At 62.8% G+C, this 57,671-nt stretch carries 35 protein-coding genes and 1 pseudogene (1 of these 36 running past the window's edge); 22 read left to right on the forward strand and 14 right to left on the reverse strand.

Annotated elements, in window-relative coordinates; all coding sequences use genetic code 11:
* Positions 1-91 precede the first annotated feature (91 nt).
* The gene (locus tag POM99_RS18295) at positions 92-595 is read right to left on the reverse strand and encodes a nucleotidyltransferase domain-containing protein (RefSeq protein WP_277280031.1); all 504 of its coding nucleotides are present in this window, start codon (positions 593-595) and stop codon (positions 92-94) included.
* Positions 596-861: 266 nt separating this feature from the next.
* On the opposite strand from POM99_RS18295, the gene POM99_RS18300 reads away from it, so the two are divergent.
* Entirely contained in the window at positions 862-1,206 is a 345-nt protein-coding gene (locus POM99_RS18300; RefSeq protein WP_277280033.1) for a hypothetical protein, read from the forward strand.
* A gap of 70 nt (positions 1,207-1,276) precedes the next feature.
* Here the strand turns inward: POM99_RS18300 and POM99_RS18305 are convergent, their stop codons facing one another.
* From POM99_RS18305 to POM99_RS18315, 3 genes are all read right to left on the reverse strand, one after another.
* Positions 1,277-1,570: a hypothetical protein gene (locus tag POM99_RS18305; RefSeq protein ID WP_277280035.1), complete on the reverse strand. Its 294-nt coding sequence runs from the start codon at positions 1,568-1,570 to the stop codon at positions 1,277-1,279.
* A gap of 333 nt (positions 1,571-1,903) precedes the next feature.
* Positions 1,904-2,326 (reverse strand): CZB domain-containing protein, encoded by a 423-nt coding sequence (locus POM99_RS18310; protein WP_277280036.1) that lies wholly within the window; start codon positions 2,324-2,326, stop codon positions 1,904-1,906.
* A 962-nt stretch (positions 2,327-3,288) separates the two neighbouring features.
* Positions 3,289-3,477, reverse strand: a complete 189-nt coding sequence (locus tag POM99_RS18315) for a hypothetical protein (RefSeq protein ID WP_277280037.1) — start codon at positions 3,475-3,477, stop codon at positions 3,289-3,291.
* A gap of 62 nt (positions 3,478-3,539) precedes the next feature.
* Here POM99_RS18315 and POM99_RS18320 point away from each other — a divergent pair, with 62 nt between their 5' ends.
* Both POM99_RS18320 and POM99_RS22500 read left to right on the forward strand, forming a co-directional pair.
* Entirely contained in the window at positions 3,540-3,806 is a 267-nt protein-coding gene (locus tag POM99_RS18320; RefSeq protein ID WP_277280039.1) for a hypothetical protein, read from the forward strand.
* A gap of 117 nt (positions 3,807-3,923) precedes the next feature.
* Positions 3,924-4,145 carry a helix-turn-helix domain-containing protein gene (locus tag POM99_RS22500; RefSeq protein ID WP_369011646.1) on the forward strand — a complete coding sequence of 74 codons (222 nt, stop codon included), beginning with the start codon at positions 3,924-3,926 and terminating at the stop codon, positions 4,143-4,145.
* A gap of 150 nt (positions 4,146-4,295) precedes the next feature.
* Here the strand turns inward: POM99_RS22500 and POM99_RS18325 are convergent, their stop codons facing one another.
* Positions 4,296-4,676 (reverse strand): hypothetical protein, encoded by a 381-nt coding sequence (locus POM99_RS18325; protein ID WP_277280041.1) that lies wholly within the window; start codon positions 4,674-4,676, stop codon positions 4,296-4,298.
* A gap of 272 nt (positions 4,677-4,948) precedes the next feature.
* On the reverse strand, positions 4,949-6,355 hold the full coding sequence (locus tag POM99_RS18330; protein ID WP_277280042.1) for an HlyD family type I secretion periplasmic adaptor subunit: 1,407 nt from the start codon (positions 6,353-6,355) through the stop codon (positions 4,949-4,951).
* A 238-nt stretch (positions 6,356-6,593) separates the two neighbouring features.
* Here POM99_RS18330 and POM99_RS18335 point away from each other — a divergent pair, with 238 nt between their 5' ends.
* The 9 genes and pseudogenes from POM99_RS18335 to POM99_RS18375 all read left to right on the forward strand — a co-directional run bounded on the left by POM99_RS18335 (position 6,594) and on the right by POM99_RS18375 (position 18,794).
* Complete coding sequence (locus tag POM99_RS18335) at positions 6,594-8,741, forward strand: ATP-binding cassette domain-containing protein (protein WP_277280044.1); 2,148 nt, start codon at positions 6,594-6,596, stop codon at positions 8,739-8,741.
* Between the two features lie 89 nt (positions 8,742-8,830).
* On the forward strand, positions 8,831-9,568 hold the full coding sequence (locus POM99_RS18340) for a hypothetical protein (protein WP_277280046.1): 738 nt from the start codon (positions 8,831-8,833) through the stop codon (positions 9,566-9,568).
* A 52-nt stretch (positions 9,569-9,620) separates the two neighbouring features.
* Positions 9,621-11,294, forward strand: coding sequence for a hypothetical protein (locus POM99_RS18345; protein WP_277280047.1), 1,674 nt, complete (start codon positions 9,621-9,623; stop codon positions 11,292-11,294).
* Complete coding sequence (locus tag POM99_RS18350) at positions 11,291-11,641, forward strand: PilZ domain-containing protein (RefSeq protein WP_277280049.1); 351 nt, start codon at positions 11,291-11,293, stop codon at positions 11,639-11,641. Before POM99_RS18345 ends, POM99_RS18350 begins: the two co-directional genes overlap by 4 nt.
* 885 nt (positions 11,642-12,526) lie before the next feature.
* Positions 12,527-12,790, forward strand: coding sequence for a hypothetical protein (locus POM99_RS18355; protein WP_369011644.1), 264 nt, complete (start codon positions 12,527-12,529; stop codon positions 12,788-12,790).
* Positions 12,787-13,656, forward strand: a pseudogene (istB, locus tag POM99_RS18360) (IS21-like element helper ATPase IstB). The gene POM99_RS18355 and the pseudogene istB overlap by 4 nt, the downstream one beginning before the upstream one ends.
* A 583-nt stretch (positions 13,657-14,239) precedes the next feature.
* Complete coding sequence (locus POM99_RS18365) at positions 14,240-14,752, forward strand: ECF-type sigma factor (RefSeq protein WP_277280051.1); 513 nt, start codon at positions 14,240-14,242, stop codon at positions 14,750-14,752.
* Positions 14,749-17,058, forward strand: a complete 2,310-nt coding sequence (locus tag POM99_RS18370) for a protein kinase domain-containing protein (protein WP_277280052.1) — start codon at positions 14,749-14,751, stop codon at positions 17,056-17,058. Before POM99_RS18365 ends, POM99_RS18370 begins: the two co-directional genes overlap by 4 nt.
* Positions 17,059-17,165: 107 nt before the next feature.
* The gene (locus POM99_RS18375; protein ID WP_277280054.1) at positions 17,166-18,794 is read left to right on the forward strand and encodes a calcium-binding protein; all 1,629 of its coding nucleotides are present in this window, start codon (positions 17,166-17,168) and stop codon (positions 18,792-18,794) included.
* 294 nt (positions 18,795-19,088) lie between these two features.
* Here POM99_RS18375 and POM99_RS18380 read toward each other — a convergent pair whose 3' ends face one another.
* The 3 genes from POM99_RS18380 to POM99_RS22505 all read right to left on the reverse strand — a co-directional run bounded on the left by POM99_RS18380 (position 19,089) and on the right by POM99_RS22505 (position 20,999).
* A complete protein-coding gene (locus tag POM99_RS18380; protein WP_277280095.1) occupies positions 19,089-19,526 on the reverse strand; it encodes a single-stranded DNA-binding protein in 438 nt (145 codons plus the stop codon).
* Positions 19,527-19,812: 286 nt separating this feature from the next.
* Positions 19,813-20,724, reverse strand: coding sequence for a HEPN domain-containing protein (locus POM99_RS18385; RefSeq protein ID WP_277280056.1), 912 nt, complete (start codon positions 20,722-20,724; stop codon positions 19,813-19,815).
* 152 nt (positions 20,725-20,876) lie between these two features.
* Entirely contained in the window at positions 20,877-20,999 is a 123-nt protein-coding gene (locus tag POM99_RS22505; RefSeq protein WP_369011645.1) for a hypothetical protein, read from the reverse strand.
* 635 nt (positions 21,000-21,634) lie between these two features.
* Here POM99_RS22505 and POM99_RS18395 point away from each other — a divergent pair.
* From POM99_RS18395 to POM99_RS18415, 5 genes are all read left to right on the forward strand, one after another.
* Positions 21,635-22,834 carry a helix-turn-helix domain-containing protein gene (locus POM99_RS18395; protein ID WP_277280059.1) on the forward strand — a complete coding sequence of 400 codons (1,200 nt, stop codon included), beginning with the start codon at positions 21,635-21,637 and terminating at the stop codon, positions 22,832-22,834.
* Between the two features lie 105 nt (positions 22,835-22,939).
* On the forward strand, positions 22,940-24,817 hold the full coding sequence (locus POM99_RS18400) for an SGNH/GDSL hydrolase family protein (RefSeq protein ID WP_277280061.1): 1,878 nt from the start codon (positions 22,940-22,942) through the stop codon (positions 24,815-24,817).
* Between the two features lie 2 nt (positions 24,818-24,819).
* Complete coding sequence (locus POM99_RS18405) at positions 24,820-25,557, forward strand: alpha/beta fold hydrolase (protein WP_277280063.1); 738 nt, start codon at positions 24,820-24,822, stop codon at positions 25,555-25,557.
* 702 nt (positions 25,558-26,259) lie between these two features.
* The gene (locus tag POM99_RS18410; protein WP_277280064.1) at positions 26,260-27,897 is read left to right on the forward strand and encodes a TolC family outer membrane protein; all 1,638 of its coding nucleotides are present in this window, start codon (positions 26,260-26,262) and stop codon (positions 27,895-27,897) included.
* Between the two features lie 87 nt (positions 27,898-27,984).
* Entirely contained in the window at positions 27,985-47,964 is a 19,980-nt protein-coding gene (locus POM99_RS18415) for a calcium-binding protein (RefSeq protein ID WP_277280065.1), read from the forward strand.
* 78 nt (positions 47,965-48,042) lie between these two features.
* On the opposite strand, the gene POM99_RS18420 is transcribed toward POM99_RS18415, so the two are convergent.
* From POM99_RS18420 to POM99_RS18435, 4 genes are read right to left on the reverse strand one after another with little or no spacing between them, the layout of a single operon-like run.
* Positions 48,043-48,762, reverse strand: coding sequence for an SDR family NAD(P)-dependent oxidoreductase (locus tag POM99_RS18420; RefSeq protein ID WP_277280066.1), 720 nt, complete (start codon positions 48,760-48,762; stop codon positions 48,043-48,045).
* Positions 48,759-50,018 (reverse strand): AMP-binding protein, encoded by a 1,260-nt coding sequence (locus POM99_RS18425; protein ID WP_277280068.1) that lies wholly within the window; start codon positions 50,016-50,018, stop codon positions 48,759-48,761. The genes POM99_RS18420 and POM99_RS18425 overlap by 4 nt, the downstream gene beginning before the upstream one ends.
* 49 nt (positions 50,019-50,067) lie before the next feature.
* A complete protein-coding gene (locus POM99_RS18430; protein ID WP_277280070.1) occupies positions 50,068-50,364 on the reverse strand; it encodes a phosphopantetheine-binding protein in 297 nt (98 codons plus the stop codon).
* Between the two features lie 10 nt (positions 50,365-50,374).
* A complete protein-coding gene (locus POM99_RS18435; RefSeq protein ID WP_277280072.1) occupies positions 50,375-50,890 on the reverse strand; it encodes an acyltransferase in 516 nt (171 codons plus the stop codon).
* Between the two features lie 478 nt (positions 50,891-51,368).
* Here POM99_RS18435 and POM99_RS18440 point away from each other — a divergent pair, with 478 nt between their 5' ends.
* A complete protein-coding gene (locus POM99_RS18440) occupies positions 51,369-51,803 on the forward strand; it encodes a winged helix DNA-binding protein (protein ID WP_277280074.1) in 435 nt (144 codons plus the stop codon).
* Between the two features lie 79 nt (positions 51,804-51,882).
* Here the strand turns inward: POM99_RS18440 and POM99_RS18445 are convergent, their stop codons facing one another.
* The gene (locus tag POM99_RS18445; RefSeq protein WP_277280076.1) at positions 51,883-52,581 is read right to left on the reverse strand and encodes a response regulator transcription factor; all 699 of its coding nucleotides are present in this window, start codon (positions 52,579-52,581) and stop codon (positions 51,883-51,885) included.
* Between the two features lie 251 nt (positions 52,582-52,832).
* On the opposite strand from POM99_RS18445, the gene POM99_RS18450 reads away from it, so the two are divergent.
* The 4 genes from POM99_RS18450 to POM99_RS18465 all read left to right on the forward strand — a co-directional run.
* The gene (locus POM99_RS18450) at positions 52,833-53,405 is read left to right on the forward strand and encodes a hypothetical protein (RefSeq protein WP_277280078.1); all 573 of its coding nucleotides are present in this window, start codon (positions 52,833-52,835) and stop codon (positions 53,403-53,405) included.
* Between the two features lie 306 nt (positions 53,406-53,711).
* Positions 53,712-55,052, forward strand: a complete 1,341-nt coding sequence (locus POM99_RS18455) for a calcium-binding protein (protein WP_277280080.1) — start codon at positions 53,712-53,714, stop codon at positions 55,050-55,052.
* A 577-nt stretch (positions 55,053-55,629) separates the two neighbouring features.
* The gene (locus tag POM99_RS18460; RefSeq protein WP_277280081.1) at positions 55,630-56,946 is read left to right on the forward strand and encodes a UDP-glucose dehydrogenase family protein; all 1,317 of its coding nucleotides are present in this window, start codon (positions 55,630-55,632) and stop codon (positions 56,944-56,946) included.
* 336 nt (positions 56,947-57,282) lie between these two features.
* Positions 57,283-57,671 carry the 5' portion of a response regulator transcription factor gene (locus POM99_RS18465; protein ID WP_277280083.1) on the forward strand. It continues 232 nt past the right edge of the window, so 389 of the gene's 621 nt are visible here — the first part of the coding sequence; it begins with the start codon at positions 57,283-57,285; the stop codon falls past the right edge of the window.

Genomic DNA, 57,671 nt, shown 5'->3' on the forward strand with positions numbered 1-57,671 from the left:
ACCGGTTGTCTGGTCCGCTCTCCGGTCGGGGCTGCGCCCCTCCCTACGATCAGACCAGACAACCGATCCTACCGGCCATCATAGTCGCCGCTCAACCGGCCATCGTAGTTGTCGCCGCGCACATTTCGACCGCATCACGAGCGGTCAATGGCTGGGGCATGGCGAGCTGAGCACCAGACAATTCATGGAGTGCGATGCCCTCGCGCGCGATATCAACCCAGAAGTATTCGCCACGCGTCAGCCCCTGGTTCACCTCGTCCAGGGTATGCACAATGATGTTTACCGGACGCGCAATGGCCTGCTCGCGCATGATCCGGTCCTCGGCGATGTACCAGTATTCGGCGATGTCGGTCAGGTCCGGGTGGCTGACGATGATCAGCAGGTCGTAATCCGACTGATAGCCGTTGCCCGGCTCGTCTACCCAGTCGCCACGGGCATAACTGCCGAACAGCACGATCTTCTGAATCCTGCCATTTTTCTTCCAGGGCTGCGTCGCACGCGAGATCGCGATGGCGAACTCGTCCATCAGGATCTGCGTCACCCGTTCCAGTTCCTGCTGCTGGGCCGGTGGCAAGTGGTCGATGTCCTTCTTCACTGGCGGAGTCTCGCCCGCCGGCGGTTCAGACGCAAGCCTTGCTTGTGCAAAACGAGTCTCCCAAGACGACTGAGATATGGGTTGGCGGGTTGGCGGCTCCGGCGCGGCACTGGCTGCTCTGGCGTCCAAGCGGTGCCTGGGGCGATGCGGCCGGGTCCATCGACATCTGGTTCGGGCAAGCCTGGCTCTTGTCTTCGGCGCCGGGCCGTACCAGCTAGGCAGGGCGCCGCAATCAATCGGTCAAGCTAGAGGCCTGTGAAGAACAGATGAGTGATATCGAGATCACCCAAGAAGATCGCAATGCGGCGGCGTCAGTGACCGTGCTTTCGAGTATGCGTTCACTCATCCGGCTGGGCAAGTCGGATGATCATCCACTTGTCCAGGCATTTGCCGCCCACCGCAGGTCTTCAGCGCAGCGAACCATTGTCGGTGTCGCAGCCTGGCTGGACCAAAGCGCGCAGCTCCTGCGCGAGATAGGGTCCGAGCTTGATGATGAGGACCACCTTGCCACCCGCATCGCCAATGATCGCGCCGAATGCGCGCAGACGATCGCCCAGCTCGACGTAGGGGTGGTGGACAAGCTGGCGCGGCAACACGAGCTGATGGCCTGACTGGGTAAATCGCAGCTGCGTGATCTGCGCCGTTTGACAGTCGCAACCGGCATGCAGATCGAGCGGTCATTCACCCACGCAGACGGCGCAGCTTCTCGGGATTTGCCAGCAGCGGCCTGATCAGGTCGGCTGTCCTGCGGACAGCAAGGTCTTCATCGCTCCTGCGCCAGGCTTCGAACGTTGGAATGAGTTGGGACTCGGTAATGCCGAGTACCGTGCAGACGTGCCTCACGCGCCGTTTGATACTACCCAAGGTTACGCCCTGTTCGATGGCATAATCAGTGATGCTCTGCCCCGAGGCAAATGCGGACAGCATGGCATAATGCTTGCCGGTGAGACGGGCGAAGCGCGCTTTCAGGTCCATAAGGTCCAGGTCAATGTCACGCCGTCGTGAAATCGCACTTCTCCTGCCTCCCGCTGTCTGTCTCTCTGCGGGAAGTGCGGTGTCGTCCCGAGTCATTGCTGGTCAGCGCCACCTGCTGCAACCAGCTGTACTGTCATAGCCGCCTTAGCTCTCCACGGGGCAGTATCGATGAATACATGGCCGTCAGGCATGCAACCTAACTAGCTGAAATACGGGAAGGTCGGCCCCCGTGTAAAGCGGCATCTGAGAAATCGCGGCCGTCATGCGGGCGATCGAGACGTCTTTGCAGGAACACACTGAGCCGCGGGCATTTTGTGGTGCGCAAACGCTCCGTCAAGTCGGGCCAACGAAGTCGGACCATTCCTCGAGGAGGCAGACGAGTCTGTCGGAGCGGGGAATGAAAGCTTCATGCATCAGCTGGCCGGCTGTCGCCTTCTCACCATTCCTGGCATGGTGGAGCACCTCGCCTGCTGCCTGGTGAAACAGGGCATGGGCCCTGATGACATCTTCGAAATAATGGCCTTGCTTTGCCCGTTCGTCAAAGCTTGGGCTGTAGAGCCAGGTTCCCATCGCGCAGATATCGTCACGCTTTGCCATCTCAGGGGTCATCGTGCTGGTACCCGACAGCACGGCTGCCCGGAGCCGCACCTTCCAGGCAAGGTGCGCATGGATCGCGGCCTGTATCTGCCCAGCAAAACGAACAGCCGTCGATGCACCTTCAACGCCCTCGGTCGGGCCTGGCCGAAGCTGGCTCATCCAGGAATCGCCGGCCGTACACTGCGGCTGCTCGGCTGATGGCCATGGCTCGCTCGGTTCGCATCCCATCATTCGCTTGGGCCCGATTCGGTAAGAGTGCGAAGCAGGAACAGCAATTCGGTGTCCTGATCGATTGCTGACGAACTCATGATTGCCGGGGCGAGGCGTCGTCGGCGACTTGGCAGCATGTGTGCAGTGGGATTGCTGGCCGGGCCCGAGCGCAGGGGGCGATAGACGCCCCTGGTATAGTGGGGCGAGGTAATGACGATGCCGTCCTGGCCTGCCAGCAAAGCATCAAAGTGACGCTTTGCCCGGTCATATCCAGGTCTGGCCGGACTCCATTTCGATCCTCGCGTCATGATCCCTCAAGGTCCCAGATCCGACAAGCGCTGATCGCCTGATCGTCCTGCCACCGACCTTACGACCTCAAGGTAAATTTTTGCCCACTCATCGCCTTGCCCAGCGCGCAAAAAACGTCCCGCAAAGGCGTGCAAGATGGTGATTGCCTGCCGACAAGGCTCAGATTCGACTTAGGTCAGGGTCCGGGGGGGCAGAAGGGCTGAGGGGCCTGCCAAGCTGGCAGCCTTGGCGAGTGACCGGTCCTGGGACATTGCTGAAGGACAGCCCTCGATGTGACTATCTCTTGATTCAGGTCCAGATCAATCAGACAACCCGTGTCGGCTCCGTCGTGGAGACGGTGAACAGCAGCCTAGTGACGGGCCTGATTGCAGCTTTCCACAAACGAAGTAGGCCTCGCCGCCTTGGAGAGTGACGAGGCCTACCTGCGTTTGCTCGGTTGTTCCGAGGAACAGGCGATCGAGCATGGTAACCCTAGCCCGAAATTTCATCGACGCAATCCTTAACGTCGGTCCTTGCACCCGGCCGGTTGCAATCTGCAAATGTCATTTCGGGAGACATGGGTGGTCATTCGAGCCGCACTAGAGCTTTGCGGTCGGCCCCTGTCAGGCGCGGTTGTACGGTGGAATCGAGCGCAAATACCAGTTCTGCGGCCTGGGCCCGTGGTGGAGGAAGGCAAGAACGTGGCGGACGGGACGGGCGAGTTCATGTCTGGTGCTGCGCGGCAGAGCCTCCAGCGCGACGGTGGCCAGGGCGCACCAGATGATGATGCTCAACGGGATGGCGAAAAACACCCCCCTGCGAAGTCCGCGACTCGTAACCATGTGCAACCCGGCAAGTTTGTGATTCTGATGAAATGATTGCGCTCAACGGCTTTCCGCAGCCTGAATGGGCCTCGATATTCAATGGTGCTGCGCGGGAAGGGTGGCGCAAAGGTCGCGTTGAAATGACAGAAGCGGCGTTTGCTTTTGCGCCTGCCTGCCCCCTGTACAAACGAAACTGGTCATGCAGCAAAACTTCAAATTGCGCATTGGTGATTTGTAACAAACGTCGCAAAAACTTTCCGACAAAGGTCCGGATCGCGTGGGCTGCAGGCGATTTTCTTGTAGAAATCAAAGAATGATCCGAAATGGTTTAAACCAATCGGCAGGCATTGTTGGGGGTGGCACGAGATGATATTTTGTAAAATTCTTGGGGGATATTGACCGGAGTAGCGCAAATGCAACCTGTTCAATGCAGGATGGCAAGGGCGGGATTGGGCTGGTCTGTAGGACAACTTGCCGAGCGCGCGGGCGTGCATCGCCTCACGATTACCCGCTTCGAAAGCGGCGCCCCGATCATGGAAGACAACCTCAAAAAGATCCTAAGAGCACTCGTGTCAGGCGGGGCAGCCATTGTTACGGCAGGCAGGCAAGCTGGCGCTGTTTCCATCCCGCAAGCAAGCCACTGCACGCCTCCGTAACCGTGTGCTCGTGATTTCCTGTGCCGACAGAGCACAGATGCGGTCCATTGCGATCGCAGTAATCATCCTCGCACATCAAAAAGGCCAAGCCTTGATGAGGCCTGGCCTTGACTTGGTTCGCGCTGAAAGAGGTCTCATCGTGCGCAGGGATCAGTCGCCGGCGTGGGCTCTTCGATACGCGATCGCGCGACGCGTGCGCTCGTTGGCGCGGGCGCAGGCTTGTGCCGTTCCCTGGCAATGCTGGTTGCGATAGGCGATGCTCTCCCGATCGCGCTGGTTGGCACGTCGGATGGCAGCATTGCGATCGCGGGCGCGATCGGATGCGTGGGCATTGCGATAAGCGATGGCATCACGCTGACGTTCATTCGCCCGCCTGCAGGCCGCAAGGTCCCCGGAAGGACAATGCGTCTTGCGGTACTCGATGCTGGCGCGATCGCGTGCGTTGGCGCGTTCGACGGCGGACGTCTGGGCAAGCGCAGGGGTTGCCACAACTGCGGCAAGGGCGAGAAGCAGGGTGTGGGTCTTGATCATGAGTTCACCGTCGTCGGTTGGCATTGAACCGGCAATGAACCTGTGCATGGCCTGTTCCAGCAATTGCGACGTCAGGGCCAGCACATGGGGCAAGGCGGGTTAGCAAGCCCGCCGCCGGGCTGTGCGGACAGGGCACTTGCGACCAGACATGGAACTCCATGTGGCCTTGAGCACCATCCTCCCGTCGACGGGTCACACGCAACCTCAAGGGTCGATGCGGGACCCAATCAGTCTCTCGTGTGGGCTTTCACCCGTGCCGGGCCAGTCGCCGGCTACTCGCGCAGGGCTTCGTCGCGGATCTTGACGAGTGGCCCGAGGATGTAACTCAGGATCGTCTGGTTCCCCGAACGGATCGCCACTTCGCCGATCATGCCCGGCACGACGGGCTTGCCAGGGCCAAAGTCGGCCTTGGCAGCCTCAAGCCGCACGCGGTAGTAGAGACCACCCTTGGCATCCTGGATTGCGTCTGGCGAAACGTCGGTCACCTTGGCATCGATCGCGCCGTAGACGGTCGCGTCATAGGCGGAGATCTTCACCCTCGCAGGCAGGCCAGGCCAGATATTGCCGCGATCCTTGGGTGCAACCCTTGCCTCGATGATCACGTGCGAGGCGATCGGGACGATCTCGGCAACCGGCTCGCCGCCCTTGATGACGCCGCCAACCGTCTGGACATTGAGGCGATTGATCACACCATCGACCGGTGCCCGAATTTCTTCACGCTGGAACCGGTCCTGGACCGCCCCGTACTGTTCGTCGGCCTTCGCGAGCTCCAGCCGCAACTGCGTTGCCTGCGCCTTTGCCTGCTCCATCACACTGGTCCAGATTTCCCCGCGACGGGCTACGGATTCGCTTACGCCCGCGTACGATTGCGGTATCTGGTTCTGGACGTCGGCGATGCGCGTGCGCAGCGAAAGCAGCGCAGCTCTCTTTTCGAGGACTTCGCGCTCGGAGATGGCTTCCTCGGCGTAGGCCCGTTCGAGCTTGTCGAGCTGCTGCATCGCAAGGCGCTCTTCGTTTCGCAGATTGCCCAGCCTTGCCTGAAGCGAGCTGACTTCAGCCGATTTGGCACGGGCCTGCTGGTCGATGATACCGGCCTGCTGCATGCGCTGGGCGCGGCGTGAGGTGAACATGCCCACTTCGCTGGCTGCGATCTCGGGGGCCTGGCGCGCCAGATCTGCAGGCGGAACGAATGACCCGGCGCCGGAGATTTCCGCGTCAAGGCGGGCAAGCATGAGGCGCTTGGCGACCACATCGGTCCGGGCATTCTGCATGTCGGCGCCGGTAACGGCATTGCTGATCCGGATCAGGACCTGGCCCTTGCGGACGCGCTGGCCTTCCTGAACGAGGATTTCCTTGACGATGCCGCCTTCAAGATGCTGGACGATCTGGTTCTGTGTCGATGGCAGCACGCGACCTGAGCCGCGCGTGACCTTGTCGACCGTAAAGAAGCAGGCCCACAAAGCAAAGGCGGCGACAACCACCAGGATTGCAGCGAGTATGCGCGAGGGGGCCGAGAACGAGAGCCGTGCGCTCCAGGGCATGACTTGTCCGATCGGATGGCTCGGCAGGGTCAGGGCGCCGCCAAGAACACGATTGACTTCACCCGGGCGTACATCTTCGAGAAGGCTTGCGCCTCCCAGGGACCGGATCACCTTGTCGCGGAACTGCTCGAGCGTCATCGTCTAGGCCTGATTGTTGTGGCTCGGCGTTTACGCTTCGTTATCCTTGTTTTTGCTTCATCCTTGTCTACGTGAAAACCTCTAGCCCCCGATTTACTCGCGGTTTTCCATAAACTGGCACTTCACGGGTACCTAAGGGGGAAACCATATGAAGCGCCTTCGCGATGCCTTTGTCCGGTTGGCCGCATGCCGCCAGGACATTGCACAAAGGTTCGGCTCCGGACACGAGAGCCCGAGCGTGCGCGACTATGTCGAAATGCATCCGATGCCGATGATCGACGCGCTCGTGGCCCTGGGCGCCATGCGCGGCATCGCCACCTGCGGCGAGGCCCTCTCGGCCGCCCTTCCGGTCTCGCAGGGCCAGCTTGCAGAGCGCTTCGTGCCGCTTGCGCTGTCCCGGATCGGTCTCGAGGCGCACTGGCACGAAATCGCCAATGCCGACTTGCAGATAAGCGACCTGCCAGTCCTGGCACCCACGGTCGATGGCCGCGCGCTTCTCATCGTTGGCGCGGGCGACGACGACCTCGTGCTGGTTCGCGACGCCGCCGGCGAGCGTGCCATCCATCTTCTCGATCTTCTCCCCGCGCTTTCGGGCAAAATGCTGCGGACCGGTCACGTCGATCCGGTCAATGGAGCGGGCGAGAGCCAGGAAAGGGATCTTGTCCGGCGCAATCCCCGCCTCTGGCTGCTTGGTGCCTACCTTGCCGAACGCAAGGTCCTTGTCCGCCTGGTTGCTGCGGCCGCGCTCCTCAATCTGTGCGCCATGGCGATACCGCTCTATATGCGTGCGATCTACGATCGCGTCGTACCCAACCTTGCGATTTCGAGCCTGTGGGCGCTTTCGGCGGGAATCGTGATCGTGCTGGTTTTCGAACTCCTGCTCAAGAAGCTCAAGAGCAGCTTTGTCGACGGGCTCGCCGTGCGCGTCGGACAGGCCGTGCAGCACCGTGCGGTCACCGCGATCCTGAGGGCGCGCAGCCGCTCGCAAGGCCAGGGGGTCGGTTCGGTGATGACGGCCCTGCGCGACCTCGAGCAGCTTGCCCTGCTGATCCCGCAGGCCATCGTCACATTCTGTGTCGACCTGCCATTCGTGGTGCTCTTCTTCGCCCTGATCGCCGCGATCGGTGGCATGGTTGTGCTCGGCCCCCTCGTCGGTGCGGCAGGGCTGCTCGGCTTTGGCATGGTCGCAAACTACGCGCTCAAGGTCGCGAGCCGGCGCTCGAGCAAGCTGGTCCAGGCGCGCAGCGACCTTATCGCGGAACTGAACGAGGGGTGGACGACGATCAAGGCCAATCGCAGCGAAGGGCTGTTCGAAGGACGCTGGGATGTCCTGTCCGACCATCTGGCGCTCGGCAACAAGCACGTGCGCCACTGGTCCGAGCTGCCTGCCTCGGTGTCGGGCCTGATCGTGCAATTCGTGACCGTCATGGTGGTGGTGATCGGTGTCCTTCAGATCAGGGCAGGGATCATGACTTCGGGCGCCCTCATCGCGGTCGTCCTGCTGACCGGAAGGGCCATGGTGCCGGTTGCCGGCACGGTTGCGATGTTTGCCCGCCTCTACCAGTCGCTCGCGCAGTTCGAAGCTCTTGCCGCGATTCTCAAGGAAGAAGCCGAGCGCCAGGTTTCCGACCCGGCAATCGGCGATGCCCCGATCAAGGGCGCGATTGCGGCGAGCCGCCTTGGCCACCGCTTTGCCGATGCCGCGGCGCCAAGCCTTGTCGATGTCAGCTTCACGATCCGGCCTGGCGAGAAGATCGCACTCATCGGCAAGTCCGGCTCGGGCAAGTCGACCTTGCTGCAACTCATCGCCGGCCTGGTCCAGCCGCAGGAAGGCCTGCTGACGATCGACGGTCATGCGATCGACCGTTTCGCCATTCCCCATCTGCGTCGGTCGGTCGTCTACAGTGCGCAGGACGCCACCATCTTCGATGGAACCTTGTGGCACAACATCCTGCTGGGCCTGCCCGAGCCCGATGAGCGCACTGTCGATCGCGCGATCCGTTGCTCGGGCCTCGATTCCTTCGTGGCCCGGACCGCGGAAGGCTACATGCGCAAAGCCGGTCCGCGTGGCCAGGCCTTGTCGGGCGGACAACGCCAGGCCCTGCTGCTTGCCCGTGCGCTCGTCCGCGATCCTGCCGTGCTGCTGCTCGACGAGCCGACCGCTTCGCTTGACGTGGCAAGCGAGCAGAGCGTGATCGCGGGGCTACGTGAAGCCTGCGCAGACAAGACACTGGTTGTTGCAACCCACCGCCTCGCAGTGCTCGATCTGGTTGATCGGGTGATCTGGCTCGAGGAGGGACGGATCATTGCCGACCGCCCGAAGGCCGAAGTGCTCGCGCGCCTCGGCGCCCAGGCCGCCCAACGCCACGCCGCCGCGGCGGCGTGACGCAGTTAAAGGCCTTTTAACCTTGTCTGTGTAGGGCCGCTTAAGGAAGCGCGCATCGGCACGGCGCCAATGCGAACAGGGGAAGCGAAGTGGCAGGGGCATCCAGCGACGGCGAAGTCAACCACTGGCCTGCATTTGTCGACGTGTTGACGACCGTGATCATGGTCGTGACCTTCCTGCTGGTCATCATGAGCGCCGCAGTCATGCAGCTCTCGCAGCGCGTGATCGCCAACTACAAGCAGCAGATGGAAGCCCAGGAGCTCGCCAAGCAAGGCAAGTGGCCCGGCGCCGGTCAGGCTGGTGCAGCTGCCAGGAACGCCGCCCAGACCAGCGAAGTTTCGCCCGACAGTGCCCCTGATGGCAGTTCGGTCGCCGAGCTCGGATCGGTCCTGCGCAGCGATACCGCGATCAATGGCGCCGAGCGCCTGACCATTCGTACCCGCGAGACCAAGGACACGCTTGCGGTCCAGGTCAAGTCTGTCGAGAGGGCAGACACCGCACAAGGCGTCGAGGTCAAGACCGCGGACACGCTGCTCAAGATCGCCTTTGCCGCCAATGCCGCCAACATCGACGATGACAATGCCTCGCGCATCATCGGTTTCATCCGTTCGAAGGCGGCAGGCGGGGGCAAGTACGAAATCTGGTCCTTTGCGCCCCAGACCGGGTCGATCTCGGAAGCCGAACGGATCGCCTTCTACCGCGCGGCAATGACCCGCAACCTGCTCGTGCGTGCCGGTATCGCGCCGGGCGCCATCCTGACCCAGATTCGCGTGACCGATCCCTCGGCGGGCGACGGACACATGGTCAGGGTCGTCATCAAGCCCTGATCCCAGGCCTGTCAACCAGCATCGAAGCATAGACCCGCACCGGATAGAACCCATGGAACGCAAACTACGGACAGAACTGTTCAAGATGTCCGGCATCATGCTGGTGCTGATGGGGCTTGGCATCTATGCACAGGACTTCGTCATCGCCGGCATCAAGGCGAAGATGGCGCTCAACCTCTCCATCTTCGCGATCTTCGCCCTTGCCGCCAGCATCGCGTTCAAGCACGTGCTCGCCTTGCGCAACGAGATCGTCGCGCTGCATGCGCTGCAGATCGATTACGGCGTGCGCTCGCGTCGGCCCAAGGACCCTTTCGCCAAGCCGGCGATCGTGTTCCACGAGCCTGAACTGCTGGGTGAAGGCTACCACCTGATTGCCGGCGAACTGGGCAAGCAGGAAGACCTGCAGATCTCGACGGCCACCGTCCAGACCCTGCTCCACGACGTCGACCAGCGCATCAACGACCGCAAGTCGACCATCATCTACTTCTCCGGCCTGATGGTCTTCCTCGGCCTGCTTGGCGCCTTCATGGGTCTCATGAAGACCGTCCATTCGGTATCCGAGCTGATCGGTGCCATGGACGTCTCGGGCAAGGGGGGATCAGACAGCTTTGGCAAGATGATCGAGGGCATGAAGGCCCCGCTCAATGGCATGTCCGTGGGCTTCAGTTCCTCGCTCTTCGGCCTGATGACCTCGATGGTGCTCGGCGCGCTCGAGCGCTGCATGACCAGCGCGATGAAATCGCTGCGCAATGAGTTCGAGCGCTGGCTGACCAGCGTCGCAGCGCTCGAAGGTGGCCAGCACGAAGCCGCGCAGGCCAGCGCATCCGAGGTTCCGGGCGTACGTCGGGCGATCGATGCAGGCGTGCGCGAACTTGCTGAAATGCGCGGGGTGCTCGACCAGGCGGCTCACCAGGCGCTTGAAAGTCGAGCCGATCTTGATCTGCTGGCGGCCTCCGTTGCAGGCCTTGCCGATGCGGTCAGCCGGTCGGCCGACCCCCGGCCGCTGCTCGAGCCGATCGGGCAAGCGGTCGCCGATCTTGCCCGAAACCAGGTGGTGATCCTCGCCCAGCTGCAATCGCTGTCGCTCGATGCCGAGGCGGACCGGGCCAACCTTCGGGCGACTCTGGGGACGCTCGGAGCCCTGGTCGAACGCACGGCCCAGGTTGATGGCGCAACCCTTCACCGCCAGCTCGACCAGCTCGTCGACCTGCAGCAGCGCGCCGGGGCCGAGGTGCGCGGCGTGGCGCGCCAGAACGACACTTCAAAGTCCGACGGGGGCGGCCTGATCGCCCGTATCCTGTCACCGGGCCTGTCCCTCGTCTCGCGACTGGTCGGCCTGCGGCATCATTACAGCGCCCGGCAGACCGCCCGCGAACTGCGCCGCTTGCGCAGCGAAACCCGACATGCTCTGGCGACAGGCCGCGAAGAAAGCCGCAGGCTGCATCGCGACCTGATCGCGCGGATGGCAAGCATGGAGGCAGAGGCCATGGCCGGACGTGATGGCGTTGCGAGCCTTTTCGGGCACTTGCGCGATCAAGGAGGCCATCAGGTCACTCAACCAGGTCAAGAGGGTCCGGGCGAAGGAGGCAGACCCCTTGACGCGCGGGCCCAGCTCAGCCGCCTCGTTCAGGAACTCAATGCGCGGATGGATGAGCGCGCTCAGGACCGGGGCCGCCCGTCAGCGGCCGGGGCAGTGCAAGCCAACGCAGGAGGAAGCGTGCGATGAAACTCAACCCCATCTCCCTTTTCCGGCGCAAACGGTTTTTCGCGCGGAGCGCCGAAAGGCACGCCTGCCAGGTCCAGGGTGAACTCGTCCTGACCGACAGCATGGTGACGTACGAGGGAAGACTGATCAACATTTCTGCGGGCGGTGCAATGTTCCGCCCCAGGCTCGCCTATCTCATGCATCGGCGTGACGTCGAAATCGAGCTGCACATCGCGGGCAAGGCAATTGCCGGGACGATCGTTGCAACCACGCCTGCCGGATTCGGCATCCGTTTTGCCGGCCTGCTGGATCAGAAGTCAATCGCGGACATCCTTGCGGCCCAGCGGGACCTAGCGCAAGCCGCCTGACCCAAGCCGCGAAGCCGGCAAAGCTCGGCGACAGCCAGCCGGCAACCTGTCCCGCCCATTGTCTTGCACGCGGAACCTTGCGAGCCTGTGGGCAGTTGCGGTCCATCGGAGCACATGTGCTTTTTAAAGGTGAGGCTGCCATGGACCACGGAAGTTCGATCTTCGTTCCTCAAGGAGTCGCAACCGCAACGCTTTGCATCCTGGCAGTGGTCATCTTCTTGCTGATTGCGATGTTCTGCTGGGCGGCTGTGCGATCCATTCAGTCGGTTGTTGGTCAATCCGGCTCGATGACCAAGCCCCAAGGCGGAAGCATCAAGACTCTGCCGTGTCGTTCGGTCGATCCCACCAGGATGCGGCTCAGGGCACCCCTTCCTTGACGCTCGTAGCTTGACGGCTCGTGCCTTTCGGATCGTGTCTTGACGATGGCCCGCACGGAGCGTCGTGACACACCTTTGCAACGGATGAGCGCTGGTCAATCGCGCTGGTGACGTTCGTGCGGGAAGGTGGAGGCGCCGGTTTGCCGATGCCGGTTAAATCGTCCGAATGCCATCGATCGCCATGTTCCGTGCGCCTGGCCGCGTCGGCGAGGACTGGCGACCAGGTTTTGCGCAAGTCCTCGTCCTCGAAGGCACAGCCTTGCGGCGAGCCAGGCTTGTGGACATGGCACGCAAGGATTTGCAAGACCTCTCATGCCGAAAGCGAGGTTGGTCGCTACCGGCACTGGAAAAGATGCAAGCAGCACTTTTGCCGCGTTCGCGCGGCACTGGGCAGTGATCTGCAAGGCAGATCGAAAACACGCCTAGCCCCCTCTGACAACGTCCTAGGTCAGTAGTTTGCGGCAAGCGTTCTGCCAATCGCTGCGCTCGGGCAGATGCCTATCGCCTGATGTTCGACCACTTGCTGGAAGTTCATGGCGAGCGGGAGGTATGCTGCATCACCGTCGAACTGCTGGCCATGGCTCACGAACGCGCATGCGAGGCCGAACTCGCCGGGCTCCTGGCCGAGGATCTGGCCGCGCGCCGAACACCGTGTCTGATAGCTCTGCGGGCCCGGTTCAGTCCCGACCCTGCTGATCTGCCCGAAGTCGTGGTCAAACTGGTGCCGCTCTCGATCTACGACGGACTTATCGAACAGGGAGAAGCCGCATGAGTGCAGCTCCCATGATCGATGCACAGCGCCTCAGCCTGATGCTCAACGAGCTGCGCCTGCCCACCATCAAACACATCTGGGGGAACTTTGCCGCCCAGGCGGACAAGGAAGGGTGGCCCGCCAGCAGGTTCCTCGCCGCGCTCGCCGAGCACGAACTCGCCGAACGCGATCGCCGCCGGATCGAACGCCATCTGGCAGAGGCCCATCTACCCGCAGGCAAGACCCTCGACTGCTTCGCCTTCGATGCCGTGCCGATGATCTCGTAAGCGCAGGTCATGGCCTTGTGCGCCGGCGATGGTTGGCTTGAGCAAGGCGCCAACCTCATCTTGTTCGGCCCGCCGGGTGGCGGAAAAACTCATCTGGCCGCGGCCATCGGCCTGGCGCTGGTGGAACGGGGCTGGAGGGTTCTGTTCACCCGAACTTCCGACCTCGTGCAACGCCTGCAGGTCGCCCGGCGCGAACTCGCACTCGAATCCGCAATGGCCAGGCTCGACAAGTACCACCAGCTCATCCTCGACGACTTCGTCTACGTCTCGCGCGATCAGGCCGAGACGTCGGTGCTCTTCGAGCTGAACAGCGCACGCTATGAGCGAAGATCGTTGCTGATCAACGCCAACCACCCCTTTGGCGAATGGAACCGGGTCTTCCCGGATCCCGCCATGACGCTCGCCGCCGTGGACAGGCTCGTGCACCTCGCCACCATCTTCGAGATGAACGTCGAAAGTTATCGGCGGCGTACCGCACAGGCCAGGCGCACCGGCGCCGGGCGCCCCGCCGCCTACACCACCCCAAAGGTCCTCGAGACCATCCGCGATAATCAGGATGAGAACGACGACCTTGCCAGCGACAATCAAAACAGGCACTGATCGACGCGCCGCGACAATCACATTCTTATCCTGATTGACGCGCAATCCTCATCCAAGTTGTCGCGCTACACGCGATCTCGAACTCGCAGGTCCTGCGCCGCAATCTTTGGATATCTCCGGCACGGCACGTAGCTCGCGATCCGGTTGCGATCCATCACAGGCTCATATCGACCCAGCACCTGTTTGCATGCATCCGGACGAGGCGAAGGGTGCGACAAGAGCAGCAGTGCCAGAGGCCTCATCAAATGCATCCCATGGCTCCTTGGTGGCGATGAGCAGGGCATAGTCGGGTCTGAACCTGGCCAGCGCTGCGAAACCTTGAACACAATCCACGATTGCATCGTGAGGCGGTTGCGATACTGATACGGCGCGTCATCCCCCTGCCATCGGCAAATACTGGAAAGCTGCCAAGATTGGCCGAGGTCCCCCTTCAACGCTTGCTCGCATACTTGCGAAGCTTATTGCTTGCGTGAGCACGGCTCCTGGAAGGGCTCGACATGGCGCTAGGATCTAATCTTGGGGATGGTGCAGGCTCTATCGCCGACCGGTCAGATGTTCCCGTTATTGCTCCTGTACTTCCAATATGAGCAACGTCCCAGATGACATTCTTAACGCCTGCTACAGCGATATGCGGCGTATGGCGCGGCGCATCCTGGCCGGAGATGGTGCCAGGCAATTGATCCAGCCTACCGAACTGGCAAATGAGGCTGCAATCCGGCTTCTGCGATCGAACCTGTCAGGGGTATCCGACCAAGGGCACATGCTCGCCTACGCAGCGCGTACGATGCGCCAAGTGCTGATTGACGAGACTCGCAAGCAAGCCGCAAAGAAGCGCGAGGCAGTCGGCATGATGACTTTGTTCCCGGGTGAAGATGTGCACCGATTAATCGATATCGAGGATCTCGATCGCGCTCTCGGCGAACTCGCTGTACATTCCCCCGACTATGCGCGGGTTGTCGAATTGCGCTTCATGTTGGGGCTGAGCGTCGACGAGACGGCAATGGCAACCCGGTTGTCGCACCGCACTGTGCTCAGGCGATGGAACGCCGCGCGACTATGGCTGCTGGAGCGCCTTGGGGAAGGCTCTCCCGAATGAGCGAGACGCCGCGCCTTGCGCCGGATCCTGCAATCGAACGGCGGGTTCTGGCGCTGATGGAGCGGCTGCTCGCCCACCCCGGCAACCAACGGTTTCGCAAAAGGCTGCTGAAAAACGAAAGCGGTGCCGTGTTGGTGCGCATTGCAGCGCTCGAGCGCGCGGTCGCGCACGTTGCCGCGATGCCAACCGAGTTGCCACCCGGGACGAACGAGGCCGAACTGCCACCACCCAAGCGCTTCGGGCCATTCGCATTTGTGCGGCGGATCGGAGCTGGCGGCATGGGTGAAGTGTGGGAAGCGCGGCGGGACGACGGCCTCTTCGATCAGCGCGTGGCGATCAAGCTGATTCAGCCGCGCCTGCAGGTACGTGCTGCGGAGGCCTTTGGTGCCGAGCGCCGAATTCTGGCCCGGCTCGAGCATCCCGGCATAGCCCGCTTGATCGATGGCGGAAAGACCGACGACGGGCGGCAGTGCCTGGTCATGGAGTTTGTCGACGGGCAGCCGATAGATGAGCCTTTGGTTGGCTCGGATGGCGTCGGACTGGACCTGTCCGAGCGGCTGCGACGCTTTGCTGACGCGGCGCAAGCAGTGCATCATGCACACAGCCAGCTGGTAGCCCACGGCGATTTGAAGCCGTCCAACATTCTTGTCGATCGCAAAGGGCGCGTACGGCTGCTCGACTTTGGGATCGCGAGGCTGCTGAAGGGTGACCAGGATGCGCTGGTGCTCGCGGGTGCAGTGACCAGCGCCTTTGCGAGCCCGGCGCGCCTAGCTGGCGGATTGCCTTCGATTGCGGATGACTTGTTTGCGCTAGGCAAGATTCTTGCGCGGATTGCGGAGGACGAGGCTGACGTGGACATCGCCGCTATTGCCGCAAAGGCCAGCGCGACGGACCCGGCACTTCGCTATGACGGAGTTCCTGCCTTGCTTGCCGATCTGGTGCGGCGCGAGCAGCACTTGCCGCTGGCCGCGCGCGGCAATGACTGGCGCTATCGCGCCCGGTTGCTGGTGCGGCGACGCTGGCCTGCGTTGGTTGCCGCAGCAGCGCTTACGGCGATGCTGGTCGTCGCGGGCACAGGTTTCGTTTCAGCTGAGCGCGAGAAGGCCGAGGCAGGTGCGCGCTTCGACGACGCGCGCGCAACCTCCCGCTATCTGCTCTACACACTTTATGACCAGCTCGAGCGGCAGCCAGGATCATTGGGATTGCGGCGGGAAGTCGCGCAAACCGCGCAAAGCACGCTGAACCGTTTGGCCGAAAGCAAGTGGGCGGGGCCACAGGTTCGCATCGAGGCGGCAGAGGGCTTGCTGAGGCTCGCCCAAGTGCAGGGAAGTCCGCTGGGCGCCAACCTTGGCCAGCCGGCGCGTGCGCGCGTGAACATCGATACAGCGCTTCGTCTGCTGGAGCAGGCGGGCGAGCCGCGGGCCCTTTTGGCGCGGGCACGCCTTGACAGCGCGTGGTTGGCCGAGCTCGTCGAGGAGAACACTCCGCGCGCACGCGCCGATGCAGCGCTTGCGCAAAAGGCATTCGACCCCACCGATCCTGCTACGACGCAGTTGCGCGCCAGCCACGATCTGCTCGTTTCCATCATGGCGCAGTGGGACAAGGATTACCCGAAGGCACTTGCCGCAGCCTTGGCAGTCGAGCGCGAGTTGGCAGGCGATGCCAGCCTGTCTGCGCTGATCCTGAAGGCACGTGCAGCAGAGGCACGCGGCGATGTAATCTGGTATGGAGGCAATGGCGCTGGATCGGTGCCGGCCTATCGACAATCGGTCGCCCTGCTGGAGGATGCAGTGCGGCGTTTCCCCGCCAGCATGCACGCTCTTCGGCGTTTGGGGCACGCGCGCTGGGCGCTGGCTTCTGCGCTGGCGGATAGCGGAGCGGTGACCGAGGGCCTGGATGAAATTGCCAGGTCGAGCGCCGATTTGCGCCGTGTCGTTGTGTTCGACCCTGCGGACGACGACGCGCTGCGGCATCTCCACATCAGTGAGAATGCGCGCGGAGGCATCTTGGTGTTGGCAGGCCGGGTCGACGAGGGATTGCAGTTGCTGAATGCAACTGCTGCCGAGCGCAGAGCCATCTGGCAGGCGAACCCCGGTGAGGCGCGGCGGATGCGCGATTACGCGGTAGAATTGAAGCCGCTGGCAGACCTCCAACTCCAGACCGGTCGCATCGCCGCGGCCTGCACGAACTACGCTGAGGCACGACGGCTATTCGAATTGGTGGACAAGGCCGGGCGGCTGTCCGCCCAAGACCGTATCGATCAGCTGGGCAATATCCTGAAATCCCAGAACAAATTTTGCCGCTAGTCCGATCCGGACCATTCTCACCTAAAAAAGCTGCCAGCTGCCTGTCCGATTTGCATGGCGGCTACGCATTTCGTCATGAAGCACCACGCTGCGAGAGGAGCGCGTTCATGGCGACTTACATCCTGACTGATGGCGACGACATTCTTGGAATCGATCCCTTCCGTTATCCTTCGAACGATCCAGGCCCCTATGTAGTCTATGGCAAAGGTGGTGCGGACAACATCACTGGCGGGCTGCTTGGCGATACGCTTTATGGTGGCGACGGAAACGATACCCTGGCTGGCGGTGCCGGTGCCAACATCGTGCGCGGACAGAACGGCGATGATTATATCCAGATCTACAACGAAAGCGGATCGGGACCGAACTACGATCTGCTCGCCGACAAGGTTTTCGGCGATGCAGGCAACGACACCGTGCAGTTCATCCTCGGCGGTGCCTCTGTAGCTCACCGCGCGGATGGGGGCGCAGGGCTCGATGCCTTGGCGATAAGCTTCGAGGCCCGGTACGATCCCATTGCGAACCTCGAACTGATCTACAACCGGATAATTGACTTGCGCGGTCTGTGGAGCGGAGGCGCGGGGAAGGTCGACACCGCCATCGTGCGAAGCTTTGAGCGGATTTCTACAGTTTCCGGAGGTAGCGGCAACGACACGATCATCTTGGGAGCATACGTCACGCCGATAAACCCAGCCACGGGCAATACCTTCGATGCTCCGCAGATCTATGGTCAAGCCGGTGACGACTACATTTCGGGCGGCGCTTCGAGCGACTATATCAATGGCGGTCTGGGCAATGATACGATCTATGGCAACGACGGCGACGACTACCTCAGCGAAGGGTACGGTGGTCCAGGCGGTGGCAATGACCTGATCCATGGCGGCAATGGGCAAGATACAATTGTCGGCGGCGCTGGCGACGATCGGCTTTATGGCGATGCCGGCAATGACAACATCCAGGACGGCGACGGGAACAATGTGGTCTCGGGTGGCGAGGGCAACGATTACGTTGCGACCGGCAGCGGGAACGATCGCATCCATGGCGACAGTGGCAATGACAACCTTAACGGTGGCGAGGGCAAGAATACGATCTACGGCGATGAGGGCGATGACAGCCTGTTCGGGGGTACCGGCATCGACAGCCTGAGCGGTGGCGCCGGGGATGACTTTGTCTTTGGCGCGGCAGGCAACGATCGCCTCAGCGGTGGCGAAGGGGCCGATACCCTGCAAGGCGGTAGCGGCAGGGACACGTCTTTTGGTGGCGCAGGCAATGATACGCTCGACGAGAGCGTGCAGGACGATGGTTCGAACGACAAGCTCTACGGCGAGGCAGGTGCGGACATCTTGCGTGGCGGCGGCGGGGCAGATCGACTTGATGGAGGAACGGGCGTTGATACGTTGAGCGGAGGAGGAGGACGCGATTACTTCCTGTTCACCTCCGCGCCTGATGGGGACACGATCACCGATTTTACGCGCACCGAAGGCGACAAGATCATGCTTTCGAAAGCCGTGTTCGATGGTTTGGGCGCGTCAGGTGTTCTTGGAGCGGATGCCTTTGTCTCGGGCGCGGGCATGGATGTCGCAGGCGACGGGGATGATCGGATTATCTACAACACAACCACTGGTGCCTTATGGTATGATGTCGATGGCACGGGCGCGGTAGCGGCGCAGTTGATTGCGATGCTGGGCGATGCCAGTCACCCTAAACTCACATTCGGTGATGTCCTGATCATCGCCTAGGTTGGCATTAGCGCTCCGCCTGAGCCTCGGTTCGCAGCGTAGGGTGTGCCTTCCAAAACAGCTTCAGAGGACCTGTGCACGGGGGTTGCGATTCTTGACGGAGATGCCCGAAAACCGGGGCTTTCCGGCAGCGCCTATAGCCCGCAGGGCGTTTTAAGGCGAGTGGGTCGGACATCGATTTTCCAGTTTTGTTCCGTCTTGGCTGCCAAATAGCCATCACAAGGGGGCGAATTGCCAACGGAAACAGCGCCTTCAGAAGGCGCTGCCAACGTCGCTTCAACGTGATCTGAAGGGTTAAAACTGAACAGAAAAAAGGCCCCTGCGGATGGGTCCGCCGGGGCCGGTTTGGGATCGGTATGGTGATCGCGAGGCGACGCTACTTCGAGCGTCGCCTGCTGCCTTCTCCTTCGCCTTGGCGAGGAAGTCGACCTGCTCGGCAATGATCTCGCAGCCGTAGCGGACCTGGCCTTCGCTGTCGGACCAGCGGCTGTAGTGGATGCGGCCGGTGACCATGACCAGGGCGCCTTTGGTGACGAGCTCTGCCACTGCCTTGCCGACACTATTGAAGCAGGTCACGCGATGCCATTCGGTCTCGCTCTGGCGCTGCCCCTCGCCGTCCTTGAAGCTGCGGGTGGTGGCAACCGACAGGTAGGTGATCGATGCGCCGCTTTGCGTGGTGCGGACTTCCGGGTTGCTGCCGACGAAGCCTGCGAGGATGACGGTGTTTTTCATGGCGAATTCCTTTTCGAAGTTCTGCTGAGTGTCCAAGGGACCATCCCTTCGACTGAGCCCCGAAATGTCCGGAGGCGGAGAGGACCGCACCGAATGAAATGAGTGAAACCCCGCTGGAAGGAATGGTGCGGGCAGACGCGCATGGCGCGGCAACACGGTCCGCACCGGCGCGGGTTGCGTGTCCTCTCCGGCTTCGGACAGGGGCTTGGTTCCAGTCTCGGACGGGGATGTTGTCTGGACGCGGGCGAGCGGTCACGATGGCTCGTCGTGAAGAACCAATCCTGCCTCAGGCCGCCTTGGCAAGGTTCTCGATGCGCGCCTCGCAGGCGCTCTTAACGAGATTCTGGAGCACCTTCACCCGCTCGGCGATCCAGGCGAGTTCATCAGCCGAGATGCGATACGATGGCGAGTACCTTGCCTTGACGTAGGCGTCGCGCAGGAGGGCATAGCACCGCTTCTCGAAGCGCCCGGTCCGCGGCCAGACATCCTTCAGCGCTGGCTCAAGTTCCTCGGCCATGTCCCTAAGGCGATTGAGCGCGTGGGTTTTTGGGCTCCACAAGGTGCGCGTGAGAAACAGGCAGTGATAGAAGCGCTCAGTGGCTTGGTGAAGGAGGAATGCCGTAAGCTTCGACTTGCCGCGCGCCCCAGCGTCATTGGCGCTCTCCAGGAAGTCCGATGCACTTTCGAACCAGTCCTCGAAGTAGTCCTGTGTTTCCTTGAGGGCTTGTTCGGGCGAAAGCGCGAGCGGATCTACGAAGGGAAAACCAGGCTCCTCGAACAGGACAATGCCCTCGTTGAGGATGTCCATGAAGAAGTACCGGCCCAGCCTAAGCTTGTCGTTCACATCGTCGAGGCTGTGGTAGATCAGGCTGACCGGCGTGCGCAGCACGGTCCCGACGGACAGGTCGGCCAGCAGCCTGCTTTCGGTTGCTTCCCAGAACTCGGCGATATCGGTGAGATCGTCGTGGTTCACGAGCACAAGCAGGTCGTAATCGGAAAAGTACCGGCCCACCGGGTCTTCCACCCAGTCGCCGCGCGCATAGCTTCCGAACAGCACGATCTTGAGCAGCTTGCCCATCCGGTAGCGTGGCTGCGTGCGATGCGCGATCGCTGCGGCGAAACCGGCGCGCACGGCCTCGACCACGTATGCGAGTTCGCGCCGCTTGCCTTCGGGAAGATGATCGAGACCAGATTGCATGACATCGAGAATCGCCGGTTTCGATCGCGCTGCCAAGGGCAAAGTGTTAGCGTCGCCAGCCAAGTCTGCTGATCCGGCAATGCTGGGCGGACCGGCGGTGCTGGCCCGAGGCGTTCCGCCACCTTTACGCGCAATGTCCGCGCGGTTTCCCATCACGACCGGTTCGCCCGGCCAAGCGCAAGCAGGACATCCACCAGCGCTTCGTGGGCCACCTCCGGTGTCACATTCAGCTTGTGAGCTGCAGCTTGGATCGTGAGGCCATCGAAGCGAATCAACCGGAACACATCCTGGTGCAACGGCGACAGCCTGAGTAGGGCGGACAGGATTGCTTGCTTCCGGCGCCATTTAGGCTGTCGGCCGAGGCACCGGCACGGAACGAAATGGATGGAGCGCAATCTGAAAGGCATTGTAGGGTCCCCAGCCGACGCACTTGACCGACCGAGATGACCGCGGTGGCGGCAGGAGCCTGCAAGGTTTGCCTTTCAGGTGGTCATCGCACCCGCAGGGCTGTAACAACGTGAAGGACTCGGCATAGCCGGGTTGCGACGAGCACCAGGCAAGCATAGCCAAGGCTGCCTCCCCCTGGACAGAGCAGCTTGGGCAAGCTGCTTGGAAGGGGATTGCGGGTCTGCCCTTCAAAGCGAGTTGCCATGATATCCGCATATTCCGATAGCAAGAGTGGCTAGCTTGGCCTCCTTTCTCAGCTTTAATGTCCGACGTCGACTTTCTGTGCTTTCAGGCGCTCAATGTGTGTTGGGAATGACGAGAAGTGGGACAAAGCGACCGTTCGTTGTCGCTCCGCGAACGTCGGCTTCTTAACCGACACCAGACATCCGCGCGGGATCACGGACTAATCCGACACGCCAGATTCCAGAGCGACAAGCACCCCCGCGATGCCTAGTGCAAATGTATGGCTGAACTCGATCTTGCTCCGATCCTGCTAAACGCTGCGGGCGTTGGCGCTGGCTTGCTTGGCATCGCTGCGGTGGCGCTGCTTTCCCGTCCTGCCCGCTTGCCGGGCTATTCGCTGGCCTTGATGGCTTTGCTGGCGATTCTGGTTCTCGATGTGGCTTCCTCGATTTTCGATCTGGGGCCTTGGGCGCGTGCCCTGCCGCAATGGGGCGGGACCAGCTATCTGCTCTGGCCTTGGATTCCGGTGCTGCTCTGGGCCTATGTGGCTGAGCTGACCGCGACAGAGCGCCAAAGCTTGCGCAAATTCGGTGCTCACATCGCTGCTGCCTGCCTTGGCATGGCGCTTTATCTGCCAACCGTGCTGCTGCCCGCATCCGACAAGCTGGCGCTGGCCGATGGCACGCTTCGCCTTGTCGCGCCGCGCCACGCGATCATGGCGCTGGGCTTGCTGGGCTTCATCCTGTTGTGGATTGGCCATATCCTGGTGGCCTTTCGCCTGATCATGCGCCGCCTGGTCGCGCACCGCGCCAGGATGCGCGATCTGCTTTCCGATGTTGAGGCGGTAGATCTGCGTTGGCTGAACGGCTTTGGCATGTTCATCAGCCTTGGCATCGCAGTCGTGGTGGCGGACAATCTGGGTGCGATCTTTATGGGGCGGGAAGTGCTGAGCGCATCGGCTGGCGCGCTGTACGAGGCTCTGATCATCGCGGGCCTCGCGCTGTTCGGTCTGACCCAGCAGGCCGCCGTGCCTGCTTGGGCAACTGATATTGAGAAACAAGCCGAGCAGCCGCCCTCCGAAGAGCCTTTCCCAGAAGCAACCCGTTATGCCAAATCCTCACTCAGCAAGGCCGATTGCGAAGCTATCTTGGCGCGGCTGGATAAGGCCATGACCAGCGGCGAGCCGTGGCGCGACCCCTTTCTCAACCTCAAGATCCTCGCCGAAAGAATCACGATCAAGCCCTATTATGTCACGCAAGCGCTCAACACTGTGCTGCAGCGCAACTTCTATGACTATGTGAATGGCTGGCGAGCACGCGCGGCTGCCCAAGCCTTGATCGCCAGCAATGCCTCGGTGCTGTCAATTTGCGAGGATGTGGGCTTTAACTCGAAATCGACATTCAATGCCGCCTTTCGCAAGGAAATGGGCACAACACCAAGTGCTTATCGCAAGGCCCAGCAAGGCGCGACGCTTGAATGATGGTGCGAGCCGCACGGCTCGGACGACAAAGACACCTGCCAGTGCGCAGATCAAAGCCTCCTAACAGCCGAGGATTTGATGCATATGTCGCGCCCTTCATGGCCAATGGCCAGCCTCATTGCCGCCGTCTTGACCGCTATGGCCCCCGTGCCCGCTTTGGCCCAAACCAAGCCCGCCCCAAACAGCTATTTCTTTGGCGACTCCGATCTGGAGCAGGGCAATTATCAGATCATCGCTGGCCTCTCTGCTGCCGAGCGTGCCCCCTATTCCTGCAAAGACGGATTGTGCCGCGATTCCAATGGGCCAATCTGGGCTGAAATCATCGCGCCCCAGGTCAGGCCAGCTCTCGCAGCCGGTTCGGCCACTTCGCTCAATTTCGCGGTATCGGGCGCGCATATGACGCAGCGCGGTGATCCGGATTTGAACATCGACACTGGTGTGACGCGGCAAGTGGATCAATTTCTGGCGCTGCAGGCGGCGGGGGCGCTGAAGGTCACGCCGAAGGACAGGTTCTTCATCCACGCAGGCACCAATGATATGTTGCGCATCCTCGGCGGTGAGGCGCCTGCCGCCGTCGCCTCGGATATCGTGTCGGCCGCCCGCGATCATGTGTCAATGCTCGCAGCGCATGGCGCAAAAGCCATCGTTGTCGCCTTGGTGCAGCCGGTGCAAGTCTTGCCCTTCATCGAAGCACCGGAATATGCGGATTTGCGCGACTTTGCGGCGCAATTCGTTGCCACCACCAACGTCGACCTGCGCGCTGCCATGGTGGCGCTGCGCCCCAGCCTGCCGGTGGGCACCAAACTGGTGCTGCTCGATCAGCCTGCCTTTTTCCGCCACTTGGAGGCCAACTATGCCAAGCTGGGCTTCAACACTTTCACCGATGCCTGCTACGATCCTGCAACAGGGCAATTGTGTTCGGGTGATCCCAAAGTGCAAAATGCCCATGTCTTTTTCGATGGCAACCATCTGACCAGCGCCGCACATGGCCTGCTGGCCGATTGGTACAGCGCAACGCTCAACGCAGCAGATGGCAGCGCCGGGGCTCTCGCCATTGCCATGCCCGATGCCGCGTTAAGCGCGGGCGAGGCGATCTTTCGACAGTCAGACGCCTCGAGGCGATTGATGTCTGCCACGGGCGCAGGCCGCTTCGTATTTGGCGCGCCATTCCACCAATCGCTCAGCCTCGCCAATGCTTCGGGGCAGGCGATGGGGCTGGACCAGAATGGCGGCGTCTTTGGCGTGCAATGGAGGACCGGAAAGCGCTTCTATGCGTCGCTGGCTGGCGCCTATCTTAATCAGCGCGCCACGATGGGCGCAACCAACACGTTCCGCATGCGAGAAACTGCAATAATGGGGAGCGCGGGCCTGCTGCTGCGCAATGGCTATATCGGCCTGCACGCCAGTATGGCCGCGCCGCGGATTTCCGCCTTCCAACGCGATGTCGGTGCGCTGGGCCTGATTGCCACTTCGGGTGACAAGGATATTGGAGCAAAGCGTTACGATTTCGGGCTGGAGGCAGGCTCCGCGCAGCATTGGGGCAGGTTGACGCTGACCACTAACGCCCGATTGCATCACACCCATGTCCATATCAACAGTTTTGCCGAGGAGGGTGCCGATGGGCTGGCGCTGAACTATGCTCATCAGCGCCTCGACAGTTGGTCACTGGGTACGCAGGCGCGGCTCGGCTGGATGCTGGTCGACCAGCCAAGCCGTCTGACCCTCATGCCCTATGTCTCGTTGGGGAACACGCTGCGTCTCGCAGGAAAATCGCATGTGCTCACCTCAACCTTGCAGGGCGGTCTAACGGATGGTGCGATGCTGCGCCAAACAACGCTGGGCCATGACCGGCAAGAATTGGGCGGCGGGGTCGAACTGGGCTTCGGCAGGCAGATCAAGCTGGGCCTGGCCTATACCCGCAACTTCGGCGGTGGGCAGAAAACTGCAGAACGCTATGGCATCACCTTGGGCATGGGGTTTTAAACATGAAAATCATTGGTGCGCTGTTCGGCGCAATGGCATTTGTGGCCATTTCAGCCGCCGCCCATGCGCAGGAACAGCCGACAGTCGTGCTGGAATCCGGCCTTGGCGACGGGGCTGATGTATGGAACGCTTTGCGGGCAAAGCTGGCGTTGCCCAACTTCGCCTATGATCGGCCGGGCTATGGCGGAACGCCTGTCAGCCTGACCCCGCGCGACCCCTGCACGATTGCCCATGAATTGCACGAAAGGCTCGCGCAGGCAGGTGTCAGACCGCCCTATGTGCTGGTCGGCCATTCTCTGGGCGGGCGATATGCCTATGCCTTCGCAAGGCTCTATCCTCAGGACACGACAGGCCTTGTGCTGGTGGATGCCACGCCGCCCGGCCATTGGGATGCCTTGCAGCGGGAGATGCCCGCGCAGGCCACGGCGCTCAAAGTCATCAAGAGCCTTACCTTCTCCCGCGCCATGCGCCGCGAATTTGATGGGCAGGAACAATGTCTGGCGCAGCTACCGACCGCACCAATGAGCATGCCCGTACGGGTCCTGCTGCGCACCATCGACAATTCGGGCGGGGGCGGCGCGAAATTGCGCGACATTGACTACAAACTTGCTCAACATTGGCTAGCGTTGACGGGCGCCCCAAGGTTGGAACGGGTGGACGGATCTGGCCACTATATCCAGAAGGATAAGCCTGATGTGTTGACCGAGATTATCAGGCAAGTTTGTTCGCAAGGCAGGTGAAGCCAGTTTGAGCAAAGGCACTGCAATCGTGTTTTCCGATCAGCAGCGCGCCTGTTGGCCAAGAGGGCCCGATCGGTCAGGGCGGTGCTACAAACAAAGTTGTGCAGGGAATGACAGGTTTCGGTAGATCAGGTCGTTCTCGGAACAGGCTGGGATAGACGGCAAGTGGTCGGGTGCTGCCGGAAGCGGAACGCCGCCTCGTGGGAGATTATGTTGAAAATGGCACCTTGGTCCACTGCCGCTGGTCTTGCAGAGCAAGCAGGCAGCACTGGCGCTTGACCTGGTCGCGGCCAAGCGCAGCATTTCGGTGGCGATACAGGGCGATTTAACCATTTCGCCAACGAACTGCTCGTCTTGGGTCTAGCCTTGGATAATGATTGTAAAGCGTTGGCAACCATGTCCGGACACACCCGGTTATGGGCCCGAGCAGACCGGGTTCGATCTGCCATCAAGCAAGATGGGCCGAAAAGGTCTTTCCAGATCCATGAAGAGTTCTTGCAAGCAGCCCATCCAGCACCATTAGATTCGATCCGGAGTGGTGAATATATATAGGCATATTCCCGTAAGAAGCCCAAATACGGGAATTAACCATACTTAGTGAAAAGGGTTTCCAGGATCGTAACCATATCCTGGAGACCGGATTTGTCACGCCAATCGGCCGCTGCCCGCCTTTCGACTGCTACACTGGCACTCGCCACGGCATTGAGCTTTCCCGCCGTTGCGGCACCCCAGGATCCGGTTCCCGCGCTTATCGACCTGCCTGCACCGGCCGCGATGCATGCGACAAAGATTGCTGGCCCGACTTGGGACGGCACGCCGCTTGCCGCACTCGAGCGCAGCGCGGTGGGCAGCGTTGCCCCCGGGGCGGCGCTCGACAGCCATGGCGAGCTCCTGCCGACCGATGGCGGTCTGCAGGAGGGAGCTAGCGCGCCAGCAGCGACATCCGCGAGCGCAGAGCCGCTGGCACCAGCTGTGCAACTGCCGGCCATGGACCTCGACAGCGATCAGGTTGCTTCCGGCGATGGCGTCAACGCCGTTGCGGATGCCGGTGCCGGCGATCCCGCCAGCCCCCCGGAAAATGCGGTTGAATCGCTGCGGGACGCCATCGTCGCGTCGCTCAAGCAGAATCCCGAAATCCAGATCGCCCTCGCGCAGCAGGACGATGCGCTATACGGGGTCGACGAGGCTCGGGCGGGCTTCCTCCCGCATGTCGATATCCAGGCCGGTTGGGGCAGGGAGTATACGCAGACGGCCACGCAGGCCTCGACCCAGCGCTACCGTACCGAAGCCACGATCACGCTCAACCAGAACATCTGGGATTTCGGTGTCACGTCCAACGATATCCGCCGCGCCCGGGCCAGCTACCGTTCTGCCCAGTGGGGCACCCGCGAGCGTATCGAGGCGATTTCCTATGATATCACCAATGCCTATCTTGCGGTCCTGCTCCAGCAGAAGCTGCTCGTCCTGACCGAGAACGAAATCGCCGCGGTCAAGAAGATCGTGCGGATCGTGACCGTGCAGAAGGACCTCGGCCTCACCACGCCGGCCGATGTCGGGCGTGCGCAGACGCGCCTGGAAAACGTGCAGTCGCTGCTGCTCGACCGCAAGAGCGCCTTGCAGCAGGCCCGTACCGCCTACAAGCGGCTGACCAACCACCTCCCGGCCAGGGTCCGGGAGCTGCCATTGGCAGGTGCGGCCTTGCCCGAGACGGTCGAGGTCGCGGTCGACATGATGGAGAGCCGTGCCCCCCGCCTTGCCCAGGCGGTGGAGGACCGGCGTTCGCTTGACCGTCAGTATGACAGCCAGTCGGGTACGTTCTTTCCGCGCGTGGGATTCCAGGTCCAGGGCAATCACAGGGAGGACGTGCTCGGCAACACCGGCCGCGCCAATGACGCCCGGGCCATGATCACGCTGTCCTACAAGCTGTTCAACGGCGGCGCGGACCTCGCTCTGAGGCGTCGCATCGGGGCAAGGCTTCGGCAGGCCGACTATGAGCTCGACCGTCGACGCCGCGAAGTCGAGCAGGACATCCGCATCGACTACGAGGCGCTCAATGCCGCCCGCCAGAAGATCGGCACGATCAACGCCGAAATCGAATCCGCCCAGAAGGTTGCCGATCTCTACAAGCAGCAGTTTCGCGAAGGGAGGCGGACCGTCTTCGAGCTGCTCGACAGCCAGCAGGTTCTCTTCAACGCCAGAGCCAACCAGTACACCAACGAGATCGCCATGCGTGCGGCCGAGTATCGTGTGCTGCAGAAACTCGGCGGCCTGTTCGACCTCGTGAGCGAGGGCGAGCCGCTCGGCCCGATCTCGGTGCCCGCCCCGGGAGCATCCGACTGAGCCTCATTGCCGGGGCCTCATCAAGGAACATACCGCCCGCCGCATTGCCTTTACGCAAGGGCGGGATGAACAGGAACCTCAAGCATCATGGTCAAGATCTCCCGCGGCAAGGCCGGACTGACGCGCAAGGGCAAGGCGACCGGCCTTGGCCCCAAGGCCCAGTATGGCGAGGCTCCGACCGATGCTGGCGGGCCTCAGCATGATTATGGCGCGGTCAAGGTCGTCCAGCTCGACAGTTCGGACAAGGCCAGGCTCGGGATCAACTATGCGCCCTTCAAGGTCGAGATCGTCGACGTCGACGTCGTCCTCGTGTTCCTCGATGGCTCGCGAATCATTATCCCCGGCATGGCGATCGCGGCCTTTTCCGGTCGCAAGCCGGTCATCGTCTTCAACGACAAGGAACTGACTGCTGACCAGGCCGTGGGCATGGTTGGTGAAATCAAGGCCGACAACAACTCGGTGGAACTGCACCTCAGCAGTGCCGAAAGCGCCAAGCCCACCGACGGCCAGAAAGATCACGCGGGCGTGCAGCCCGAGGACTCCGCCAAGGCCCAGATCGAGGAAGCGTCCAAGCAGCAGGCGCAGGTCAAGGCGGACGCGGCCTCCAAGCACCTGACCGAGAAGATCAGCGATACCAATTCATCGAGTGCGGCCTCTCCGGGCGTGATCAGCGCAAAAGCCGTGGAGCCGGCTCCCGATGATGCCATCGGGCCGGCCGGCATTGGCAAGCTGGTGCCGCAGCTCACGTTCACACTTTACAACTCCGAAGGGAGCGAACGGACAACCGAGAACGGACAGACCGTCATCAAGGGCGATACCGGTGGGCCCGGCTCGTCGAAGAATGCAGGATTTGCCGCTCAGTCCGCGCCCGAAACGCTGACCGGCACGTCCGGGAACGACCTGATCTATGCAGATACCCCGGCCCACGCGCCGCAAGGATCGACCATGCGGGTCCTCCATGTCGAGGCCATGGTGCCGGCCGGCGGCCTGGCCCTGACGCAATTGCTGATCCCGTCGCTCCCCGAGGGCTATGGCATCGTCAACGGGACCTTGACCGACAAGGGATGGCTGGTCTCGGTCGACCAGGGCAACATCGTCAAGCAGACCATGACGACAGATGCCCAAGGCAAGAGCGTACCTGTCCCGGCAAGCCAGTCCTTCTTCAGCTTCGATCTCCAGCTGACCTACAAGCTTCCGCCGACGGGGGCGACGCCCACGAGCAGCGGCTTTGTCGACGAATTCTATTTCCCGGTCATGCTCGGCCTCTCCGCGGATGGGACGACGAGCACTTTTGCGGTCGCAGTCTCGACGCACTTCGGAATCAAGGACGTCACCGACGAGGCCGGCATGACGGTCAAGGACCCGGTCACGGGCGACCCGATCTATGTCCTGTTCGCGAACCCGCCCGGTACCAAGATCAATGCCGGCGAAGGCGACGACCGCATCGTGGCGGGGGCCGGTCACGACGAAATCGATGGCGGTACCGGCCGCGACATGGTCGACTACAGCCGTTCGGGCGAGAGTGTCCATGTCGACCTTGCCAGCGGCAAGGGCGAGAAGGGCTTTGCCCAGGGCGACAGCTATACCTTGGTCGAAGGGGTTGTCGGCTCGGACTATGACGACATCCTGAAGGGCGATGCCCGCGACAACACGTTCGTCGGGGGCAAGGGAGCCGACCGGATCGACGGCGCGGCCGGTATCGACACGGTCGACTATTCCCAGGCAGGCGGGGTCGGAACCGGATCCGGCGGGATCGAGATCCGGCTCGACGGCACCGCTTCGCACGGAGGGGACGCCGAAGGCGACATTCTGAACTCTATCGAGCATGTCATCGCCACAGGCGGGGCCGATGTGATTGTCGGCGGTGCCGCAGATGAATGGATCGAGGCAGGGGCCGGCGACGATACGGTCGTGTCGAGCCGCGGGGCCGACAGGCTCGAAGGCGGCAGTGGCATCGACACGGCCGACTACGGCAAATCGGATGAAGGGGTGACGATTTCGCTGGGCGGCGCGGCCGGCCGTGGCGGCGATGCCCAAGGCGACACGATCGATGGTGTCGAAAATCTCGTCGGCTCGGCTCAGGCCGACAATCTCGAAGGCGATGAGGCGGACAACCGCCTGACAGGTGGCGCTGGTGCCGACCACATCGACGGCAAGGGCGGCATCGATACGGTCGATTTCAGCACGAGCACGGTCGGCGTGGAAGTCTATCTCGATGGCAGGACGAGCCACGGCGGCGATGCCGAAGGCGATACTTATGCCAACATCGAACGCCTCGCCGGGTCGGCGTTTGATGACCGGCTCGTCGGCGGTCGCGGAGACGATGTGCTGAACGCAGGCTCGGGCGATGACGTGCTCGAAGGCGGCGCAGGTGCCGACACGCTCGACGGTGGCTCCGGCTTCGATGTCGCGAGTTACGCGGGCGCCACCGCTGCGGTCAAGGTGGCCCTGGACGGCACGCTGCTCGACGGAGACGAAGCCGAGGGCGACAGGTTCGTGTCCATCGAGGGCCTCGAAGGTTCCGCGTTCGACGACACCTTGCTGGGGACGGCGGGCGCGGACCTGTTGCGTGGCGGCGCTGGCGACGACACGCTTGCCGGCTTCGGCGGCAGCGACACGCTCGAAGGCGGCGAGGGTCGCGACATGGTCGATTACAGCCAGTCGCGGACGGCCGTGACAGTGCTGCTTGATGGCAGCGCCTCGTCGGGCGGTGATGCTGATGGGGACATTCTGCGAAGCATCGAAGTCGTGGTCGGTTCGGCCTACGACGACCGCATCACCGGCACCGGCGCAGACGAAATGCTAGCGGGCGGATCGGGGGACGATGTCCTTGCAGGCGGCGGCGGGGCCGATGTGCTCAAGGGCGGCGAAGGTCTCGACACGGCCGATTACAGCCGGTCCGCGAGTGGCGTGGACGTCGATCTCGATGGGGATGTGGGGCGCGGCGGGGATGCTGAAGGCGATGTCCTTTCCGGAATCGAACGGCTTGTCGGCTCGGCAGGCAACGACAGCCTCGGCGGCGATGCCGGCGACAACACGATCAGCGCGGCTGCGGGCGATGATACCTTGCGCGCCGATCTGGGGGCTGATGATCTTCAAGGTGGCGAAGGGTTCGACACCGTCGATTACAGCCGGGCGAACGCGTCGGTCACGGTCCGCCTCGACGGCAACGCCTCGAGCGGGGACCTTGCCGAAGGCGACCGTCTCACCGGGATCGAACGCGTCATCGGCTCGAACTATGCCGACCGCCTGCTGGGTGACAGTGGCGCCAACACGCTCGATGGCGGAGATGGCGATGACACGCTCGCAGGTGGCTTGGGCGCGGATCACCTGGTCGGCGGTGCCGGCCTGGATACTGCGGACTATGGCGATTCCAGTTCGGGGATCACGGTCGACCTTGCGACCGGCACCGGTGCAGGAGGCAGCGCGCAAGGCGACACACTGTCCGGAATCGAGAACCTGGCAGGCTCGAACTACGAAGACCGGCTTGGCGGTGACGAGGCCGGCAACCGCCTTGATGGCGGTGCCGGCAACGATATCCTTGAAGGCGGGCTCGGCGCCGACGAACTCGTCGGCGGGGTTGGCTTCGACACGGCTGACTATACGCACTCTGCGCAAGGCGTCACTGTCACGCTCGATGGCAGTGCGGGCCAGGGCGGCGAAGCACAAGGCGATCGCCTGACCGAGATCGAGGCCGTGATAGGCTCGCAGCAAGCCGATCACCTGTCAGGCAACGATGGGGTGAACACCCTGTCGGGCGGCGCTGGCGATGACTTCCTGCGCGGCGGTGCAGGTGCGGATGCGCTCGATGGTGGGGCGGGCATGGATACCGCTGACTATTCGCGCAGCGCGACCGGCGTCGTTGTGGCCAACGACGGTTCCGTCGGCCTCGGTGGCGAGGCGCAAGGCGATACGCTGAGCAACATCGAGCGGATCGTCGGCAGCGGCTTTTCGGACACGATTTCGGGAAGCGGGGGCAGCGACATGCTCGAGGGCGCTGCCGGGGATGACTTGCTCCAGGGTGGCGCAGGTGCGGACAGGCTCGATGGAGGCAGCGGTTTCGACCTCGCCGATTATGGCCGTTCGCGCGCTGGCATTGTCGCAGGCCTCGATGGCCGCGCCAATACCGGAGGCGATGCCGAAGGCGATCAGTTCGTCGAGATCGAAGGCATCTCTGGGTCCGCCTTTGCCGACACGCTCTACGGCAGCGATTCCGAAGAGACCCTGCGTGGCCAGGGTGGAAACGATGTTCTGGTCGGCTCGGCCGGCGCCGATACGCTCGAGGGCGGGGCGGGCTCGGACACGGTCGATTACTCTGAGTCGCAAGCCGCCGTTTCCGTCGATCTGACGCAGTCGAGTGCTTCGGGCGGTTTTGCCGAAGGCGATATCCTGAGCGGGATCGAACGCGTTGTGGGGTCCGCCTTTGCCGACAGCCTTGTCGGCAGCGATGCGGCCGACACCCTTTCGGGCGGCGCCGGCGACGATATCGTTGAAGGACGTGGCGGCGCTGACGCGTTGACCGGTGGTGATGGCTTCGACACGGCAAGCTATGCGAGCAGCAATGCCGGTATCTCTCTTACACTCGATGGTAGCGCCGGGCTTGGCGGGGACGCGCAAGGCGACCATATCCGTGGGTTCGAGCATATCCTCGGATCAGAATACGCTGATGTCATTACCGGTGTCGGCGCGGGCGAGGTCCTCGAAGGCGCGGGCGGAGACGACCGGCTTGCTGGCGAAGGTGGCGACGATGAGCTGATCGGGGGCAGCGGCGCAGACACCTTGACCGGCGGGATCGGCCAAGACCGGCTCGATGGCGGGGAAGGTGACGATCTTCTTGCCGGCGGGAGCGGGGCTGACACGCTCCAGGGCGGCTCCGGCTTCGACATTGTCAGCTATGCCGATAGCCGCAACGGCGTCACGGTCGATCTGGCAAGCGGGCTTGGCAGCGGCGGCGATGCCGCCGGCGACCAGCTGAGTGGCATTGAAGGAGTGACAGGCTCGGCCCAGGCGGATCGCTTGGGTGGATCGCAAGCTGGCGACCTGATCGACGCGGGTGCCGGCGACGACCGACTGTCGGGCGGCGCCGGAAACGACACGCTGCGCGGCGGGACAGGCGACGACCTTGTCGAAGGCGGCGCGGGAGCCGACAGCATCGATGGCGGGGATGGCCATGACATCGCCGACTACAGCCAGTCAGGCGTTGGCGTTTCGATCTTTCTCGATGGGTCAACCGGCCTCGGTGGTCACGCCACTGGCGACAGTCTCGTCTCGATCGAGGAAGTGATCGGCAGCGGCGCGGCTGACAACCTGACCGGTGCCGGCGCTGACGAAGTGCTGCACGGTGCGGGCGGCGACGACACGCTCATTGGTGGAGCGGGCGCCGACACGCTCGACGGAGGCGCGGGCACCGACACTGCGAGCTACACCAATTCGGCGAGCGGTGTTACCGTCGATCTGGAGACAGGCCGTGGCACCGGTGGCGATGCACAAGGCGACAGCCTCGTCTCGGTCGAGCGCCTTGTCGGCTCTTCGGGCAACGACACCCTTGGCGGTTCGGGAGATGACGACGAACTGATCGGCGATGGTGGGAATGACCTGCTCATCGGGCGGGCCGGCGCAGACCATCTCGTTGGCGGGGCGGGCAACGATACGCTCGATGGCGGCGCCGGACCGGACCATCTCGATGGCGGCGAGGGCTTAGATACGGTCGACTACTCCGCTTCCGAAGTCGCGATTCAGGCCAGTCTCGATGGCAACACCGGTGCTGGCGGCGATGCCCAGGGCGATGTCCTGACCTCGATCGAGCGGCTCGTGGGATCGGATTTCGGCGATGTCCTGGTCGGCGGCGCGCTGGCCGATACGCTCGAAGGCGGTAACGGCGACGATCTCATCAGCGCTGGCGCGGGCAGCGACAGCCTGCGGGGTGGGGCAGGTGACGACCGCCTCGATGGCGGTGCAGGCGCGGACATCATTGATGGCGGAGATGGCACGGATACCGTCGACTATTCCGGTTCATCCGCAGCCGTCACGGTCCGCCTGGATGGTTCGCTCAGCGCCGGCGGCGATGCGGCCGGTGACCAGCTGATCGCGATCGAAGACCTCACCGGTTCGGCCTTCGACGATACCCTGACCGGCAACGATGCGGCCGAGACCATTCGCGGCGGCAGTGGTGATGACACTCTGGTGGGAGGGGCGGGCGACGACACCCTCGAAGGCGGCAGCGGGAATGACACCCTCGAAGGCGGCGCCGGGGCAGACCTGCTGCGCGGTGGAAGCGGCAGCGACACCGCAAGCTATGCTTTTGCAGCAGAAGGCGTGGCAGTCTCGCTGGATGGCAGCACCGGAAGCGCAGGGGACGCAACCGGGGACGTGCTGGAGGGCATCGAAACGCTGATCGGCTCGGCCTACGCCGATACCCTGGGCGGCGGTAGCGGCGCGGATCACCTGTCGGGCGGAGCAGGTGACGACATCCTCCTCGGCAGCCAGGGCGCGGATAACCTTGAAGGCGGCGCTGGGTTCGACAGTGTCGATTATCGCAATTCGGCCGGTGCAGTCGATGTCCGGCTCGACGGATCGACCGGCGTTGGCGGGGATGCGGCCGGCGACCAGTATGATTCGATTGAAGGCGTGACCGGCTCCTCGCTCGATGACCATCTGGCAGGCGGGCTCGCTGCAGACCGTCTCGATGGCGCGCAGGGCAACGATGTCGTCTCGGGCGGCGGGGGCGACGATACCCTGCTGGGCGGTGCGGGCAACGACACCCTCGATGGCGGCGCCGGCTCGGACCTGATCGATGGCGGTACCGGCGAGGATACTGTCGACTACTCGACTTCAAGTTCGGGGGTCTCCGTGTCGGTCGACGGCTCGATGTCGAGCGGCGGCGCCGCAGAAGGCGACCGGCTTCTCAACATCGAGAACCTGATCGGATCGTCCTTCGACGACGCGCTCAGGGGAACGCTCGGCGAAGACACCCTGATCGGCGGGGCAGGCGACGATCTTCTCGCCGGACGAGCGGGTGCCGACACGCTCGATGGCGGGGCGGGCTTCGACACCGCCGATTACTCTGAATCCGGCCAAGGCATCACGGTTTCGTTGCAGGGCGGTCTTGGCAGCTCGGGCGATGCTACGGGCGATATCCTCACCGGAATCGAGCGTGTGCTCGGGTCGATGCACGATGACACGATCGATGGCTCATCGAATTCGGACACGCTCGAGGGTGCAGCAGGTGACGACACCCTGCTTGGTGGCGGCGCTGACGACGTCCTGCTCGGGGGCGAAGGGGACGACAACCTTGACGGTGGAGCCGGCGCGGATCGCCTCGAAGGTGGCGCAGGGTTCGACACAGCAGACTATTCCGCATCGCTTGTCGGCGTACAGATCAATCTTGACGGGTCGGCAAGCTCGGGGGGGCTCGCCGAGGGCGACCGGCTCATCGGCATCGAAGCGGTCACGGGGTCGCAAGCGGACGATATCCTTACCGGTTCGGGTGGAGACGAACAGCTGCGCGGTGCCGACGGCAACGACATCCTTCGCGGCGGCGGCGGCGCGGACGTGCTTGATGGCGGCACTGGAACCGATATTGCCGATTACTCGCGTGCCAGTGCCGGCGTGTCGCTTGATCTGGTGACGGGCGGTGTGTCAGGGGACGCCCGCGGCGATACCTATTCATCGATCGAGATTGTCGAAGGCTCAGCCTACAATGACATCGTCACCGGTAGCGCTGCCGCCGATGAACTGCGAGGCAATGCCGGCAACGACCGGCTCGACGGCGGCGATGGCGAAGACGTCCTGCTCGGGGGGGCTGGCAACGACACCCTGCGCGGCGGGGCAGGCGCAGACGAGCTGGTCGGTGGCGCCGGCACGGACACGGCCGACTACGCCGGCTCGAGCGCGGCAGTTTCCATCAATCTCGACGGATCGCTCTCGGCAGGTGGGGACGCGCAGGGCGACACACTGAGTTCGATCGAGACGGTGCGAGGCTCGGCATTCGACGATACGCTGACGGGAAGCGCCCAGAACGAGACACTCGATGGCGCGGCCGGGAACGACACCCTGCGCGGTGGTGCGGGATCCGACCGACTCCTTGGCGGTCTCGGAGATGACACCCTGCTTGGCGGGGCAGGTGCGGACGCACTTGATGGCGGGGCAGGCTTCGACGTCACAAGCTATGCCGGTTCGGCCGCGGGCGTGACGGTCCGATTGGATGGAGGGCTGTCGAGCGGGGGTGACGCCGAGGGCGATACCCTGACCGGGATCGAGGGCGTCACCGGCTCGGGCCAGGCCGACGCGCTCTATGGTGGCGCATCTGACGACCGGCTCGATGGCGCGGCCGGGGACGACCTCATCGTCGGCGGTGCCGGCAATGACACGCTGCTGGGCGGTAGCGGCGACGATCTCCTGACCGGCGGTCTCGGCGCGGACGCGATTGATGGTGGCAGTGGTAACAACACGGCCAGTTATGCCGATGCCGGCGCAGCGGTGGCGATCGACCTCATGGGTAGCGCGGGCACGGCAGGTGAAGCCAGCGGCGATACACTGGTTAACATTGCCCGCCTGGTTGGTTCGGCCTTCTCGGATACACTTGGTGGCGGTGTTCTGGCCGAGACCATCGAGGCCGGTGCAGGTGACGATACCTTGCGCGGCAGTGCTGGCAGCGACACGCTTGATGGCGGCGCCGGGACGGACCATGTGGACTATTCTGGCTCGGGTGCGGCGGTCACGGCCTATCTGGACGGGCGCGCCGGCAGTGGCGGCGATGGCGCCGGAGACATCCTTGTTTCGATCGAGCAGCTGACAGGCTCAAGGTTCGACGATAGCCTGTTCGGCAGCGAAGCGGCCGATACAATCAGCGGCGGCAGCGGTGCAGACACCATCCGGGGCGCCGGGGGCAACGACATTCTTGGCGGGGGCTCGGGCGCCGACGTCATCACTGGCGGCGATGGGGCCGACAGGATCGACGGTGGCGCAGGCGCCGACACCGCAAGCTATGCCGATTCCGCCAGTGGAGTGGCCATTGCGCTCGACGGCACCACCGGCACCGGCGGTACCGCGCAAGGCGATCTCCTGACGGCGATCGAGATCCTCGAAGGCTCGGCGTTCAGCGATGTGCTGTCGGGCGCTGCAGGAACGGACACCCTGCGGGGTGGCGATGGCGATGACAGGCTCACAGGTTCCGCAGGTGCGGATACACTTTCCGGCGGGGACGGCAACGATACGGCCGACTATTCGCTGTCGAGCGCATCGGTCCAGGTTGCACTCGATGGAAGCGCCGGACGTGGCGGCTTCGCCGAAGGCGATACGCTGATCAGCATCGAGAACCTCACCGGCTCGGGCTTCGCCGACACTTTGTCGGGGGGGATGGGGAACGAAACGCTCGATGGCGGAGCCGGCGATGACATTCTCAAGGGGTCCATCGGCGCCGATACCCTGATCGGCGGCGCTGGCTTCGACACGGTCGATTACTCGGCCTCATCCACCGGCGTGACCATCGCCAATGACGGCAGCTTTGGTGGGAGCGGCGATGCTGCTGGCGATAGGCTTGCAGGGATCGAGCGGATCGTCGGATCTGCATCGTCCGATATCCTGACTGGCAGTACGCTCGACGATACGCTTGAAGGTGGCGATGGCAACGACCAGCTTGCCGGCCTCACCGGCAACGACCGCCTGGCGGGAGGTGTCGGCGATGACGTGCTGACCGGCGGCGCAGGCGCAGACGTCCTTGATGGTGGCAGCGGCTTTGACGCTGTCACTTATGCCAATGCCACTGCCGCAGTGAAGATTGACCTGGCGGCAGGAACCGGAAATGGTGCCGAGGCGGAAGGTGACACCCTGATCGGGATCGAGCAAGTCACCGGATCGGACTTTGGCGACACGATCGGTGGTTCGGCGGCAGAAGAAATTCTCCTCGCAGGCGCGGGGAATGACGCGGTGTCAGGCGGTGCGGGTGCGGACCGCCTCGACGGTGGTTCCGGTGACGACGTCCTGTCTGGAGGCGCCGGTGCCGACCAGCTCATCGGCGGCCAAGGTTTCGATACTGCGGACTATTCGTCCAGCACCGCGGGCATCCAGATCAACCTCGATGGCTCGGCAGCATCGGGCGGCGATGCCGAAGGCGATACCCTGACTTCGATCGAACGGGTCGTTGGCTCTGCCGCTTCCGACACGATTGTGGGTTCTTCGGCAGCCGAGTCGCTCGATGGCGGTGCCGGGAACGACGTGCTTACAGGAGCGGGAGGCACGGACACGCTCACCGGAGGCGCCGGGAACGATACCTTGCGCGGCGGCTCAGGTGCCGACCGTCTCGACGGTGGCGTGGGCTTTGATACGGCTGACTACAGTGCCTCGGACTCGGCGGTCCAGATCGTTCTCGACGGTTCGGCCGCTCGCGGCGGCGATGCCGAAGGCGATGTCCTGACCGGCATCGAACGGGTGGTCGGATCCTCCGATGGCGACAGCCTGACGGGCGGTGCCGGCAATGAGACGCTCGCGGGCGGCGCGGGCGACGACATCCTGGGCGGCCTTGGCGGCGACGACGTCCTGCAGGGCGGCGCGGGCGACGACCTTCTTGTCGGCGGGGTTGGCGCCGACACGCTTGATGGCGGTAGCGGCAGCGACACCGTCAGCTATCTTGCTTCGACAAGCGGCGTCATCGCCTCGCTTGGCGGCGCTGTCGGCCAGAACGGTGATGCCCAGGGCGACGTCATCACCAACGTTGAAGTACTGCAGGGTTCTACTTTTGCGGACACGCTTTACGGACGTAGCAGTGCCGAGACCCTGCTTGGTGACGGCGGCGACGATATGCTCGTGGGCAGCGCGGGCGCCGACAGCCTTGATGGCGGCAGCGGCCTCGATACAGTCGACTATTCCGCTTCGACCGCGGCCGTGTCCGTCAACCTCGACGGTTCGGTTTCGTCCGGCGGCGATGCCGCGGGAGATACACTGACAAACGTCGAGCGAGTGGTGGGCTCGGCCCAAGGCGACATACTGCGCGGCTTTGACGACGCCGATATCCTCGAAGGCAATGACGGCGCCGACACTCTTCAGGGCGGGGCAGGGGCAGATACGCTGCTGGGCCAGGCCGGCAACGACGTTCTGGTCGGTGGGCTTGGCGCCGATATCCTCGATGGCGGCGCAGGGACCGACACGGCTGACTACAGCGGCTCTGGGGCGGGCGTGACTGTGGGTCTGGACGGCGGCGCCAACAGCGGTGGCGATGCCGATGGTGATACCCTGCGAGGTATTGAACTGATCGTGGGGTCGGGGTTTGCCGACATCGTGCGCGGCGGAACCGGCGCCGAGACGCTCCAGGGCGGTGCAGGCGATGATCTCCTCGCGGGCTCTGCCGGCGCCGATGCGCTCGAGGGGGGCACCGGCTTCGACACGGCTGATTTTTCGACCTCGAATGCGGGGATCACCATCTCGCTGTCGGGTGGACAGGGCACGGGCGGAGATGCCGCCGGGGACACCCTTGCGGGCATCGAGAAGCTTGTCGGCTCGGCCTTTGCCGATCGGCTAGGCGGCACGAACGTCGCGGATGTCCTCGTCGGCGGCGATGGCAATGACACTCTGACCGGCGGCCTCGGCGATGATGGCCTTGATGGCGGCGCCGGCAATGATATTCTTGTCGGCGGCGCCGGCTCGGACGTCCTTGCTGGTGGGCAGGGCAACGACACGGCCGACTATTCGGCTTCCATCCAGGCTGTCCGTGTCAATCTGGACGGGACTGCCAGCATCGGCGGTGACGCCGACGGTGATGTCCTGAGTTCGATCGAGCGCGTCCTCGGGTCCGCACAAGGCGACGTCCTGACTGGTAGCAGCGCGAATGAGCAGCTCTCCGGCAACGGCGGTGACGATACCTTGTCTGGGGGCGGCGGCGCCGATGCTCTTGACGGCGGCGCCGGAACAGACACGGCAGATTATTCGAGCTCGGCAGCGGGTGTCACGATCACGCTCGACGGCGCTGCCGGTACAGGCGGCGATGCCTCGGGCGACACATTGACCAATGTCGAGCGCCTCGTGGGTTCTGCTGGCGACGATACACTGGGCGGTTCTGCCGGCGACGATACCATTGCGGGTGGCAGCGGTGCCGACACGATCGCCGGTGGCGCAGGAAATGATACCCTCCAGGGCGGGGCCGGGGACGATGTCATCACTGGCGGCGCTGGTGCCGATACGATTTCTGGCGGGACGGGCAACGATACCGTCAGTTATGCATCGGCCCAATCGGCCATCACCGCTTACCTCGATGGCACGACGTCAAGCCGGGGCGATGCTGCGGGCGATACCATTTCTGGTGTCGAACAGCTCGTCGGCTCGGCCTTTGACGACCGACTGCTGGGGAGCAATGGCAACGAGACGATCCGCGGGGGCGCCGGCGCCGATGAGATTTCTGCCGGAACCGGTGACGACCAGCTGTTCGGCGAAGCCGGCGACGACCTCCTCAACGGGGGGGGCGGCGCTGATGCCATAGATGGCGGTGCGGGTTTCGATACCATTACCTATGCGGGCTCCCTTGTCGGCGTGACGGTTCGTCTCGACGGCACGGCGTCCCAGGGCGGCGATGCCGATGGTGACCTACTGGTCAATGTCGAAAAAGTAATCGGCTCTGCCGCCGGCGACGTCTTCTATGGCTCGGCTGGTGACGAACAGGTCGACGGAGGAGCTGGAGACGACCTCATCGTCACGAGCGCCGGAGCGGATGGCTACACCGGCGGTGCGGGCTTCGATACGGTCGACTACTCGAGTGGCGCTGCAGCGGTGACGGTCCGTATGGACGGATCGGTCTCGAGCGGCGGCGATGCCGAAGGCGATACCCTGTCCGGCATCGAGCAGGTCATCGGAACTGCCCTTGCGGACACCATCACGGGTTCAGCCAATGCCGATACGATCGTGGGCGGCGCTGGCGCGGATAGTCTTTCGGGCGCCGCAGGGGCTGACCAGATCTCGGGCGGTGATGGCAACGATATCCTCCAGGGCGGCGCCGGCGCGGATCTGCTCGATGGCGGTGCCGGCTTTGACCGCGTGACTTATGCTGGCGCCGGAAGTGGGGTCGCAGTCCGCATGGACGGCTTGGCCGGTACCGCCGGCGAAGCGCTCGGCGATGTGCTGGTAGGGGTCGAGCGGGTAGTCGGATCGGGATTTGCCGATACCATCGTCGGTTCGGCAAGCGATGACACGATCGACGGTGGCAACGGCGACGACCTCCTTCAGGGTGGAGATGGCGACGACGCCCTGGGTGGCGGCAATGGCAATGACACGATCGAGGGAGGTCTTGGTGCCGACCGGATCGATGGCGGTGCCGGCACCGACGTCGTTGACTACACCAATTCCGTGCAATCCGTCTCTGCATTCCTTGACGGCACTGCCGGTGTCGGTGGTGATGCCCAAGGCGATGTGCTGCTCAATGTCGAAACCTTGAAGGGCTCGGCGCTCTCTGACACGCTGACGGGCAGTGCCGGGGCCGATACCCTGCTCGGCCAGGCCGGTGACGACACGCTCGTCGGAGGCGCAGGCGGTGACACTCTGGGGGGCGGCGACGGCTTCGATACAGCGGACTATTCGGCCTCTGCGACAGGGATCGCCCTCGACCTCGTAACCGGCACGGGCAGCGCAGGCGATGCAGCCGGCGACCGGCTCAGCAGCATCGAGCGTGTCGTCGGCTCCACCATGGCCGACACCATCACTGGTTCGGCGGTCGCCGAAGTCGTCGAAGGCGGCGACGGAGCAGACCGTCTCGATGGCGCAGGTGGCGCAGACAGCCTCTTCGGCGGCAACGGCGATGACGTCCTGACAGGTGGCGCAGGAGGCGACCAGCTCGACGGGGGAAGCGGCCAGGACACTGCCGATTATGCCTCGAGCAACCAGGGCGTGACGATCTTTCTCGATGGCGTCAGCACCGGAGCGGGCGGCACTGCTGCGGGCGACACGCTGAGCAGTATTGAAACCGTGTTGGGCTCTGCGTTCGGCGATACCTTGGTGGGCGCTGCCGCCGCTGAGACCCTAGTCGGCAACGACGGCAACGACATTCTCGAAGGGGGTAGCGGTGCTGACCGTCTCGAGGGCGGTGCAGGCATCGATACTGCCTCCTATGAGCATGCAAGTGCCGGGGTGGCGGCAAGCCTAGCCACGGGCGCCGGCACGGCAGGAGACGCGAGCGGGGACGTTCTTGTCGGCATTGAACGACTGCTGGGTTCAGACTTCGATGACATTCTGGCAGGGGGCAGCGGCATCGAGACACTCGACGGCGGCGCTGGCAATGACATGTTGATTGCCAGCGCGGGCGCTGACAGTCTGGTTGGCGGTGCAGGCTTCGACACCGTCGACTACGCTGCGGCAACGGCTGCGGTAAGCGTTGCCCTCGACGGTTCCGGAGGAGCTGGCGATATAGCGGCCGGTGACAAGCTTACCGGCATTGAAGCGGTCATTGGCTCGGCGTTTGGCGATACCATAACCGGAACATTCTCCGACGACACGCTCGCCGGTGGTGCAGGCAATGACGTCTTGTCTGGCGGGAGCGGAAGCGACATCCTGGGTGGCGGGGTTGGCGATGACACGTTGTCGGGTGACAGTGGTGCTGACATCCTCGATGGCGGCACCGGCACCGACACGGCCAGCTATGCCGGTTCGGGCACAGCCGTCACGATCGATCTTGGCACGGGGTCCGCCAGTGGCGGGGATGCGCAAGGCGACACTTTCAGCTCGATCGAGCGGTTCGTCGGATCGCGCGTCGCCGACACCCTGATCGGCGGGTCCGGTGATGACTGGTTCGACGGTTTCGATGGCAACGACACGCTGCGCTCGGGGGCGGGCAATGACACCTTGTTCGGCGGGATCGGAGACGACAGCCTGGACGGCGGCGCCGGTGCAGACCGCATCGATGGCGGGGCTGGAATCGATACGGTGGATTACTCGGGCTCCACAGCCGGCGTGACCATCAGGACCGCCGGGACTTCGAACGGTGGTGATGCCGAAGGAGACACCCTTTCCGCGATCGAGAAGGTGATCGGATCTTCGTTCGCTGACCGCTTTGAAGGCAGGGCGGCGGATGAGGAGTTTGTCGGCGGCGGTGGTGACGACAGTTTCGTGGCGTCTGGCGGAGCCGATATCTATCGTGGCGACGCCGGAGCCGACACGGCAGATTACTCGGCATCGTCCAGTAACGGCATGCAGATCTACATGGACGGAAGCTTCGGAACGGGTGGCGATGCTGCCGGTGACCGTCTGTTCGAAATCGAAACGGTGATTGGCTCAGGCCAGGCAGATACGATCACTGCAGGTGCCAGCGCGGCGACCATCCTGGCCGGCGGGGGCAACGATACCCTTTTCGGCGGTGACGGCAGCGACACGCTCGACGGTGGTGCCGGTGACGATATCCTGGCAAGCGGTCTTGGCGCCGACCAGATCACCGGCGGTGCCGGTATCGACATCGCAGACTACCGCAATTCCGGCGCCGCGGTGATTGTTGCCAACAATGGCAGCGCCGGTAGTGGGGGCTGGGCAGAAGGCGACGTCCTCACCGGTATCGAAGTGGTCTACGGGTCCCAGAACTACGCTGACACGTTGAGGGGTAGTCTCGTTTCCAGCTCGAGCCTGTGGGGCTGGGGTGGTGATGACCTCTTGGTCTCGTTCGGCCAGGCCGATTTCATCGATGGCGGTACGGGATTCGACACAGTGGATTTCTCGGCTTCGCAGGCCGGGGTGACGGTAAGGCTTGATGGCGGAGCCAGCAGTGGCGGTGATGCGGCCGGGGATGTCATCGTCAACGTCGAGCGCGTTACTGGCTCTGCCCTTGGCGACACGCTGATCGGTGCGAGTGGCAACGAGACGCTGCAGGGCGGCGCGGGCGACGACATCCTCGTTGGCGGGGCCGGCGCCGATACGCTCGACGGTGGTGCGGGCTTCGACACGGCTGACTATTCCTCCGCCGGCGGCGTCATCGTGCGCATGGACGGTAGTGGCGGCGGCGCGGGCGATGCGGCCGGTGATGTGCTGCTAGGCGTTGAAAAGGTCATCGGATCTGCCTTGGCCGACGTGATTTATGGATCGGGGAGCGCGGACACGATCGTGGGCGGCGATGGCGATGACATTCTCGCGCCCGGCCTCGGTGCAGACACGCTCGATGGTGGCAGTGGCAGCGACACGGTTGACTATTCCAGTTCGGCGAGCGCGATCACTGTCAACCTAGTCGATGCATCGCTTTCGACCGGTCTGGCACTGGGCGATGTCTTTTCCAGTATCGAGATCTATTCGCTGTCGGCTTTCAATGACAGGTTTACAGGCTCGGGCGGGGGTGAGACGATCAATGCCGGCGCGGGCAACGATATCGTGGATGCCGCCGGAGGCGATGACACGCTCTATGGTGGCGCCGGAAACGACACTCTGGTCGGCGGCGCTGGCGCGGACGTGATCGACGGCGGCGCAGGGACCGATACTGTCGACTATTCCGCATCGGGCGCAAGCGTTGCGATCAATCTTGGCACGGGGACCGGCAACAGTGGCGGGGATGCACAGGGAGATATCTTTGCGGTCAATTCGATCGAGAACGCCATCGGCTCTGCCGGGGATGACACGATCGTGGGCAGCGCTGCAGCCAACAACCTGAAGGGAGGGGCAGGCAACGACATCCTCATCGGTGGCGCCGGGGCCGATACCCTTGATGGCGGCGCGGGCATCGATACCTTGAGCTATGCGAGCTCGGGTAGCGCGGTGTCGGTGAGCCTGGCGAGCGGGACTGGCACGGGCGGGGATGCTGCGGGCGACACGTTCAGCGGCTTCGAGAACCTTGCGGGCAGCAGTGGCGCCGACACGTTGACCGGGGACGGAGCGGCCAACACGATCTGGGGCGGTGTCGGCAACGATACGATCCAGGGCGGCGCTGGCAACGATACGATCTATGGCGAAGAGAGCAACGACACCATCGACGGCGGTGCGGGCGCGGACGTGCTGGATGGGGGTGCCGGGATCAACACGCTGAGCTATGCTTCTGCGGCAGGAGCGGTGACAGTCTCACTGCTGACCGGGACGGGCACAGCCGGCGAAGCCAATGGCGACACCTTCACGAACTTCCAGAACCTCACCGGATCGGGCAACAACGACACGCTGACCGGCGACAGCCAGCAGAACCTCATTGCTGGCGGCAATGGCGATGACATCATCGATGGGGGAACCGGCGCGGATACGCTGCAGGGGGGCAATGGCAACGATACCCTGCTCGGTGGAGCGGGATCCGACGCGTTCGACGGCGGGGCCGGTACCGATGGGGTGGACTACAGCCAGAGCAGTGGCGGTGTCTCGGTCGACCTTGCCGCCAATTCCGGCAATGGCGCGGATGCCCAGGGCGACACTTACGCCAATATCGAGAACCTGACGGGTTCCGCTTCGGGCGATACGCTGGTTGGCAATGCTCTGGCAAACACACTCAATGGCGGCGGCGGCAACGACCAGTTGTCAGGTCTTGCCGGCAACGACGTGATCAACGGCGGGAATGGCGACGATGTCATCACCGGCGGTGCCGGGGTCGACGCGCTTGATGGTGGCGCCGGCATCAACACCCTGTACTTCGGCACCAGCTTCGGCAACCTTGCGAGCGTATCGGCAAGCGCAGGGGTCACCATCTCACTCGACGGTGTGACGACCGGTATCGGTGGCGACGCCCAGGGCGATACCTACCGCAACTTCACCAATGTCTACCTCACCAACCTTGCCGACAAGGTGACCGGGACGGCGGCGAACGAGTGGTTCCGTGGCCTGGGCGGGGCGGACACGATCGATGGTGGCGCGGGCACCGACACCGTAAGTTACTGGGGCAGCAGCGTGCCGGGAGGCGTGTCCATCGGCCTCGACGGGGTTGCCGGAACGCTGAACGAGGCAGCAGGCGATGTTCTGACGAACATCGAGATCCTGCAAGGCTCGCAGTTCGACGACACGCTCTGGGGCAATGGCAGCGCCAATACCATCCAGGCGATGGAGGGCAATGACACCATCAGGGGCGATGCGGGCGCAGACGCGCTCGACGGCGGCACAGGCTCGGACACGGTGACTTATGCAGCTTCTGCAAATGCCGTGACGGTCAACCTGCTCACGTCCTCCGGCGCCGGCGGCGATGCGGCCGGCGACCAGTATTCATCGATCGAGAACGTGACGGGATCGGGACTGGACGACACATTGGTAGGCGATGGCGCTGCCAACACCCTGGCGGGGGGTAATGGCAACGACTACCTGCGCGGCGGGCAAGGTGCTGATACGCTCAACGGCGGGAGCGGCACCGATACGGCAGATTATTCGGATTCGACGGCCGGGGTGACGATCTACCTCGACGGCACGGCTGCGAACGGGGGTTTCGCCCAGGGTGACGTGCTGGTGTCGATCGAGATCGTCAACGGCTCCTCGTTTGCCGATACCCTGGTCGGATCGAACGGATCGGAAACCTTCAACGGCGGCGACGGCGACGATGTGATCAGCGGCTTTGTCGGTGACGACACGATCAATGGCGGAATTGGCAACGACACGCTCTCGGGCGGCAGCGGCGCAGACACTGCCAATGGCGGAGCTGGCACCGACACCTTCAGCTATGCCTCGGCGACAGGCGGGGTGACTGCTTATCTTGATGGTACTGCGGGCAGTGGGAACGATGCCACAGGTGATCGTCTTTCGGGCATCGAGATCCTGGCGGGATCCGGTTTCGATGACAGCCTGACAGGAACGAGCCTGGCCGACACGCTGCAAGGAAACGCCGGAAACGATATCCTGGCCGGCGGTGCCGGTGCAGACAATCTCGACGGCGGCGCCGGGACCGACAGTGTCTCGTTCAGCAACTCCCAGGTCGCGATCACGGCAAGTTTCGCAGCAGGGGCCTTGGTGGTTACCGCTCCAGACGCTGTAGGGGATAGCTATACGTCGATCGAAGGTGTCATCGGTTCAGCCTTTGCCGACATCCTGCGCGGTGGGTCGGCCAGCGAAACCCTCGATGGTGGCGGGGGCGACGACACAGTCTACGGCAGTGCCGGATCCGACGCGATAGCTGGCGGTGCCGGGTGGGACACCATCGACTATTCGGCTTCGGCAGCCGCGGTCAGCGTGCGTCTCGATGGACAGGCCGGTTCAGGTGGCGACGCAGCCGGCGACACTCTGTCGGGGATTGAGCATGTCATCGGAACGAACCTTGGCGACAGCTTTACCGGCGCCGCCGCGGATGAGACGTTCCATGCCGGTGGCGGTGCGGATGCGATTGCCGCCGGCGCCGGAAATGACTTCCTCTATGGCGAAGCCGGTAACGATGTCCTCAATGGTGGTACCGGCAGTGACGTCCTTGACGGCGGGACCGGCAGTGATACCGCATCCTATGACCAGTCCACGCTGGGCGTTGTGGCGAACCTTGCCGACAGCAGTTTCAATACCAATGAAGCGGCCGGCGACAGTTTCGCCAGCATCGAGAACCTGACCGGATCAGCCTTCAATGACCGGCTGACGGGCGATAGCACCGACAACCTTCTCGACGGTGGCGCAGGCAACGATCGCCTGATCGGTGGGGCGGGAGCCGACACCCTGATTGGCGGTGCCGGAACCGATACGGTCGACTACTCCTCGGCAGGGACCGCGATCAGTCTTACGCTGGGAGCAGGCGGAACGGGAACAGGCGCGGGGAATGCCGGCGATGCCGCGGGTGATACCTTGAGCGGTATCGAGAATGTCCTGGGCTCCGGTTTTGGCGACAGCTTTGCGCTTGCGCTCAACGCCGGTTTCTCGATCGACGGCGCGGGAGGCAGCGATCTGGTGGCTCTTGCAGCGAATTCCGGGACGGTGTCAGCTGCACAGTTGAGTGCAGTACTCACGCGCGTCGAGACGATCGACCTGTCCTCGTCCGGGACCAGCGCGAACCTGACAGTTGATGCCAACTTCGTGCAATCAATCGCTGGTGCAGGCAATGCATCGCATCTCACGCTCGACATCGATGGCAATGACAATGTGACGTTTTCCGGCAACGCTTTCTATAGCCAGAACGGGAACGACTACACGTTCTATTCGGACGCTTCGATGACGCAGGCCGTCGGCCAGCTCACCTTGGGCTGAGGCGCAGGCGAAAGGCTGGGCGACCGGCACCACGCAGCCGGTTGCCTGGCGTTCCTTCCCGTGACAGGCGGGCGTGCTTCAGGCGGTGCTCCCGCCATCGACGGTCAGCACGGTGCCGGTGACTTTGGCGGCACCGTCGGACAGCAGGTAGACCATTGCCGCAGCGACATCGTCGGGATTGGCTACACCCAGCGGAGAGCGACGCAGCACCGAGGCAAGGCGGTCGCCGGTAAGGCCACTGGTCAGTGCGGTCGGCATATAGCCTGGCGCTACGCAATTGATGGTGACGCCGCGTTTGCCGATCTCGCGAGACAACGACCGCATGAATCCTTCAAGTCCGGCTTTGGTCGCACCGTATACTGATAGTCCACTGTAACCGGTGCGAGCGTTGACCGACGAGGTCAGGATGATGCGCCCGCGCCGTTTGAGCAACATCGGCTGGAGCAGCTGCCGGGTCAGGAGGATTGGGCCCAGGAGGTTGGTCTGGACAAGGCCTTCGATATCGCCTCGCGACATCAGCGCGAAGAGCTGGTCCCCGCCGCTCGCAGCGTTGTTAACAACTCCATACAAGTCTTTGTAAGTCTTTGCTATTCTTCGACCGGTGTCCTGGACCTCATCCGCTCTCGAAAGGTCGAGATGCTCGAACGCGAGGCGACCCGGGTACCGCTCGGCAAGCTCGCACAGGTCGGGGCCGAATGTCCGATTGGCGGCCACAACCTGATGGCCGAGCTCAAGCAGGCGCCGCGTCAGGGCCAGACCCACACCCCGGGATGCGCCGGTCACGACGATGGTGCTCATGCACCGTTCGTCCGCTGCAACTTGCCGGCATCGCTCAGCGTGATTTCCTTCACGATCGTCACGAGGGCGGGGCGAGCCTCGCGCGGGAGGTGATCTCGGCACCAGCGCTTTATCTCGAGCGCAAGCGACTTGTCCTCGCCATCGGATTCACTGTCTGCGATGACCTCTGCGGCCAGGATGAAGCCCAGGACCGGGCTGGGCCGGGGGCGCACGGCGCAATCACGAACCGATGGGTGGCGCCGAATGGTGTCCTCCACCAGTTCGGGATGGACCTTGGCCCCACCGATATTGACCACACTGCCGTCGCGGCCGAGGAACACGACACGTTCGCCGTCCAGCCTGACTCTGTCTTGTGTGCAGATGAAGCCTGCCGCGTCGATGAGGGCGCCGCGCCCCGTACCCGGAACTGGCGCACCCGCTGGGCGAATCCACAGCAGGCCTTCGCGAACCGTCAGATCGACCTCAGGCTTTCCTCCGTCCAGCCACGAAGCCGGAAATCCGGCAAGACCATCGTGGACGGAAAAACCCACGCCCACTTCGGTCGACGCATAAGTGTGCGAAACCCGTGCCCGCGGGAAAGTACGCTTCAGGCGGTCGAGAAGGGGTTGATCCGCTGCTTCTCCTCCCAATGTAATCTGCAACAGGTTCATCTCGCCGATCCCTGGATGCATCAGTATGCGTCGCCAGAGCGAGGGTGTTGCCGAAAGATGGGTGCAGCCACCACGCCATAGCAGACGCAGTCGGGTCGCCAGATCCTGTTCGGCCGGCGGTGCAATCAGGCGGCCACCTCCCGCCACGGCGTGCAACAGGACCTGAAGCCCAGCAAACCTGCAGGGGTCATAAAGCAGACCCCAGACCGGCTTGCTTGCCGCGGATGAGGGCAAAACGGATTTTCCAAGAAGGGAAGCAAAAGTGTGGTCGAAGGCCTTCGGATCGCCACTTGTTCCGGATGTGACAAGCGACCAGCGGGTGAGAGGCGGCCACAGTGGCTTTTCCCATACTTCGACATCCTCAAGATCGTCGATAACTGTGGCACCTTCGGATTGCGCGAGGTCCAGGCGACGAAGTGGGTCGAGATTGACCGGCAACAGCAGGACTGCTGAGACTTTCTTGTCCAGCAGGATCAGCGCGCGCACGAGTTCTGCCGCATTTGCCGGCGCCACGGCGACGCGGCTCGCACTGCGGAGCCCACGCGGTATCTGATCGTGCAGTGCAAGGATTGCGCCCGCGGTGATCGTCTGGATGCCGTCGTCCACAAGGACGTGACCTGAAGACAAGTTCCTGGCGCTGATCAGGGCTGAGAGATCAGGCATTCTGGCTTAGTTCAACCGGCTTCTGCTCCAGAGCTTCCGCTTGCAGCAAACGCGTATAGAAGCCGACGAATTCAGCGAAGGTTGTCGGTGGTTCTGCGTCGGGGTCGATCGAAAACGGATCTACCCCGAGGTCATCGTCGAGCTGTGCGATCAGCACTGCAAATGCCATGCTGTCGAAACCCGTCTCGAGCAAGACCGTGTCATCGTCCAGCGGCGGGGGAGGACAGTCGTGGTCTTCGCTCCACAAGAGATTGAAGGTGGCGCGAATCTGGTTGGCGATAGCGTTCATCTCAACCTCCCTAGGCCATCGTTGCGGGCGCAGAGGATCCGTCCGCTCCGGAATCAGGTTCCGACGGAACTGAACGGGCCGCGGCCGGGTCCCTGATGCGGGCTCCGAAAACCCCGGTCATGATGTTGCGCTCGATTACCCGTGCCGGATTGCCGAAGGCGAGTGAATTGGCAGGGATGTCGCGCAAGACCACCGAACCTGCACCAATTATGCAATGGTCGCCGATCGTGACGCCGGGCATGATCACACTGTGCGCGCCGATGAAGCAGTAATCCCCGATTGTGGTATCGAGGTGTACCCCATTGACAAAATCGTGCGTCATGATCGACGAGCGGAAGGTAACAGCGCTAAAGCGCCCGATCCTGACGCCATGGGGATATGTCTTGTCAATCTTCGCCGTCAACGAAATCCGCGTGCCTTCTCCAATCTGAGTGCCCCAGAACCGGTTATAGTACAGGCGGACCAAGGAAATCAGCCTGCGATACAGATAAGTTCGAACTCTGGGCGCAAAGCCGTATTGACGCATAACCCCCCCAGCGCAATTCCCAATGTCCAGTCGAGGCTGCGCCAAAACGCGCTCGTGCCCGGACGGCTTATCCTACCGCGTCATCGCGCGATAGACCAGCAAATCACGCGAGGCATGTCAGGTCTCGCTCGGGTCAGATTTTTCCTCGCATTACAAGCGCCTTGGTGATTGCGCCCGCGTTCGGTCGTCCATAGGGTACGCGGAGGCTTTGAACTGTCCAGTTCTCTCCACATTGCGAAAAGGTACCAGATGATATCATTCGGCTGCGGAGTAAAACCACCGGATACATCGGGCTTGGTAGCTGATGTTCAGAGCATGATTCATGTTTTAGCTTGGCAACCAACATAGTGTACACGCATATGGGGGGCATTTGCACCTGTTATGCTGCTGTGCTGATAGGCTGGCGCGTTACAGTATTCGGTGCGGGTCAAAAGGATCAGCCTGAGCGACAAGATTTGGATGCCTGTGGAGGGGGCTGATGCCGGACATAGAAAAGGACAAGCTGCAAGAGCTGGCCGACATCGTTCAGAAACTGACCCAGTCGATTGAAGGTGATGGGCAGTACCCAAACAGAACTGTGCGGCAGAATTTTTTGAAGGAGGCTCGGCAGGAACTACGCCGAAGATCGCTGAAGCGGTCTGTGTTTAAGGAAATCGACTTCAACCATGAATGGGCGTGGGATATCTTGCTCGAACTCTATGTTTCCCACTGTACGGGTTCCGCGGTAAATCCCACGTCGGCAGGGGCAGACGCCGGAATTGCGCAATCGACCGCCCTGCGCTGGATTGGAGTTCTCGAAGCGGCGGGATTGGTACGGCGTCGGCCGGATACGCTGGACAAGCGTCGTCAGTGGATCGGCCTTACGCGGGAAGGTGTGAAGCGTATGGAGAGCTATTTCCAGTCCACAGGCTAGGTGCACAAGTCATTCCCGCACTGGCCGGCCTGTGCTGGTGCATTCGGGGGGGGCGCCATCTCGTGCGCCCTGATCCCCGTCAGTTTTCTAGCGTTGAAACCAGCCAGATCTTGACAGCTTCGCTGGCTGATTTTGCACCAAGCTTCACGATCAGCTTGGCACGGTGGATTTCGACTGTACGCGGGCTGAGATCGAGTTCACGGCCAATCACCTTGTTGGTCATGCCATCGGCAATGCGCTCGAGTACCTGGCGCTCACGCTGCGTGAGCCTGCTGATCAGCCTGAAGGCCTCCTGCGTGCGCTCCTGCTTGCGGCGAAGCGCCTCGACATTCGTGCGTGCGGTCTCGATCGCTTGCTGAAGGCGGGTGCCTGAGCAGTCGTAAGCGATGTAGTCCTGCGCACCGTTGCGCATGATCGAGATTGCTTGCTCAACGTCAGGCTGGGCGCAAAAGACAATCGCCGGCATCCAGATCCCCGCATTCGAGATCATTTGGTGGAAACTGGACGTGGGGTCGCAATAGACTTCCTCATCGACGAGGATGAAGCCCGCGGTGGGGGAAAACTCCAGAAATTCATCCATGCCCGCGTAGATTTCAGCATGGAACTGATGCTCGACAAGGCGCCTGCTCAGCGTGGCGCGCACTGAAGTCTGCGGGCAGATTACATGTACCGTGTTGCGGGCTACTTTTTGGAGGCTGGCCACGCCGTCGAGTGCGAATCCGGCATATTCCGGAACGGACAATGGCCTTGAGACTGTTTGCTCCGCGTACGTAATCATTGTTAGGCCCCCAAATGCGATCTGCCTGGTCAGGTGTTACTCATTTTGGTTAATCTGGAAGAAACGACCCTTATCGTAGCAATACTTATAGCGATGGCAGCGCCACCCGCCCCCATTCGGGCACTGGCCTGCAAGCCGGCACGTCGTCGCCCCTTCCGTCCCCACCTTCACCATGCGCTAGAAAGTTGTGGCGCCTGCTTTGCTGTCTGATTAGGGCGGGAACCACCGGTAGGATGGGGCATGCTGGCGTGATGAAGAACCGTTTGAAGAGCAAGACGACCGAGATTGCTTCGCCGTCTCAGATACGGGCAAGCTATATTCGCTGGGGCCTAGTTACAGTTCCCGGCATGACGGGAATGGATTTTCTGCTCAAGCAGATGTACGAAGGCGGACTGTCGGGATACTGGCTGCAGCAGTCGGGAATTTTCGGGGATTCTAATCTGGCTTTTGCTGCTCAAGTCTTCAGGATCGGGGCAACTGCCTTGTTAGGCGGGGCATTGGCCATCCTATTGGCCTCCCGTGGCGCCGATCGGCGCGGCACGGCGATATCAGCGGTACTGTTTTCGTTTTTCCTTTCAAGCGCTTCGCAAGCCTTGTTTTTTGTCATGCAGGCAGTCGGTCTGGCCCAGATCCTTATGGGATGTGCATTGCTCGGCCTGGCGGCAGGGATACGCTTTGCGGGACGTGTAAGAATATCGGCGGCAGTGTTGCTGATCCCGCACTTTTTGTCGTTGATCGCTTTGACTTACGCTTTCGGCCTCGCAGGCCAGGTATATCGCCCTGAGTTGCCGGATGGGCCACACGGTATCACAGTCAAACTTTAGACTGCCGTGGGAAGAGGCCCTGCCTGGTTTCCAGCATGATCGTGAGGGTATAGCCGACCCTGACCGTACACGGATCGGCAGGGTAAGCCCTCCGTGCCGTTCCCGGCGTGGAAGATCGGTCTTGCCTTCCGAGGTGGTATCCGCCGAACTACGTGACCATCCAGCGCTCCATGTCGCTACCGTGCAATAATTGCCGATATACTGGCGACAGCATCTGGGTGGTGGAAGTCGCAGTGCCGTGGTTGATCCCGGAGGCGGCTGATCAGCTTCCCATGCGATCGGACTTGGCAACGGCAAGGTGGATGTGTGGGCAAGATCGTTCTTCTGGCGGGTTCGCTTCTTGATGGTGGCGACGATAATGACTCGATCAGGGGCACGGCCGGCGATGACATCATCACTGGCGGGGGTGGCAACGACTGGATCGACGGTAGGGCTGGCAGCGATCTGCTATCGGGAGGCACTGGCGCCGACCAGATTTCCGGTGGCTTGGGGCAGGATCGGCTGTTTGGCGGTGATGGCGACGACCTGCTAGTGGGAAATTCCTCCGATGACCAGCTGGTCGGAGAAGCTGGAAATGATGATCTGCGGGGCGGTTCTGGACGCGACTCTCTCGACGGCCGAAGTGGCAACGATCTTCTCGATGGCGGCATGGGTCGCGACGGCCTGCGCGGAGGCGATGGTGACGATGTTCTGAAGGGTGGGCAGGGCAGGGATGTGCTTGCCGGGGAAGCAGGCGATGACCTGCTCGATGGTGGCCAAGGCCCCGATATCATGGCGGGTGGGTCAGGAGACGATGTCTACCTGGTCGATGACAAGCTGGATACCGTTACCGAATTTGTGGGTGCCGGTTCGGATACCGTCAAGACCATGCTCCGCTCCTATGCTCTTCCAGACAATGCCGAGAACCTCTTTTTTGCAGGAACCGGGAGCTTTTCCGGGCGTGGAAACAGCCAGGACAACGTGATCTGCGGCGGAACGGCCAGCGATTTCCTCCTCGGCGGAGCAGGCCGTGACACGTTCCTGTTTGTGCCAGGGTCCAGTGGCGGGGACGACGTGGACACGATCGGCGATTTCACGCCGAGCGTCGACAGACTGGACCTGACAGGCTTCGGCCAGGTCGAGCCGCAATCGATGCTGTTCCTGGAAGCCGATGGCAATGACCTGATTGTTCGTCTCAATCTTGTGCCAGATTCGGGGGGCGAGGATGCGCTCGTCGTCGTTCTCGAGAATGTCACTGCCTTGACGAAAGGCGATATCATGTTTGCGCCGCCGCCGCCGCCGGCACCTGAATTGCTGATTGGAACCGCTGCTCAGGACAGGTTGAAAGCAGGGCCTGGCGGAAGCACGATCATTGGCAGTTTTGGCAGGGACCTTCTCTATTGCAACGCTGGTGTCGACCGGCTTGTCTTTGCCCCGGGCGACAGCGGTGTGGGCTCGCTCGGCCGCGATGTCATCTTCGGTTTCGAGAGTGGCAAGGACAGCATTGATTTGACGGCCTTCTCAGGTGACCTGAAACTCTCATTTGTGGAAATGGGCACCAACAACTGGCTCGTTTCGTTCGATAGCAACGGCGATGGCATTCGCGACACACAGATCCAGGTCAAATCATCGCAACTGACGCTGGACGACATCCTTCTGCACGTTTGAAGCGGCCCTAGCGCTCGGCCAAGCCGTGTCGATCCGCTTCTTGCCGACCGGACGAACGAGGCACGATGCTTTGCAGATTAAGCGAATCTAGAGGGATTGGCGGCAAGGCAGGTGCCTCGAGACGCGAATGTTCGGTTCGCACAGCGAGGAGCATTGCTTTGGCTAACGGGATTGTCGCCAACAAGGAAAAGTCAACAGGACCTACTGTCATGCTCTTGACACCGGTCGAGCCCCTCTCGGGCAATACCTAGATCCCTTGGCGCGGGCGGATATACGGGCGCACGCAAAAGATGGTCGTCAGATCAGGTCGCGGCGCTTTTTCAAGCCTTGCGCTCGCCTTTGTGGAAAGGGTTGTGTCGCCACACAGCCCAATACGGTCTCAAATCTGCATTGAGACAGGGAAGACGGTGATAGGGGCGATCGACAAGAATGTGACTGCAAAGCCGCATGGCAGCTTTGCGCGTTTCTATGACAAAGGTATTGCCCCCAAGCGACTGCCGCCTATGCCAAAGGCTGCCCCTCACCGAGATTCACCCGGATATCGAAGTCCGGGCAAGACGACATCAAGGAGTAACCCATGAAGATTGCGATGGTTGGTTCGGGCTATGTGGGCCTCGTGTCCGGCGCGTGCTTCGCCGATTTCGGGCATGACGTGGTCTGCATCGACAAGGACCAGGGCAAGATCGACAGCCTGCGTGCGGGCGTGATGCCGATCTACGAACCCGGCCTTGCCGAACTGGTGGCCGGCAACGTGAAGGCGGGCCGCCTTTCGTTCAGCACCGATCTGGCCGCTTCGATCGAAGGCGCGCAGGCGATCTTCATCGCCGTGGGCACGCCTTCGCGCCGTGGCGATGGCCATGCCGATCTCAGCTATGTCTATGCCGTGGCGCAGGAAGTGGCGGCGGAGCTGAAGACACCGGCTGTCGTGGTCACCAAGTCCACCGTGCCGGTGGGCACGGGTGACGAGGTGGAGCGGATCATCCGCGAAAGCGGCACGGGGGTGAAGTTCGCGGTCGTCTCCAACCCCGAATTCCTGCGCGAAGGTGCCGCGATCAGCGATTTCAAGCGGCCGGACCGCATCGTCATCGGCGCGGAGGATGATTGGGCGCGCACCGTGATGAACGAGGTCTATCGCCCGCTCTTCCTCAACAAGGCGCCGATCCTGTTCACCAGCCGCCGGTCGAGCGAGCTGATCAAGTATGCCGCCAACGCCTTCCTCGCCACCAAGATCACCTTCATCAACGAAATGGCCGACCTGTGCGAAAAGGTGGGCGGCGATGTGCAGGACGTGGCGCGCGGCATCGGGCTCGACGGGCGCATCGGTTCCAAGTTCCTCCATGCCGGGCCGGGCTATGGCGGATCGTGCTTTCCCAAGGATACGCTGGCCCTGCTCAAGACAGCAGAGGACTACAACTCGCCCCTGCGCATCGTGGAGGCGGTGGCCAAGGTCAACGACAGCCGCAAGCGCGCGATGGGGCGCAAGGTGATCGAGGCGCTGGCCGAGGCCGGCGCGGGCGAGGCGCGGGGCAAGCGCATCGCGCTGCTGGGCCTGACCTTCAAGCCCAACACCGATGACATGCGCGATGCGCCGTCGATCGCCATCGTGCAGACGCTGATGGATGCCGGGGCAGAAGTGGTCGCCTATGATCCCGAAGGCATGGAACTGGCCGCGCCGCTGATGCCCGGCGTGACCATGGCCACCAACACCTATGAAGCGGTGAAGGGTGCCGATGCGGTGGTGCTGGTCACCGAATGGGATGCCTTCCGCGCGCTGGACCTTGACCGGGTGAAGCAGCTGGCGGCGCAACCGATCCTGGTGGACCTGCGCAACATCTACGATCCGGTGGAAGCACGCGAAAAGGGCTTCCACTACAGCAGCGTCGGACGCCCTTGAGATTGCTGGCTTACGGGCCTGCCTTTACTCCGTGGCTATGCCAGGAGTGGGGCGGGCCTTGCCAGCCTGAGCGCCGATAAGGGATCCTCCTAGGTGTAACCACATCGGGGCAACTGCGCATTTCCATCATGGGCTTGCCCGTCTAAGGCCGGGCGCAACACGGTGCCAAGGCAACGACCGTTGTATTCGAGCATTCGATCCGGATGGATTTAGGTCCAGATTGACTCTTAAAAATTGGCCCGGCTTCAAAGATGTGAAGATGCCGGGCTGAAATTTCCCACCATATTGGTGGCAATTTTTCTGGCTTGGTTTGTGCAACTCACTCATGGTTAATCCATGATGAATCCCTTGCTCATCCATGTTCTCTCGCCCGACTCCGCCTGCCGGGCCAAGCTTGCGCGACTGGTGTTCGATGCCGGCTCGCATGCTGAGATTTACGCCGATGTCGGAGAGCTTGTCGAAGCCCGGCCAGCTCGAGGAGTGATCCTTCTCGAACTAGGCAAAGGGAGCTTTACGATTGAGAACCTGACGGCCGAGATGAATCGGCACGGTTTTTGGCTTTCACTGGTCGCCCATACGTCTGAGCCTACGATCCGCGAAGCAGTCAAGGCGATCAAGGCAGGCGCTCTGAACTACATCGTGACCCCAGAGACAACGACCGAGATAACTGAACTGCTGGTGGAACTGGCCCCACAGGCGGCTGCTGAGGCGGCGGAGAAAATTCG

Source organism: Novosphingobium cyanobacteriorum (genome assembly GCF_029436685.1).
Lineage (GTDB): Bacteria > Pseudomonadota > Alphaproteobacteria > Sphingomonadales > Sphingomonadaceae > Novosphingobium > Novosphingobium cyanobacteriorum.

Bases quoted from the DNA above. Each gene is read 5' to 3' on its own strand.
- POM99_RS18300 (WP_277280033.1), top strand. From the start codon at position 862: ATGAGTGATATCGAGATCACCCAAGAAGATCGCAATGCGGCGGCGTCA.
- POM99_RS18305 (WP_277280035.1), bottom strand. From the start codon at position 1,570: ATGGACCTGAAAGCGCGCTTCGCCCGTCTCACCGGCAAGCATTATGCC.
- POM99_RS18310 (WP_277280036.1), bottom strand. From the start codon at position 2,326: ATGAGCCAGCTTCGGCCAGGCCCGACCGAGGGCGTTGAAGGTGCATCG.
- POM99_RS18320 (WP_277280039.1), top strand. From the start codon at position 3,540: ATGATTGCGCTCAACGGCTTTCCGCAGCCTGAATGGGCCTCGATATTC.
- POM99_RS22500 (WP_369011646.1), top strand. From the start codon at position 3,924: ATGGCAAGGGCGGGATTGGGCTGGTCTGTAGGACAACTTGCCGAGCGC.
- POM99_RS18325 (WP_277280041.1), bottom strand. From the start codon at position 4,676: ATGATCAAGACCCACACCCTGCTTCTCGCCCTTGCCGCAGTTGTGGCA.
- POM99_RS18330 (WP_277280042.1), bottom strand. From the start codon at position 6,355: ATGACGCTCGAGCAGTTCCGCGACAAGGTGATCCGGTCCCTGGGAGGC.
- POM99_RS18345 (WP_277280047.1), top strand. From the start codon at position 9,621: ATGGAACGCAAACTACGGACAGAACTGTTCAAGATGTCCGGCATCATG.
- POM99_RS18350 (WP_277280049.1), top strand. From the start codon at position 11,291: ATGAAACTCAACCCCATCTCCCTTTTCCGGCGCAAACGGTTTTTCGCG.
- POM99_RS18355 (WP_369011644.1), top strand. From the start codon at position 12,527: ATGTTCGACCACTTGCTGGAAGTTCATGGCGAGCGGGAGGTATGCTGC.
- POM99_RS18365 (WP_277280051.1), top strand. From the start codon at position 14,240: ATGAGCAACGTCCCAGATGACATTCTTAACGCCTGCTACAGCGATATG.
- POM99_RS18370 (WP_277280052.1), top strand. From the start codon at position 14,749: ATGAGCGAGACGCCGCGCCTTGCGCCGGATCCTGCAATCGAACGGCGG.
- POM99_RS18375 (WP_277280054.1), top strand. From the start codon at position 17,166: ATGGCGACTTACATCCTGACTGATGGCGACGACATTCTTGGAATCGAT.
- POM99_RS18380 (WP_277280095.1), bottom strand. From the start codon at position 19,526: ATGAAAAACACCGTCATCCTCGCAGGCTTCGTCGGCAGCAACCCGGAA.
- POM99_RS18385 (WP_277280056.1), bottom strand. From the start codon at position 20,724: ATGCAATCTGGTCTCGATCATCTTCCCGAAGGCAAGCGGCGCGAACTC.
- POM99_RS18395 (WP_277280059.1), top strand. From the start codon at position 21,635: ATGGCTGAACTCGATCTTGCTCCGATCCTGCTAAACGCTGCGGGCGTT.
- POM99_RS18400 (WP_277280061.1), top strand. From the start codon at position 22,940: ATGGCCAGCCTCATTGCCGCCGTCTTGACCGCTATGGCCCCCGTGCCC.
- POM99_RS18405 (WP_277280063.1), top strand. From the start codon at position 24,820: ATGAAAATCATTGGTGCGCTGTTCGGCGCAATGGCATTTGTGGCCATT.
- POM99_RS18415 (WP_277280065.1), top strand. From the start codon at position 27,985: ATGGTCAAGATCTCCCGCGGCAAGGCCGGACTGACGCGCAAGGGCAAG.
- POM99_RS18420 (WP_277280066.1), bottom strand. From the start codon at position 48,762: ATGAGCACCATCGTCGTGACCGGCGCATCCCGGGGTGTGGGTCTGGCC.
- POM99_RS18430 (WP_277280070.1), bottom strand. From the start codon at position 50,364: ATGAACGCTATCGCCAACCAGATTCGCGCCACCTTCAATCTCTTGTGG.
- POM99_RS18435 (WP_277280072.1), bottom strand. From the start codon at position 50,890: ATGCGTCAATACGGCTTTGCGCCCAGAGTTCGAACTTATCTGTATCGC.
- POM99_RS18440 (WP_277280074.1), top strand. From the start codon at position 51,369: ATGCCGGACATAGAAAAGGACAAGCTGCAAGAGCTGGCCGACATCGTT.
- POM99_RS18445 (WP_277280076.1), bottom strand. From the start codon at position 52,581: ATGATTACGTACGCGGAGCAAACAGTCTCAAGGCCATTGTCCGTTCCG.
- POM99_RS18450 (WP_277280078.1), top strand. From the start codon at position 52,833: ATGAAGAACCGTTTGAAGAGCAAGACGACCGAGATTGCTTCGCCGTCT.
- POM99_RS18460 (WP_277280081.1), top strand. From the start codon at position 55,630: ATGAAGATTGCGATGGTTGGTTCGGGCTATGTGGGCCTCGTGTCCGGC.